Annotated in this window: 22 protein-coding genes (1 of these 22 only partly in view); 12 read left to right on the plus strand and 10 right to left on the minus strand. The window is 35.7% G+C overall.

What is annotated here, in order from left to right; all coding sequences use genetic code 11:
* Positions 1-163 carry the 3' portion of a hypothetical protein gene (locus Arg41_RS07295; protein ID WP_157722330.1) on the plus strand. Its footprint begins 527 nt before the window's first position, so 163 of the gene's 690 nt are visible here — the last part of the coding sequence; its start codon lies off the left edge, out of view; its stop codon occupies positions 161-163.
* 1,531 nt (positions 164-1,694) lie between these two features.
* Here the strand turns inward: Arg41_RS07295 and Arg41_RS08050 are convergent.
* From Arg41_RS08050 to Arg41_RS07335, 8 genes are all read right to left on the minus strand, one after another.
* Entirely contained in the window at positions 1,695-1,940 is a 246-nt protein-coding gene (locus Arg41_RS08050; RefSeq protein ID WP_141663223.1) for a hypothetical protein, read from the minus strand.
* Between the two features lie 201 nt (positions 1,941-2,141).
* Positions 2,142-2,396: a hypothetical protein gene (locus tag Arg41_RS07305; protein WP_092343666.1), complete on the minus strand. Its 255-nt coding sequence runs from the start codon at positions 2,394-2,396 to the stop codon at positions 2,142-2,144.
* 14 nt (positions 2,397-2,410) lie between these two features.
* Positions 2,411-2,608 carry a hypothetical protein gene (locus Arg41_RS07310; RefSeq protein ID WP_092490686.1) on the minus strand — a complete coding sequence of 66 codons (198 nt, stop codon included), beginning with the start codon at positions 2,606-2,608 and terminating at the stop codon, positions 2,411-2,413.
* 921 nt (positions 2,609-3,529) lie between these two features.
* Positions 3,530-4,471 (minus strand): hypothetical protein, encoded by a 942-nt coding sequence (locus tag Arg41_RS07315; RefSeq protein WP_092490687.1) that lies wholly within the window; start codon positions 4,469-4,471, stop codon positions 3,530-3,532.
* Positions 4,472-5,199: 728 nt separating this feature from the next.
* On the minus strand, positions 5,200-6,105 hold the full coding sequence (locus Arg41_RS07320) for a hypothetical protein (RefSeq protein ID WP_092490688.1): 906 nt from the start codon (positions 6,103-6,105) through the stop codon (positions 5,200-5,202).
* A 371-nt stretch (positions 6,106-6,476) separates the two neighbouring features.
* Complete coding sequence (locus Arg41_RS07325; protein WP_092490689.1) at positions 6,477-7,322, minus strand: hypothetical protein; 846 nt, start codon at positions 7,320-7,322, stop codon at positions 6,477-6,479.
* An 826-nt stretch (positions 7,323-8,148) separates the two neighbouring features.
* Positions 8,149-9,036: a hypothetical protein gene (locus tag Arg41_RS07330; RefSeq protein ID WP_092490690.1), complete on the minus strand. Its 888-nt coding sequence runs from the start codon at positions 9,034-9,036 to the stop codon at positions 8,149-8,151.
* Positions 9,037-9,355: 319 nt separating this feature from the next.
* On the minus strand, positions 9,356-10,168 hold the full coding sequence (locus tag Arg41_RS07335; protein WP_092490691.1) for a hypothetical protein: 813 nt from the start codon (positions 10,166-10,168) through the stop codon (positions 9,356-9,358).
* An 873-nt stretch (positions 10,169-11,041) separates the two neighbouring features.
* Here Arg41_RS07335 and Arg41_RS07340 point away from each other — a divergent pair.
* Positions 11,042-17,158: a hypothetical protein gene (locus Arg41_RS07340; RefSeq protein ID WP_092490692.1), complete on the plus strand. Its 6,117-nt coding sequence runs from the start codon at positions 11,042-11,044 to the stop codon at positions 17,156-17,158.
* 26 nt (positions 17,159-17,184) lie between these two features.
* Here Arg41_RS07340 and Arg41_RS07345 read toward each other — a convergent pair whose 3' ends face one another.
* Positions 17,185-19,287, minus strand: a complete 2,103-nt coding sequence (locus Arg41_RS07345) for a hypothetical protein (RefSeq protein ID WP_139057344.1) — start codon at positions 19,285-19,287, stop codon at positions 17,185-17,187.
* A gap of 481 nt (positions 19,288-19,768) precedes the next feature.
* On the minus strand, positions 19,769-20,758 hold the full coding sequence (locus Arg41_RS07350) for a hypothetical protein (protein ID WP_172792687.1): 990 nt from the start codon (positions 20,756-20,758) through the stop codon (positions 19,769-19,771).
* 183 nt (positions 20,759-20,941) lie between these two features.
* Here Arg41_RS07350 and Arg41_RS07355 point away from each other — a divergent pair, with 183 nt between their 5' ends.
* The 10 genes from Arg41_RS07355 to Arg41_RS07400 all read left to right on the plus strand — a co-directional run bounded on the left by Arg41_RS07355 (position 20,942) and on the right by Arg41_RS07400 (position 49,758).
* The gene (locus tag Arg41_RS07355; RefSeq protein WP_092490694.1) at positions 20,942-27,004 is read left to right on the plus strand and encodes a hypothetical protein; all 6,063 of its coding nucleotides are present in this window, start codon (positions 20,942-20,944) and stop codon (positions 27,002-27,004) included.
* Positions 27,005-27,455: 451 nt separating this feature from the next.
* Positions 27,456-32,744 (plus strand): hypothetical protein, encoded by a 5,289-nt coding sequence (locus tag Arg41_RS07360; protein ID WP_092490695.1) that lies wholly within the window; start codon positions 27,456-27,458, stop codon positions 32,742-32,744.
* Positions 32,745-32,881: 137 nt separating this feature from the next.
* The gene (locus Arg41_RS07365) at positions 32,882-36,325 is read left to right on the plus strand and encodes a hypothetical protein (RefSeq protein ID WP_092490696.1); all 3,444 of its coding nucleotides are present in this window, start codon (positions 32,882-32,884) and stop codon (positions 36,323-36,325) included.
* Between the two features lie 77 nt (positions 36,326-36,402).
* Positions 36,403-39,546 (plus strand): hypothetical protein, encoded by a 3,144-nt coding sequence (locus Arg41_RS07370; RefSeq protein WP_092490697.1) that lies wholly within the window; start codon positions 36,403-36,405, stop codon positions 39,544-39,546.
* Between the two features lie 67 nt (positions 39,547-39,613).
* Complete coding sequence (locus Arg41_RS07375) at positions 39,614-42,292, plus strand: hypothetical protein (protein WP_092490698.1); 2,679 nt, start codon at positions 39,614-39,616, stop codon at positions 42,290-42,292.
* Between the two features lie 389 nt (positions 42,293-42,681).
* On the plus strand, positions 42,682-43,776 hold the full coding sequence (locus Arg41_RS07380; RefSeq protein WP_092490699.1) for a hypothetical protein: 1,095 nt from the start codon (positions 42,682-42,684) through the stop codon (positions 43,774-43,776).
* Between the two features lie 629 nt (positions 43,777-44,405).
* Positions 44,406-45,458, plus strand: coding sequence for a hypothetical protein (locus Arg41_RS07385; protein ID WP_092490700.1), 1,053 nt, complete (start codon positions 44,406-44,408; stop codon positions 45,456-45,458).
* A gap of 269 nt (positions 45,459-45,727) precedes the next feature.
* Positions 45,728-46,774, plus strand: a complete 1,047-nt coding sequence (locus Arg41_RS07390) for a hypothetical protein (protein ID WP_092490701.1) — start codon at positions 45,728-45,730, stop codon at positions 46,772-46,774.
* 594 nt (positions 46,775-47,368) lie between these two features.
* On the plus strand, positions 47,369-48,436 hold the full coding sequence (locus Arg41_RS07395; RefSeq protein ID WP_092490702.1) for a hypothetical protein: 1,068 nt from the start codon (positions 47,369-47,371) through the stop codon (positions 48,434-48,436).
* A 299-nt stretch (positions 48,437-48,735) separates the two neighbouring features.
* Entirely contained in the window at positions 48,736-49,758 is a 1,023-nt protein-coding gene (locus Arg41_RS07400; RefSeq protein ID WP_092490703.1) for a hypothetical protein, read from the plus strand.
* The last annotated feature ends 142 nt before the right edge of the window (positions 49,759-49,900 follow it).

Here is a 49,900-nt window from a genome sequence, read left to right on the forward strand (position 1 = left end):
AGAATGCGGAAAACGGGAACTTATTATACTTCTTGCTGTTGTTGGCGTAAGCATTTTATCTACCTTGGGAGTACATCTATATTTATGCCATGAAACGCGCATAGGGATACCACGTGAATTTGAAAGGCGCCGCAACGAAATACTTCGCCACCAGCAATTGTAAGTATTGCTAACACGGAGCGTATATTACAGTCAAAGGTTACATTTTAGTACAATAACAAAATATCATAATCAAATTCAACTGATAGCAAATATATATGGTACGGGGAACGTATACTTAACATATGGCCTTGACTATTCTAAGGCCTACAATCATCACAATCACCCATTCTAATTATTAACGGTAAAGATTAAATTATATACAAGTAGACCACATTTGATTCCATCAGCAATACTATTGGAAAGAGAAAGAAGAAAAAGTCAATGGTTACTGAAACCAAAAGTATATTGTCATCCTGTATATTGTCATCCTAGTACTTTAAGTGGTTATACAAGAGCAGATCCGATTACATCATAAATATTAACATCAATATTCTCGTTAATCATAATCAAATTTATAACTGGTTATCATCATCTATAAGCATATAATAACGGTATGTGTTATGTAAATATTTCCCAATAAATGCATAACTGTGAGGAAATGTTTCCTACGCTGCTGTAATTGCTAGATTTGTAGGTAAGTGTTTCTTAGACTGAATATTCAAAAGCATTTTCGATAAATTAGTAACCAACATCTTTGATGCTTTTTTCAACGGGAATACATACATTTTATCCTGTAATAAATTTAGCTCTGGAAATACTATTATTGTAATCATATTTATGTTAGCCTCTTCTTCCGCTAACGCCTTCTAATTTTATAATTTATGGTGTCGTAAACATTAATTATAGTTGGTGTGTATCCAATTTATTTTGTAAATCAATTGTTTTATAATAATAAATTTATATACGAAGTGCCTTATTAAAATCTAAAATGCATCAGGTTTGTTATGTATAACGCGCCACTATTACAATGCAAAGCCATTGCTATTTATGTGACTAAGGTAATTATAGCCCAATGTTATATGCTATTTAATTATATTATCAGAGTATGAATGATACGATGTTTGTTTGAATTAAGATTTATATTCGTATAGTTGTAAATTGAAGCACTAATTTTCTCATTGCTTTAATTAACGAGTTTATTTTTTGTTTGCTTGCTATTAGAGTAGTATCTACTAAGTGAGTAAGAATTTTATTACACAGTGTTCAATAGGTCTTGATGAATTAGAAAAATTAATTCATATTAAAAGGTAGGAATTCATCCAATATTTCAGCAAATGTTGTAATATCTTTATTGATTGGTGTTATTTGTGTTTAAATTTAGCGATTATATTGTTATTGGAATTATCATCTGTAATTATATCCAATCATAACTGTAGTCACTACTAAGAGTTGTTATGTTGGTCGATGCTGCTAAATTTACAAAATAATTTTGATTCATTATCGATTGTGGTGGTTTTCTGCTTTTGTTATTTAATGTAATTAATGTACATAAATAAGCGAAAACTAGTTGACATATTTTATATAGCATTGCTGAACAAAAAATTCATCGTCGCTTCTACATTTAGTGCGGCCGCAGGGTTAATTTGTTACTGTAGTACGTTTAATTATGATAACTACTATTACGTCTGTTATAGGTACAGCAGACCACATGTTTATACGAGATTTTCTTGTTCTTCCTCAGGGTTAACATTACCAGCTCGTGATATAGGTTGATGTGATTTATTAACTTTACAAGTTTTGTATCCTAAGAAAGAAAATATAGCAATAGCAAAAAATATAAATGTAACTATCACAACAACAATGGTAATATTGGTTTCATTGCTTGATGTTGTCTCTGCTGTAGTTAGCTTCGGTGATTTTGTAATTGTTGAAAGTATAGTATTAGGTGTAGTAATCATAAGTGATAGCACGGGATAAATTACGTATGATTCAATATTACTGCAACATTTATTAAAGGTAACAATGTTTGGGGTAGAGTATTTGCAAAATTCAACACTGTTTGAATTGCAAGAGTAATTTTGTCCATAAAAATTAATGTGATTCTTGAGCTGAATTTCAAGGTTCTTGCACAAGTAGTGCAATTGATCAACGATCTTAAATTATTCAATTCCCCAGTAAGCTCTGGCCGGAAGAACTAAGGGATGACTCAAGTTAAAACGTTTATGAGGTTCTTTGCCTCTCGCTTTGAGCATTTTTAATGAATAATTAAAGGCATTTTTAATAACATTATAATGATCATAATCACTGTACATTCCTGTTCTTTTAATTTCGCACAGTATAGCCGATATGGCGCATATATCTTCCTTAAGTACTATGTTGCCTGATACACATTTTTCTCCATTAATATTCTCCAAGGTACTAATAATAGCTAGTGATACTGTGCCATGCAGCTATTAGCCAAAGATCTATTAATAAAAGAAAAACTACCGGATAATCTAGAATTTGTTTTATGTTCCATAAGCACAACTGTTGTGCAGCCACTTTCTGTTTCAACTTCGTTGTTGTTCTGAGACTCAAATTTACATTTGGCTGAATAATCCAAGTACTTGCCATCATTATAAAACATTATTTTTCCTGTAAAAAATAAGCCTAGATAATTGTATTATTGTAAATTATGCTGCCTAACGAATTATTATTAATTTTATGCAGTATATATTTTGTAATGTAAATAAAAAATATCATCGTTAATTAAGTTTATTATAAATAGTATGTGCATATAAATAGTACTTTGTTTTCACCTAAAACACAGATGATTTGCTGCCACATATTATTCATTTCCATTTCGTAAAAAGCCACACATTTATTTAAATAATTTTATAACTGATGTGTAATCACATTGTTATTTACATAATCAGGGTTGACATATAAATAGCGACGTGATGCTGCTAATTTGGTTGAGTGTAGCATCAGGTCTTGAATAATACGATGTCCGTTTACAATAAATAGTAATTTATTGTAATTCTTGTTAATAAATCACATAATCTAATAATTAGAAATATACTTATTTGTTATAGATATAAATATCTATTTTAGTGATTCAATTGTTATTGAGATTATTATTTGTAATATAACAAATCATAACTGTAGTAACCACTAAGATTTGCGAAATAATTTTGATTTATTATAGGTTTTGGTGATTTCTTACTTTTGTTATTTAATGTACTTAATGTATTTGAGTGAACAATATAACTAAAATTAGTTGTCATAATTTATACACTATTACTGAACAAGTAATTCATCATTGCGTCTACATTTAATACATTCTTAAGATTAACTTATTACTCATAGTATGTACAGATTAATTGTGATATTGCTATTGCTACGGTGATATTGCTATTGCCACGAAAATTAATTTTGTGAACTTTACATATGAAATTAATTAAATGAATAATTATGTACCATATTATTGCTCCTTTCATTCTAAACTAACACAAATATATTCATAATAAAAAACAGTCTTGCCATAGGTGTGACAGACAACATGTTCCTATACGATATTTTTTCGTTCTTCCTTAGCATTAACGTTATCAACTTGAGATATAGTTTGGCGCGACTTACTTGCCTTGCAAATTTTGTATCCCATAAATAAAAATATAGATACTGTAAAAAATATAAAGGTAACTAATGCAATGAAAAATGTAACATCATCTTTATCAGTTGGAACTACTTCTGTTGTAGCTAAAGTCGGATCTACCATAATTGTATTATTTAACTTCGCAGTTACTGATGATAAACCAGGATGAGCTACGTATGATCCAATATCACTACAAAAACGATTAAAAACAGAAGCATCGGGATTGCCAAACCTACAAAACCTGATCTTACTAAGGTGGTAAATTTTTTCACATAATTCACCATAATATTTTCGGGTTTCCAATACAATCCATTTATCAATATAAAATAATTGATTAAAAAGATCTTCTTTTTCGGAATCATCAATCGGAAGCTTTGAAGGAAGGACTAACGGGAAAGTTAAATTAAAAGCATCTTTTCTAGTGTATTTATCAATAACTGCTTTATTGCCTCCTTCAATCAATTTTCTGTTATATTCTTCTGTTGTTTCAGATGAGTAAATAAATGAATTTCTAGTAAAATTAAAATAGTCTCTATTTTTTCCTGCCATTTTATCAATGGCAATAATTTTACACATATCAGCTACTACAAAGCATGAATATGAAGCAATACCGTAGTAGTCATCTTCTAATCCAGTTGCACTACCTAACATACTAAGAACAATTAAAGGTGATATCCTGAAACCATTATATAAAAATCTACTAAGTAAATTATAATTTGCTGATCGTAAATTTTCTTCCCTTTCCGTCTTAACAACTATTGTACATTCATTATCTTCTGAGATTTCATCTACAGCTTGAGACTCAAATTCAATACTATATTGAGCGCTAAAATGGTCTATGCTGATATGCCTCATCTCTTTTTCCGGAAAAACATAATATGCCTACTGTATCATTTGAAGGTACATTGACCAATGAATTATTATAAGCTCTGCTCATTACTTTTTTATAAATTTAAATCAATTCAATAAAATCAGCACATTTATTTTTAATAAAATATATTTTTCCGTAAAAATTTACTTACCTATGATAGATTTATTTTTTTATTTTTTGTTAATTATATAGTTTTTTAAAGATGTTTTTTGCAATCAATTATTCATATTTTAAATATAGCCCCAAGAAAAAAATATGATCAAAATATATCATTCATCTGCAGAATGGACAATAATAATTATGTAATTAGCTGGTATAATTATCTCTATATATTATTATTAACGTATATGTTTTAATGGAGACGTGGTTTCTTATAGATTGTAATCCTCCAGTGTGGATTTAGAACGCTAAAAATACAAGTCTTTATTATCTTTTTTGTTATTATGAATATATTATTTATTAGTAATAATAAGGAATTTATACGGCACTGAGAATACCGATTGTATTAGTAATGTCATTATTTACAATATAAGAATTAATTTTTCTGCCGTTGAGTATTACGGTATTTGATATTAATTAAAGCCTGCATAACAATATACTAACCTTACACCCATACATGAAAAATAATTATTGAAATTTCCACAAACACAAGTAAAATAATTTTATTAATTTAAGCGACTATCAGTATATATAAGCAAAATTACATAAAATTTTAATATCGTCTACAACACCTACGTCCAAGAAATGAAAGTATAGATACTGTAAAAAATATAAACGTAACTAATGCAATGAAAAATGTAACATCATCTTTATCCGTTGGAACTACTTCTGTTGGAACTACTTCTGTTGTAGCTACTATACTTGTAGCATTTAATGTTCCGGTTATTGACGATAACCCAGGATGAAATACGTATGATCCAATATTACTGCAAAAACGATTAAAAACAAAAGCATAGGGATAAATAGAAATATTTGGATTATAAGATTTACAAAAACAGTAATTATTAAGATGGTAAATTTTTTCATATGATTCACCATAATTTCTTTTGGTTTCCAATACAATCCATTCGTCAAGGTAGAATAATTGAGAAATAATACTCCTTCCTTCACGATCATCACTAGAAATATTAGAAGGAATAATTAACGGAAAACTGAAATTAAAAGCTTCTTTTACGGTGTATTTTTTAATATTTTCTTCGCTGGCTTCTCTAATTAATCTTTCGTTGTATTCTTTCATCTGTTTAGACGAGTAAATAAATGCACTTTTAGTAAGATTAAAATAATCTCTACTATTTCCTGCCATTTTGTCAATGGCAATAATTTTGCATATATCAGCTGCTAGAGAACATGAATCCCTTTTGAAAATGAATGTGACTCCTTTGTTAAATTTGATTCCACTTGCTCTACCTAGCATACTAAGCACAATTAAAGGGGATAGACTGTAAGCATTATATAAAAATCTACCAATTGAACTAGAACTTGCTGATCGTAAATTTTCTCCTCGTTCATTGATAACAAGCGTTGTGGATTCACTATCTTCTGAAATTTCATCTACATCCTGATGCACAAACTCGATACTATCTTCAAGTTTGTGATCTCTAACATTGATACAACACATTTATTTTTCTCACAAAAATACACTCCTATTACCATAGCATCGGAAGTTAGAGTTCTCAATGAATTATTATCAGCTTCGCGTATTATATTTTTACAATCAACCCAAATAGTAATATAACATAGTAATAGAATGAAAAATTTTACTAGTATTAACAATCTTTTTCTACTTCTCAGCTAACCACAGTTTGTGGATGCCGGCATCTGTCACCTCATTTTTTATAATAATAAAATTAATCTTTCTACTTAATAAAACTAATATTTATACTCTTAGTTAGAGCAGTATTTTAAAGAAAATAAAATTTATTTTTGCACTTGCACGACATCACTCTGCCCTTCTTTCGGTTTCTGCATTAAGATAGTAGTAGATGATTACTAAACTAATATTTTGGATTGTTGAGATTTATTTGCTTTATAACGTTTGTATCCTAAAAATGAAAATACAGATACTGTAAAAAATATTATGGTAGATAATACAGTGAAAAATGTAACGTTGTCTTTGTCTTTATCATCTGTAATTATTTCTATTGTAGCTAAAGTCGTCGTTTCTATACTTGTAGTATTCAATGCTTTGGTCATTGATGATAAATAAGGATGAACTACATATGATCCAATATTACTGCAGAAATGACTAAAAGCAAAAGTACTGGGATAAATTGCACCTTTACAAAACTTAGCATTAGCTAGAACGTAATTATATTTTTTGTCATATGATCTACCATAATGTTTACTTATTTCCAAGTTAATCCATGTGTCAATATGGATTAATTTATTTATAATATCTGCTCCTCCACTATGATAACTAGAAATATTGGAAGGAATAATTAACGGAAAACTGAAATTAAAATCGTTCTTTAATGGGTAACTAAAAGCACTTCTAGTAAAATTAAAATAATCTCTATTAGTTCTTGTTATTTTATCGAGGGCAATAAGTTTACACATACTAGATACTATAGAACATGAATGACGTTTAAATAAGAATGTAGTGGCGCAGTCAGGTTCGAGTCCAGTTGCATTGCCTAACATACTGAGCACAATTAAAGGAGATAGCCCACAGCCGTCATATGAAAACCTACTATAACCTGTTGATCGTAAATCTCCTTCCTGTTCCATGATAATAACTGTTGTGAAGACGCCATCCTCTGAAATTTCATTTATATTATGAGACTCAGAGCTCCTAATATATTGAGTATCCAAACTGCTTAAATTGACACAAGACATTTTTTTTCCTACAAAAATATACTTAGGTTAACGTATCACCTAAAGTTTCATTATCCAATGAAGCATTACCAGCTTTACGTTTTACAAATTTAAATAAAAATAGTACATTTATTCTTAATAAAATACATTTTTTCTATAAAAATTTAGTTATCATTGCTATGTTTATTATATTTTTCAACTCAATAATCTTTTGTTAGTTTTTTGAAGGTAATTATTGCAATCAATTATTCATATTTTAAATATAGCGCCAAGAAAGAAAAATAGATATATCATTAATCTGTAGAAGAGACAGTAATAATTATGTAATTAGCTAGCATAATTAGCTTCATATATTATTTGTAATAATTATGTTAACTTATATATTTTAATATAGACGTAGTTCCTTACAGATTATTATCTCCTGTGTGTATTTAAATAAGGACGATAACAATACATGTATTTATTATTTTTTTGATATTTGGGTGATAAAAGTATTTATTAATGAAAATACTATAAGAATAGAAGAGTAAATTTTATTAGTAGCAGTAATAATTTTACAGATTATGCTTTATACGTATATAATTTATGTGGGTATTATCAATTAGCAGTATCGGAAATTTATAAGATACTGATGATAAGGATTATATTATCCATGTCATTATTTACAATATAAGAATTAATTTTTATGCTGTTAAGTATTACGTTACCTGATATTAATTAAAGCTTTCATAACAATATACTAACCTTACACTCATACATGAAAAATAATTATTGAAACTTCCACAAACACAAGTAAAATAAGTTTATTAATTTAAGCAACTATCAGTATCAGTATATATAAGCAAAATTACATAAAATTTGAATATCGTCTATAACACCTACGTCCAAGAAGTGAAAGTATAGATACTGTAAAAAATATAAACGTAACGAATGCAATGAAAAATGTAACATCATCTTTATCCGTTGGAACTACTTCTGTTGTATCTAAAGTAGGATTTTTTGTACTTGTATTATTTAATGTCTCGATCATTAATGATAACTCAGGATAAACTAGATATGATTCAATATTACTGCAAAAACGACTAAAAACCTGAGGATCAGGATCAACAAAAGTACGGCGGTTATTAGGCCTACAAAACATGAAATCACTCAGATGGTAATTTTTTTCATATGATTCACCGTAATATTTTTTTATTTCCAATAAAATGCCTTTATGTATTAAGATTAATTTATTAACAAGACTATTTATGTCATAATTCTCACTAGAATTAACAGAAGGAAGAATTAACGGAAAACTGAAATTAAAAGAGTTTTTTATGGTGTATTTTTCTATTTTTTCTACATTGCCTTCTTCAATTAGTCTCTTATTGTATTTTTCCGCTGATCTAGATGAGTAAATAAAGACATCTCTAGTAAAATTAAAATAATCTCTATCTTTTCCTGCCATTTTATCAATGGCAATAAGTTTACACATACCAGATGCTAGACGGCATGAATAACGATCAAATAAGCATCTAGAGCCACCGTCAAACTCTAATCCATTTGCACTACCTAACATACTAAGCACAATCAAAGGTGACATCCTGCAGGCATATGAAAACCGACTAAGTAAATTAGAACTCGCTGACAGTAAATTTTCTTCCTGTTTCGCGATAACAAGTGTTGTGAAAGCACTAGCTTCTGAAATTTTATTTACATCTTTATTTTTCAGGCATCTAACATTTACATAACACATTTGCTTTTCCTACAGGTATGTACTGTACTCACTCTAGCATCGGAAGTTACATTATCCAATTAAGTAATGACTTGTAATTCTAAATAAAATTTAACAACTAGATAAAGAGCAAAAACAATTTTTCCATTGTAAACCCTAAAATGGAACAGCAAGCATATAACTTATATACCAAACCATAGATTTTATCTCATGATACAAGCAATCAATGATATGAATCGAAATCACCTGCGTGTATATATTTTTTCCATATACAATAATGTTATCCAAAGTTACACAGATATTACTTACTCAATTTTTGTGGCAGATTAGATATCAGTATTCATTTGCTACGATTACGTGATTTATATCTAAGAAAAGCAAATAAAGCAAGGGTAAGAGATAAAAGAAAAAATGATATAGCAATAGTCACAGAAAAATATTCAGTATTAGGTGCAAATCCTACTTTGGTAACACTATTTGAGGCATTTAATTTTGATTCATTGCTAATCAGGTATGAACCAATGGTACTACAACACTTTTCAGAAATATCAGTGTTAAAATACCGATTATTTCTACAGAGTTTCCTAATAGCTAAATCACAAAATCCTTTCTCTAATTGACACATGTTAAAACCTAATTGTCTTTTACGCATGGTAAGGTATTTATCTCTGATATGAATACCCATAACCCACAATTGCGTAAAAGTATCATTATTATAATCACCTTCGTGATTAATATCAGAAGAAAAGTTTAGAAGAGTATCAAAGCTAACAGCAGATTTTCCTAAGTAATCCACTGATTTATCAAAAGCATATTTAATAACCTCATTAACATGATCCCCACCTTTATTGTTAATTCTAATAAAGTTACATAACGATGATTTTAGAAAACATGAAGCAAATAGATAATCATTTTTATTTGCTTCAGATCCACTGACACTTTCTAATATACTAATCATTACCAGAGGAGTTAATACACGTCCAATAAATAAAGGCCTATTAAGAGAATATAAATTTCTTGATTGTAAACTTGTTTTTTGTTCCGTGACTATAATTGTTACAGATTCACCATCATCTTCAATATCTTCGTCATTTTGATTTACAAGATCAATTTCTTGTGAGCAACGAAAATAATTACCGCTAGTATGAAACATTATTTTCCCCATAAAATAAGTATTGCATACTGTAGCATTACAGATAATATAATTTAATGAATTAAATTATATTATATCTGTAATTTAAGTTAAATTACATCTAATGTAATTTACAATTGGTTTCGTGTTTTATTGCTAAATAATTATGTTAACTTGCAGGATTTTTCTGCTTCGTGCAAAAAATAAATAATATTCATATATGCAAATAACCACTATGAACAATAACTCATTATTATATAAGTGAACTTTAATGTTTTGACTGCTAATAACAATACCAATTGGGAACAATTTTGATAGTATTATATTAGTATATCGGCTTCATTTTAAATTAATATGATTTTATAAATTGCTTCTACTGATGTATACATCCTACTGTATTTGCCGTATGTGTGAGTACTAATACTAACAGTTTATAAAAATTACTTTGTGATACGAACATAAGTGGGTGGAGAATTACTAAAGCGAGATCTCCCCCTTAATTGTGACAAGCTATAATATCATCTGCAGATGGTGTTCTGCATTTTTCTCTGTTTATATATTATCTATATAGCGATATAATTTGATCTAGTTTAACAGAATTACACAGGTTGATTTACAATGGCCCCATTTCAGAAAGAAAAATATAGCTGAGACAAATAATATAAACAAACAGGCATAACAGCAAGTATTAGGCGATACTGCATACATGTAACCTATAATACCAGGCGAAGCGGTATTTGATTGAACGGGGTGAAAATTATATATGATCCAATATCAATAATTACAATTTATAATGAGTCTTTATTTATCATCCGAAATATATATTTACTTAGCAAATAAACATAATATTTGATTTGAAGTACATACTACATATAGTTTCATATTTACTTATTGGTGACTCGCATACACAAAAAATTAGCCCAGAATGAAAAAGAAGTTAATAATTCAAACGCCATTACTACATTCAGCCCACTTACAACACAAAACATTGAGATAGTGTACAGAAACAGAGAACAGGAACAAAACAGCAAAAGTACTTGGTTACCATCATTAGGTGCCGAAGCTGTCAATGTATCATATACATATATGCAGAAACAAACAGAAAAAAGCATGAGAAAAGAGTTTGATCATTGGATGAACAGATCTCAAGAAGAAAAAACAATAAAAAGAGTAAAACGCAACCTCGACAGACCAATTGAGTCACCGGCTACTTCAGTAGCAGAATTTACCAGCTTTATAAGCGGAGAGATGGAACTAATACCTCAACCAGAATTTGACGCCTATATTTCCCGTATTGCTAAAAGCGGATTTTCTTCTGCTGATGCTCAGCAAGGATTTAAAAAGCTTCTGGGAGCAATGGATACTGTTGATAAAATCAATTCTCTAAAAGCCCCTAATTTGTCAAATCAAGGTCATGAATTAAAGATGAGAATAGTTGCAGCTACCCACCGTGACAATCCTGGATATACAAAAGGCTACGAAACAACAAAAATATCTTCACTCGAAGAAAATATAGAATTACTAAGAGCCCTCGGGGTAAATGGTGAAAACCTTGGTTTAATAACTGATGAGGCAAAACTACTTAATGCACTAATAGTAATAAAAGTATCAAATGAAAGATTAGTCAGTAATCTAGGAGAAAGCCGGGCCTTTGTTAATCAGTATATACTTGATAGCAGCATTATAGATTCTCATGTTCGTTGGTCCCAAGAATTGCTGACTAGCCCTGACCTGCACTCTCGTTTTGATACCTTCTTTTCTTCATGGTCTAGCTCTTTAAGTACAGAAGAAAAGGCTCTGATTATGAACAACCCCAGAATTACCGCTCCAGAAAAGCTTAGCCCAAAAATCATACTTGAAGGCTCTTTTCTTAGCATAGCCGATGATGTGGGCATATCCCATGGGCTGTCGCTGTGTATAGCAGACGCAGTACATAGGCATGGAGCTGAGCACGCTGTTAAATTCACCTCCAGTGTACAAGAGTTTCTTGTTAAGGCAGCCACTGAAGGACAAATGCAAGAACTTACTCAACTAGGAAGGTCGTTACATCACCTGAGCAAACTATCAATGTCTGTAGGAGAAACAGATACAAACCTAGCTCCCACCTTTCTGGAGCGAGCGGATTATAAAACTCGCATTAGTGCAGAGGAGATGTACAATTTGCTATTAACCCCAGAAGTAAAAGAAGGAACAACCTTCTTTGTCGGATTTCCTAAGCACAAAACCGTTTTAGTAAAAGGATTTACCGGTGACACGAGCCTAACTCCTGTACTAACTTTCTTTGACCCTGACACTGGCATGTTTCCCCTGTTCAGTAGAGAACAAGCAATTTATTTTTTGCAAGGAGCTTTTGACAATTACGGCAGTACCGATACATTAGCCCCAATGACTTCGGGAACTGGTCGTGCCGTCATAGTCAAGTACAACCCGACACTCTCTGATCAAGTTATTCCTGCCCTTGGCAGCTTTCCTTTACGAGATATATTATCAGATGTTCCCAGGCTCATAAGTGCCAGTACTATACGAAGATCAAATCCGTTAGAATCCCTAATTACGGCAATAGCAGAAAGTGTTGATCCAATAACTGCTCGTCACCTCTTAAGAGCTAGATCCCAACCTTCGATCACATATACATCACATACACATGAATCAGGTGTAACCAGTCCAGACATTGTCACCAGTAACCGTAACTTGGCATCCATAAGAGCTGTTGCAGCTGAAATTTATACACATATTGACGTTGAAATTATCCGAGCCGGGGTTTCTAGCGATGACGCCTTGGTAGACATAAGAAATTTATTTAGATCAGCTTCTGAAGAAAACACAAACATCGATAGTGATGGCAATATAAGCATAAAAATATGGTCCGCCGAGGAGGCTACTAATACGGTAAACGCCCCCTTAGGAACAGAAACCCGCCGAGCTCAATTGGAGGCCTTTTTTAAGGCAAATGCCGAAAGAGCCGTTGCAACAATTAAGGTCAAAGTGGGCCTTCTTTATAAGATCAATAAGCTGATAAATCTCATGTACCCCCCAACAATAGTCGACACAGTCATGTCAAAATTATCTGGTCTTGTTACTGACATCCTAAATATTGTCTCCTTATGTGAAATGTATGCATCACTAAACCAGATATCCAATCTCCCCGCAGATCAACAAGCTCTATTTATTATTAACTACTCATCCTCCTTATTCAACATGTTATCTGCCTCAGCTCAGTGGAGTGCATTCCTAACCGAACAAATATCAGCTCTAACAGCATCATCCGCTGAAGTTGCATCAAAAGTAGCGAAAAGCACAGGAAGCGTAATAACAAAAGCGTCTATTGGCTCCGCAGTAGGATCTATGATTGTAGGAGGAATAAACACGGGATTTGCTATAAAAAGCATGACAGAAGCCAAAACATCATATCAATTCGGCAAAGCAACAGCCGACTTAGCCTCCGGATTAGCTTCTATCGGACTAGGAATCGTTGGGCTAGCATTCCCTGGATTTGGGGCAATAATTGCAGGAATAAGCTTGGTAATAGTGGCACTTAAACATGCGCTAACAAAATATTTCCAACAAGCAACCGTTGGCTTTTACAAAGCTATCAAAGGATTTTGCCAAACAGATATGGAAATTAAAGCCATTGTAGAGCTACTAATGGGAAACTGGATTACCAATGACAACAAGGTAATACACTTCAATCCAAGCATCCCAATTGACAGTGTAATCATATCAGGAAGCACAATAGTAGCAACCAAAACAAACAACTCATTCCAATTAAGACCTATGTATGATAAATACTATGGCATCAATTCAAGACTTTCTCTTCAACAAATAGCAAAAATACGTTTCTCCTTTGACAGGATGTTAGAAAAAAAACCGATTTCAATAAAAAAAATCTACCCCCACCTAAACCTGCAAAAAATCGTGCAGCAGATGCATAAAAAATCTTTACTTCTGGCAAAAAACAACGAATCAGAAACAAAAATAATGATACTTCCTCAAGGAAAACCGGTAAATTACCACCCTAGCTATGAAAGTTTCACTTTCGGTTTAGGTGCCCCCGACCGAAAGTCAGTATTAAATAAATTCAAATATATAAATGTAGTAACAGTATCTCCAGAAGACTTTTTTCGTATTCAAGGAGCTACATTCAAAAAATACTATCCTTTGGTAAACTATGTGACCGGGCTGGGTGGGATTATTGCCGTTAGTTATGATAGAGGATACTACGACCATGATAGCAAACATGAAACCTTCGTAACAGTTGGTATAGACTCACCTTCGCTTATGATTCCTCCTGCATTAGATTTTCCATTAAACCAGATTGGCATTACGGGGGTGATGCATAACTCTTGGAATAGGAATGCCCTAACACGAGATTATACCTTTGACGTAAAACCGAATTCCACTGCTACATTAATCGCTAACCCTAATGCAAATGTCAAATTTAGAAACATTCACGACTCATCTAAAATAGGACTTGCTGAGTGGTACCCAGGACAAATTGAAGAAGTAAAAATAGCTCATGAAGATAACAACAGATACACTATAGTTCTAGAGATGAAACCAACGCCTGTGCAAAAATCAAAAGGTGAATCACAAGATGAATCCCCATTTGATCAATGGAGAAAACACTTACCAGAATGCAAACTGGAAGACCCAGATCCACAAGATCACAAAAACACAGACTATTCTGATCCACTGGCAGGCAGAGCAAAAACAACAACTAAAATTTCCATTCCTAATGGAAAAGTAATAACTTTAAATCTTGCCGAAAAATTAGACCATGAGAATAGAAAAGAATATCACAGCTTGACTTGTGCAGTAGAAAAGGAAGGAATAAAAATAGACTTTGTTGGAAACCCTGGAGGGGGAAATACAACTGCATCATCTAAATTCACCAACAAATGGATAGTTGGGGAAGCAAAAAAAATAAAAACTGAAGTAGAAACTTTACTTAGAAAAAACCCCAAAACTGGACCTGAAGCTGCATCTTCTTCTAGCCCTACCAATATTATCTGGAAACCAGTAACTTCAGTATATGATTTATCTTGCCGTGAAAACCCAGATGCAGAAATAGGACAGGGATGGATAGTATCCCCTAAAAATTTAACCGATGCAGATCAAAAACAAGATGATATCTATCCTGAGTTGAAAAAAGAACATGTGATTCCTGTCTGTTTATCATCAGAGGTAAAAAACAGGTACGGTAATTCAAGCAATGAGTGGAAGGACATAGAATTAATTTGGATTCAGGAGCCTCAAATAAATGACAGGATAGAATATAAGAATGAGAAATGGCGCGAATTCGGAACTTATTATTTTTTCAGCAAAGAAAAAAGCTTGTTGCTAAAACAAATTGACGACCATCAAGTACAACTCGACCAGGTATCAATATCATATATTCACCCTAAACAGCTTATAGACAAGTCCACAGGAAAATCACAGGTTGTGCCTGGAGAAATGGCCCTTAGTCCACAAGGAATTGATGGTGGATCAAACGGCAAATTATTTATCGCTACTGAAGATGCAGCAACTAATGCAACCTTCATTAATAAAACATTAGACTTTCAAGAAAAAAATCCCCTGTCAACTATATTGGTACCAAATGTTCCGTTGCTATATAAAAATGGAACTGAGATGAATTACACTATGATACAAACAAATGGAGAGACGTTCATCGTACCTATTGATGATAAACACAACCCCCGTCTTGTTGGAACATTCGCTCACAATGATACTAAAATTGCAGTAATCAAGAGCTCAGCACCTGCACGAAGCAAACGTGATTTGCATAATAATGGAACTCAGCCTATAAAATTGCATTTGGTGGATCCCTTTCCACAAGATAAAAAGACACTTAACCTAGAAGAAGAACAACTACCACAGTTAAAAGAAATATTTAAAGGAGAGGAAATTTTAGATGTTGATATCAACTCACTACTAAATATTATGAAGGTACGACTATCCCCAGGAATACTAGTTGGATTGCAGATAAGTCCAAATTCAATAGGAGAATGGCATCAACGCATGCAGCTTTTAGGCGTTGGAATCGAAATATGGAATGATTTACAAAAAAATGAAAACAAATCATCCTACATAAAGCAGAAACTGGAAAGCTTGTTCTCGAAATACGGAACATCACAGCAACGCTTCTTTCCGATACCAACTCCAGAAGCAGCAATGACTGAAGGTAATGTTAGTACGATAATGTGGTACGACACTACAAATTTCCAAATATTCACAATAGACTGGAGTCTAGTAAAATCAGCTTCGCCAATAGGGGAAACCGCCTTAGAAAAAACACCCCAAGTGTACCAAGTAGTTGGTTATAGCCAAAAAGAACGACAATTACTATATGCAACAACATTGGCAAAAAACACACCTTTAGACCTTTTGGCTTCTATATCCATAGGAGGCAACAATGAGTGCAGCAACAAAGTTTTGAAGTTTTTGTCGTTACAAGACGCAGGGAACTATCATTTTATTGGTAAGCTGTGGCAAAGCCATGAGGGAAAAATACAATATCAAACCCCTCCACTACCTGGAGTAACCCACTTAACCTTATTGTCTCAAAACAAAAGAGACGACGGCACACCAGCAGTAGAATTAATAGTACCCGAAGAAGCAATGGAATACTTAAAGTCAATAACTCTGGTAAACAGCCCTGGATTATCTGAAGAAGAAGAAAGATTAACCAATCTGAAGTTCAACTCAGCTGGATACACTGAATTCATGGATACCCATCTTGATCCGGTGGTACTAAAAATAGATGGATTAGATTTGGTCATGGAGATTTTAAAACCTAAGAAAAACCCTTCAGATCAGTATGAAGGACCAGAATATTTTATTACTCGCTTCGAACACGCATTCGATAATAGTTGGTCTCTTCACCCTCGTTGCGGAGACATAGTTACGGTAGGAACAAAAACATATTCATGGCTTGACCTAAAATCCATGCTACCAAATGCCGATTTCAGCAAAAATGATATCAAGATCCCAGATATGGAGACGCTATAAACACTAATACTACATCTAAAAACTATCTATTTCCCCAAATCGGGGTCATATAATTCCAGCTTGTGCCTAGAATCACCACCAAAATTATCAAGGGCAGCATTCCATCTCTGTCTGCGCTCCTGTTCCTCAAGTTTCCACCCGGTAAGTCTATAATTACTTTGTTCTGAAGCCGCGCCAATATCGCTTTGTCCTGAATATTTTCTAGTAACAGCACCAGAATAATTAAAATTATCCGCACCACCTATTTTTTCCAGGTCGCTACCCATTACACCTAAGTCTAGTTCTCCAGAAAAAATCATCTGATCCAAGCTCAATGAGCGATAACCTAGAGATGCCACCTTATCACCAGCACAGAAAGAAAATGATCGCGGCAACAAACCCTGTTTCCCCAAGGAGCAACTATCTTCTGCAGACGAATCAGCTACATCAGATTCATCAGACTTAGATAACACTATTTCAACATCTTCATCTGATATTAAACTATTAACAACTTCAAAAGACTGTAGCTCTATGGAGCTTACCAAACGTCTATATTCATGCTTTCTGATCCTCATAATAAAAACAATAATAAAAGCGGCAACACTAATTAAGAATATACCTAAAACAACCCACCATAACGAACCAAATTTATGAGCTTCATCAGTAGGCGTAATATGTGTAGTAACCACATGTGTGGTAACTACCTCGGTAGGAATGGTAAATTCAAAACTTGATTCAACTTCAAGAGCCTCTTCAATCGAAATAACTTCTCTAACTCCACTAGGAAACCTATCACCGCTCAAATTAGGAACCTGAACAAATATTTTTATTCCCTCCTTTCTTGCTTGATGCACAGCACGTTCAACTGCAGGGGTATAAAAAAAACACGATGTAGTTTGCTCTGGAGGCATAATAATGTAGATATAGTAAGGCCTTGTGTTTGAGGAAAGTTCCAACACAGTATTAATAGATGCCAAAATGTTTGACTCTGACAACTGCCTAACCATTATCTTGTTACCCGTCTTTTGATAGAAAGATGCCCTTAGATCCACAACCATAGACCCAGGAACCAACTGCCCAAGACGATAACTCACTAAACTTCCATCTACACATTCTCTTAATTTATTATCCTTATTTTCTCTACAACTTACACTGCCTGTATTTAATTCCTCATTTTTGCAAAAATTCCCCACCATATCACCATATTGAATAAAACATTTTGTCAAAGTAACTGTAATCCCTGGAATGGGGAGCAATTTGGTGGAATTAACTCCGTCAGAAACAATAGCAACATTAACTGGCTTATATTTACTTTTGTTTATCCGTAAAGTTGGAGAAATGTGAATAGGACCCACGGCAGTTGGCTCTACACGTGAAAGCACAACCGGAGCATTGTAATATTGGCAATTTTTCAGATGTTTGCCGCTGTACAAACTTCCCCTATCAGTAATAACTTCAATAGAGGATGGAAGCTCATCACAAACTACTTCTGACAATACAGATGGAGAAGAAACCTGTGCAATAAAAGACCTAACAACATCTGGATTATTAAAGCAATCCTGCTCCAAAGTAACATTGAGTGGGCATAATTGATCTCTAATCGTCATCGCTTGAGTCTTATTAATCCTGATTTCAACATTTTTTAGCACAGTTTCATTTCTAACTATACCTGTATCATTAGCTAACAAAGGTGAATATAAACCTGTCCTAGACAAAAACATGCTGCCAATAATAGAGTGTACTTTTTTCGATTGGTTATTGTTTAGGGGTACATAAATACGAGCTGACGTCACGGTGATATTTGATAGTTGATGGTATAAGGATTCGGCAACGCTAGAACAATTAGCTCCTCCTGCCCCAGAAACACCCGCCAATAAATCGGGTATCACGCCAATTACTGTAGATAATACACTTGGCTCCGTTGATGAAGAAGACCCAAATGAATTCAACTCATCCTGTGCCCTCTTTTGTCTAATATTGGCCTTATACATCTCCGTCAAAGGATTTTCTGTGTTTTCTTTAGGAGGTTCTGCTGTGCCATAACTAACAGAACGAAACTCTTTCCATTTATGATCTGTATCTAACAAATAATCATGGGATTCATCTGTTTTTGTTGTCATTTTATAAAAAAAAGAAGATAGAATACGCATGCCGTGGTGTATTTACAAATTCATCAAGATAAAAGACAAAGCACCTATTGTCATAAGCTACAACAATTTTATTTACCTTTCTACTGCTTAGTTATACCTTTTTATTTGTAACCACTAAAATTGATGGTTACTATTTTCATTTATCATTAAATGGGTTTCCATTTACAATGTCGACAAACACATATAAATCAGTAGGCATCTATCATAAAATAAACGCTTATTTTGCCAATGACCATATACTTAATGCATGCAACTTAGCAAATTACCTGTTATTTTTTCATAAAGATAAGGCAGCACATTAAGCTCGACTGACAATACTTTGCAAAAAACACAGCAAAGCACACAAAGCTTATAAGAAAAATATAAAACTAATTAGATTAAAGGAACAAGAAACTTAAAAGTCACAACCCAGATAACTCTGTTTTAGCAACACTGCAACAAAAACCAATTAAAAAGACTTTGGTCTTACGCTTACATAATTCTATTCAGTCCAATTATAAACGTCATAATCCAACCTATATCGACTGTCCCCACCAAAATTATTAAGAGCAGCATTCCATCTCCTTCTGCGTAGCAACTCCTCTCTCTGCCACCATGTAAGATTCAAGTTATGTCGGCTTGAAGAAACATTAGGAGCTACACTCAAATCACCAACGGAGGGAGCACCTTCCCCGTTGTCTACCGATTCATCCCCGCCCTGACAAACATCACCTAATCTTAACCCAGACAAACTCATCTGATCCAGACTCAAGGAACGGTAGCACGGCATTGTGATGCCATGCGCATTACTAAAAGAGTGAGAACGTGACAATAAACACAAGTCATCAACACACCTATCTTCCCCACGTTCTGTTTCTCTACTAAGAGGATCTACTATTACCGGACGAACCAAACTTAGTCCCAACCCATAAAAATTGGCTTCACCCATACTTAAAGAACGACAACGTCTAGATAGAGCCCCACCTCTAGAAACCGAAGAACTACAATTCAAGTCGCCTAAAGAAACAGAACGAGATGACAAACAAAACCCATAGGCTGGATTATCAATCATTAAATAATTATCTGATAAATTAAGACGTTCACTGGAATCATCAGCATAAAGCCTATCTTCAGAATATCCTGGAGACAAGCGATGACCTCCATAAAAATATCTAACACGTTTTAACTCCACATAGCTTACCTCTGGTCTTCTTCTGCGTTTTCTCACTACCACCCGTAATATTAAAAAAGCAGATGCGGCACAAGCTAATAGAAATAAAGTCAACACACCAAATAAAACTGTATTGTCGCCTCCAGGAATAACCGTAACATTATCAATTGGGGTCACATATTCTTCATCAATGCGTGTAGTAGTATAGTCAGTAGTTGTTGTTGCTCCAGTAGTTGTTGTTGCCCCAGTAGTTGTTGTTGCTTCAGTAGTTGTTGTTGCTTCAGTAGTTGGATCAGAGTTAAAACCACAAACTGGGATCAAGCAAGAAAAGAAGTACAAAGATTTGTTGACTGGAATAATGATCTAGACAAAAGGTTAGCTCAAGAGGGAGAGAAAGCAAGCTCTTCAGCCCTAGTCATTCCATTAAAACCACTTGCTTCGCAAAATATAGAGATAGTTTATAGAAACGAACTACCAGAACAAAAACAACAGAGCAGGAGCAGTTTGTTTCCATCATTACTTGCTGAAGCTATGCCAATACCCCGTGGAGACATCAGACGAGCGTCAGAAGAAAAACACATACGCGAGGAATTCGATTATTGGGCTAGTAACAATCACCAACAAGAAAACCCACATCATCGAGTAAAACGCGCCCTAGATAGCCCTGTTGCCTCGCCTGCCGATTCGGTCTCAGATTTTGTTGGCTTTGTGCAGAAAAACTTCGGTCTACTAGATCAAACTGCAATGGATTCATACATAGCAAACATTCAGCAAAGCGGATTCTCATCTGATGCCGCTCAGGAAGGATTCAAGAAATTTTTAGGAGCAATGGGCACTGTTGACCGAGTTTATTCCCTTAAAAATAATGACCTGGCGAATCGGGGTTATGAATTAAAATGCAGAATAATAGCCGCTATATATTTTGACAAACCTGAATACACGAAGAGTTACGAAACAACAGACCCAACTTCATTTGAAGATGCCCTCGATGTACTAAGAAACCTTGGAGTCAATGATGACAATCTTAGATTAATAACCAATGACAAAGCACTTACTAATGCTTTCGTCGTGCTAAAAATATCAAATGAAAAGTTAATTAGTACGCTAGGGGAAAATCACGCCATTGCCAGACAAAGCCTCATAGAAGGAAATCTTCTTGATACACATGTTCGATCAGCTCAAGAATTATTAAATGATCCCAAATTACAGACTCGTTTTGATGATTACTTTGCTTCATGGTTTGATGGCTTACGTGCAGAAGAACAAACTATAGTCATGAACACTCCTGAAATTAAAGCACCGGTAAAATTTACCCAAGATCCTTTAATCGATGGGGCTCTTCTTAACACCATTATGGCATCTGGTATATGCCACGGATTATCACTGTGTTTTGCAGATTCAGTACAAAGATATGGAGTTGACCACGCAGTTAAATTTGTTTCCAATGTAGACTCACTAGTCACCGAATCAATTACAGACGGACAGCTACAAGAAATAACTCAGCTAAAAACATCGCTATACCATCTGAATAACCTAGCAATGACTTCGGGTGAAATGGTCCAATATCAATCACCAAACTTCTTGGCAAGAGCAGACTATAGAACACAAATGAGTGCTGAAGAAATATACAGATTAGTATTACATAGAAGAGTAAGAGAAGGTGCCGTGTTCTTCATTGGAGTACCTGAGCACGTAGTTGTCTTGGTAAAAGGATTTCCTGACGCTCCCAACTTAGTAGGAAGAACCCCTCTACTAACTTTCTTTGACTCCAATATTGGCGTATTTCCACTTCTCACTAGAGCACAAGCTATTCCTTTTTTGCAGAAAATACTTGATGAATACGGTAGCATGGATCGACTGACTCCAGTCTCTCCGGGAGATGGTCGTGCTGTCGTTGCCAGGTATAATCCAAACTTCTCCGATCAAGTTATTCCTACCCTAGGAAATTACCCTGTACGGAATGTACTCTCCGACATCGACGGACTTATAAGCGCAGGAGCAATAAGAAGGAGAAGCCCATTAGCCTCTTTAGCAGCAGCAGTAGCAGGAAATGTTGATCCATCATCGTTTCGTGGTCGCCTGCGTGGTCGCCTAATGTCTGATCGCAACCCAAATTCTCCCTCGTTTTACCCGCATACACCGGAATTACAAGCAAGACCTAACCTTGATACTACTACCAATGCACGCGACCTACTCACTCTAAGATCAACCGCCTCTGAACTTTATATTCATATTAGCAATGCCATACGAAGAGCTGGTATTTCAGTCGAAGATGCTTTGATAGATATGAATAGCTTATTTAGGGCAGCAAGTGAAGTGGATCCTAACAACAACAACAATAATAATATCAATGTAAGAGTATGGTCTGCTAGAGAGGCAGCAACTGAGGTAACAGCAAAAATAGGAACAGAAACGTATCGGGCTCAAATGGAAGCTTTTTTTCATAAAAACTCTAAGAAAGCTGTAGCAATGGTAAGAGTTAATGTTGGAAAGCTGCATAAACTTTATCAGATGACAAAAATAGTATATCCAGCTACCAAATTTGATACGATAGCAACAAAATTTACTGGTTTGATTTTTGACATTGTCAATATAGCCAATTTATATGAGATGCATAAATATCTCGACCTAATACAAAACTTACCAGAAGCAGATAAAACCCTATTTATAATTAATTACGCAGCCTCAATGACTGATATGGTTTGTGCTTCAGCTCAATGGAGTGCAATACTAACTGAACAACTATCAACACTAACCTCCTCCTCTCTTGAAGTTGCTGCTCGGGTATCTGAAAGCACTGGAAATGTAATAGCATCCTCCTCCGTTGGCGCTTCAGCAGGAGCTATAGTTACTGGGATAGTAAACACAGGCTTCTCAATCAAAAACATGGTAGAAGCTAAAACAGCGTATCAATTCAACAGTGCGGCCATGGACTTAGCTACCAGCCTATCCTCTATAGTCCTTGGTACCCTCGGACTAATATTCCCTGGATTCGGAGCAATAATTGCAGGTATTAGTCTTGTAATAGCAACACTTAAGCAGGCAATATCAAAATATTATCAGCAATCAACCGTTGGGCTTTACAAAGCTATGAAGGGATTTTGCAAAACAGATATGGAGTTCAAGTCCATTATCGAGCTGCTACTTGCAAACTGGCTAGGCATTGATTCAAGTGTTATTTCTTTTGACCCGAACATTCCTATTGATACTGTCAATATATCGGGGCACACGATAACAGCAACTAAAACAAGAAATTCATTCCAACTAAGGCCCATGTATAACAAGGAATATGGTGTAAATTCAATATTTTCAATGAAAGAAATAGCAAAAATACGTTTCTCATTTGACAAAATGATGGAACTAAAACCTCTTGCAATAAAATTAATCTACCCTCATATAAATCTTAGACAGGCAGTCAGCCGTATGAATAAAAAATCATTATCAATAGAGAAAGTTAATCCTTCATTATCAAAGATACTGCTCTTACCACAAGGCAAGCCATTAACATACATCTCTGCTTACGAGGAATTTATTGCTGGTTTTGGCGCACCAAGACGGGAAAAAGTACGATCTCTATTCAGGTATATAAGTGCAGTTGTAGATTCTTCAGAAAACCCTATAGACCATAAAGACCTTGGTAAATCGTGGATTGACCCATATCATGTTCCAGGCAAAAGAAGAAGAATACCCAAGCCACGCAAGTACCTTCCTTTAGTGACATACAACTTCAACTCTTACGGGGGAACTCTTGCTGTTAGCTATGATAGAGGTTACTACAATCACGACAGCAAACACACGACAGTAGTAACCGTCGGTCAAGACTCCCCGATTCTTATGATTCCTCCCGCATTAGATTTTCCTGCCAATCAAATTGGTATCACAGGAATGATGAGAAACTCATGGAACAGGGACGCCTTAACTCGTGAGTACACACTCGACTTAAAACCAAACGCTACCGCCGCCATAATAGCTAATCCGAACGCAGATATAAATTTTAGAGAAGTTCCTGATACAGCTAAAATCGGAATTACGGAGTGGTACCCAGGACAAATTAAAGATGTAAAAATAGTCCCTGGCACAGGTAGATTTGATATAGTTTTAGAAATGAAACCAACACCTATACAAGAATCAGATCAGGGAAATTCGTCACCAAAAGAATCTCCCCTTGACAAATGGAAAAAATATTTGCCAGTATGCAAATTAGAAGATCCTGATCCAAAAGACCACAAAAACGCTGACTATTTCGATCCACTAGCAGGTAGAGCAAAAACCTCGACTAAATTTTCTATTCCAGAAGAAAGAGTAGTAACTTTAAATCTTCAAGAAGGAATAGATCCTGATACCCAAAAATCATATTCAAGTTTGGCCTGTACTGTAAGAAAAGAAGGAATACAAGTAGAAATCATTGGAAACCCAACATCATCCAGTCCATCTGAATTCATGGATCTATGGACAGTTGGACAAGCAGAAAAAATGAAAAAAGACATAGCAGCCTTGCTTCGCAAATCCCCACAAACGGGACCAAACCCTTTATCTTCGATGATTACCTGGAAAGATGTAACCCTCGTCTATGATTTAACTTGTCGCAGTGACAAATCTACTTTCGCAGGAGCAGGATGGCTGGCATTACCGAAGAAATCTATCGGAGAGAATACTCAGGAATCTGGAGATCCCTATCCTAAATTGAAAAATGAACACGTAATTCCCCTGTGTTTATCAAAGGGAGTTAGAGACAAGTATGGTAGCTCCAATGATGATTGGATGGATACTGAGTTGATCTGGATCCACGAGCCCCAAAGCAATGACAGAGTAGAATCAAAAAACGAGAAATGGCCTTCATTCGGAACTTATTATTTTTTCAGTGAAGGAAAAAGCTTACTACTAAAACAAGTAGATGACCACCCCGTTCGGCTGAACCAAGTATCGATATCACGCATTCACCCCAAACAGGTAATCAATGCTATCACAGGCAGATTACAAGTTGTGCCTGGAGAAACTGAATTTAGCCCTCAAGGAGTTGATGGGGGGGCTAATGGCAACTTGTTTATCGCCATTGATGATGTTGCAACCAATTCAACCTTCCTGAATAGGACCCTGGAATTTCATAAAACAAAGCCCCTCTCAACTGTCTTGGTGCCAAATATTCCGATGTTAGATAAAAATGCTACGGCAATAATTCGGACACTTATCAAAACCTCTTCGGACACGTTTGTTGTTCCAATTGAAGAATCCAATCATCCACGTTTTATTGGAACATTAACATATAACAGTGGACATATTGGAGTAATTAAAAGCAATAGAGCTATTCGCTTCAAACGTAATTTGCGGAGCACTGAAACTCAAACCATAAGATTGCACTTGGTTGACCCTATCCCACAAACTCAAAAAAATGATGCCTTAGAAGAAGAACAATTACCTCAATTACAAGAACTATTCAAAGAAGAACAAATTTTGGACGCTAACGTTAATCCTTTACTAAATATTCTTACTGTACGGTTGTCGCCAGGAATACTAATTGGATTACAGATGGCTGCAAACTCAAGAGGAGAATGGCAAAGGAATATGCAACTTCTAGGAGTCGGAGGCGAGATATGGGAAGATTTACAAAAAAATGAAGACCACGGAGCCTACATAAAGCAGAAATTGGAAAGCTTGTTCTCGAAGTACGGAACGCCGCAACAACGGTTCTTTCCAGTAACAACCCCGGTAACAACTGATGCGCCGGAAGGCAGCGTGGCACCGATAATTTGGTACGACACCCTAAATTTTCAAATGTTCGCGGTAAACTGGAATGCAGTAAGAGTCCCCTCATCAACAGGAGAAACAACTGTAGAAAAAATACCTCAGGTATACCATATAACTGGCTATAGCCAAAAAGAACGGCAAGTACTTTATGTGACAGTATTAGCCAAATACACGCCGGTAGATTATCTGGCTTCGATTCCTATCAATGGCAATAAAGAATGTAGCAACTGGGCTTTGAAGTTCTCGTCGCTACAAGACATGGGAGACTACCGTTTTCTTGGCAAACTCTGGCAAAGCAATGAAGGAAAAACACAATACAAAACACCTCCATTGCCTGGAGTAAAACACCTGACGCTATTGCCACAAGATAAGGTAGAAAATAGTGACGCGCCAGCAGTAGAGTTAGTGATACTAAAAGAATCAATGGAGTACTTAAAGTCAATAACCTTGGCAAGTAACCTTGGACTGACAGAAGAAACAGAAATGTTGCCGAAACTAAAATTCAGCTCAGCTGGTTATACTGAATTTATGGGGGTCCCTCTTGATCCGGTAATGATCAAAGTAGATGGGTCGGATTTAATAATGGAAGTCTTAAAACCCAAAATAAATCATTCTGACCCACAGGAAGGACCCGGGTACTTTATTATCCGGTTAGAACAAGCATTTAATGAAACTTTGTCACTACACCACAGTTGCGGAGATATAGTCACGGTTGGAGAAAAAACATACTCACTACATGACTTACAAACCATGCTGCCGCAGTCCACAAGAACCGGGTTCGATGAATCTCAGGATGGAAACAATGAGATGGAGGAACTTTAACTGTTGTTTTCCCAAATCTGTATCAGACAGAGAAGTGCCTTTAGCTAAAGAAGAAAGGGAGCCCTAACATAGTTACCCATGGATACATCTGTAAAGATAAGATGTATCAGCATTAGGCACTTAAATAACCTATCGCAACTGAATAGTCAGCTCCTAAATAATCCCTAAAGAAATGTCGCACAAATAAACAGCTCTTTCTCGTCATTATTATCATCTTAGGTAAAAGATTTAACCCTCCACTTCGACTATACCGCAACAAAAAGGAAGTCGCTCTTAATAAGTAATTGAAAATTAACACAATTATGTAAAAGTTTTGGCAAACAAACTGTACCAGCTTCCTTAAGGAAAAACCAAATAATTCCAACCTAAGTATAACATTTAATTGCTCATTTACTTTTTTACACTACTACAATGACACTTCCTATTTGATTGTTTTTATAGAAAAAACATTATGTGTACCGGCATTGGTTTAACCTCCCCTAGACTGATTGAAGCTGAAAGTCAAACAGCAGAAAGCCCTTCCTGTACCGGGCCAGAGGGAAAAATAGGATCAGAAATAAAAATATATGAAGAAAGTCTCACGTTTAACGAGATCTGCTTCTCTCAAGAACAGCCAACTAATTGTGGCTTGGGCACCTTTCCTTATTCGATGATGATACTAGAGGAACTGCAAACCAAACTCGAACAACTAGAAATATCAGTAAACCCGAGAAAAGAAAGTGAAGGAATCCTACTCAATGCTTACAAGAAAACATATCAGATAGACTTGGCTCTAGCACAACAAAGGGATTTTCTTTTTCCTCCTAGATCTGACTTAGAATTTATTTCTGAGTTTTTCGAACACATACTAAGAGCAGACTGGAACCAGGGCAGCACAACACTGCAGCAAATGAAGCAACAACAACAGCTATGTAGAGAAATATTCGAATCTCACAGAGATCTGAAATTATTAGCACCACACATACGCGAGGAATTCGATTATTGGGCTAGTAACAATCACCAACAAGAAAACCCACATCATCGAGTAAAACGCGCTCTAGATAGCCCTGTTGCTTCACCATCTGGTTCCATCTCAGATTTTGTTAATCTTTTGCAGAAAAACTTCGGCCTACTAGATCAAACATCACTAGATTCCTATACAGCAAGCATTCAGCAAAGCGGATTCGCATCTGATGCCGCTCAGGAAGGATTCAAGAAATTTTTAGGAGTAATGAGCACTGTTGACCGAGTTTATTCCCTTAAAAACAATGACATGGCAAATCAAGGCTATGAATTAAAATACAGAATAGTTGCTTCTACCTATTTCGATAACCCCGGATACACAAAAAGCTATGAAACAACAGATCCAACCTCATTTGAAGACGCTATTAATGTACTAAAAAACATTGGTGTCAATAATAACAACCTTAGACTAATAACTAACGACAAAATACTTACTAATGCTTTCCTCGTGATAAAAATATTAAACGACAAGTTAGTTAGTGAATTAGGGGAAGGACACGCCTTTGCTAATCAAAAAATGATAGATGGAAATCTTCTTGATGTACACGTTCGCGCATCCCAAGAATTATTAGCTAGTGCCAAATTACAAGCTCGTTTTGATAAATATTTTTCTTCATGGTTAGATGGGTTGAACCCAAAAGAACAGTCTATGGTTATGAACAAACCTGAAATTAAAGCACCAGTAAAATTTACTCAAGATACTTTAATCGAGGGGGGGCTTCTTAACACCATTATGGCCAGTGGTGTATGTCATGGATTATCGATATGTTTTGCAGACTCAGCACATAGATATGGCACCGAGCATGCAGTTAACTTTATTTCTGATGTAGACTCAACAATCACCAAATCAATTATAGACGGTCAATTAAAAGAACTAACTCAGCTAAAAATAGCTCTACACCATCTGAATAACTTAGCAATGACTGCTGGTGAAATGGTCCAATATCAATCACCTAATTTCCTGGCAAAAGCAGACTATAAAACACAAATAAGCGCTGAAGAAATATACAGATTAGTATTACATAGAAAAGTAAAAGAAGGTGCCGTATTCTTCATTGGAGTCCCTGCGCACGTAGTTGTCTTGGTAAAGGGATTTACAGATGCTCCCGACTTAATAGGAAGAACCTCTCTATTAACGCTCTTTGACGCTAACCTAGGGACATTTCCCCTTCTCACTAGATCACAAGCTATTACTTTTTTGCAGAGAATAATTGACGACTATTGCAATATGGACAGACCGTCTCCATTATCTCCAGGAGACGGTCGTGCTACCATTGCCAGATATAACCCAAGATTCTCTGATCAAGTTATTCCTGTTTTTGGTAATTATCCTGTACGTAATGTACTGACAGATGTCAACAAACTTATAAGAGCCAGCTCCATCAGAAGAACGAGTCCATTAGAATCTTTAGCAGCAGCAGTAGCCGGAAATGTTGATCCAACATCCTTCCACGGTCGACTACTGCCTAGTAGTGCGCAAATTTCTCTTGCTCCATCTTCGCGTATATCGGCACCGCAGGCAGAGTCTAACGTGGATACTTCTACACCTGCACGCGACTTACTGGTCCTAAGATCAACTGCCGCTGAACTTTACTCTCATCTTGAAAGCGCTATACAAAAAACAGGAATTGCAGTTGAAGATGCTTTGATAGATACAAGTAGTCTACTTAGAGAAGCAAGTGAAGGAAGTCCGAACAGTAACAACAATAATAACATCAACGTAAAGATATGGTCCGCTAAAGATGCGGCTACCAAAGTAACAGCCAAACCCGGCACAGAAACATACAGAGCTCAACTAGAATTATTTTTTCAGAGAAACTCTAATAAAGTCGTGGCAGTAGTAAAAGTTAAAATGGAAAAGCTTCATAAACTTTATCAGATAACAAAAATAGCATACCCAGCTACTAAAATTGATATGATATCAACAAAATTCTCTGGTTTAGTTTTTGACATTATGAATTTAGTCAATTTATATGAGATGCATAAATATCTCTACCAGATACAACATTTACCGGAAGCAGATAGAGCACTATTTACAATCAATTACGCAGCATCAGTAATTGACATGGTTTGTGCTTCAGCCCAATGGAGTGCCGTGCTAACTGAACAACTATCAACACTAACTGCATCTTCTTTTGCTGTTGCTGCTCGGGTAGCTGAGAGGTCCGGAAGTGTAATAGCTGCAGCATCTATTGGTTCATCAGTAGGATCTATGATTGCAGGAGGAATAAATGTAGGTTTTGCAATCAAAAGCATGACTGAGGCACAAACAACATATCAATTTGGCAAAGCAACAGCAGACTTAACCGCCGGACTATCTTCTGTTGGACTTGGAATAATTGGATTAGCATTTCCTGGGTTTGGAACAATAATTGCGGCAATTAGCCTCACTATAGTGGCACTCAAATATGCATTAACAAAATATTTTCAACAAGCTACTGTTGGTTTTTACAAGGCCACAGCAGGATTTTGCAAAACTGATATGGAAATTAAAGCCATCATTGAGCTATTACTTAGCAGATGGATAAAAATAGAGGATGGGGTAATTTCTTTTAAAACACACATTCCTATTAACCATATTAATATATCAGGAGATATGGTATCAGCAACTAAAACCGATAATTCCTTCCAGTTGAGAATGCTGTATGACAGTTATTATAGAGTTCATTCTAGACTTTCTCCTCAACAAATAGCAAAAGTACGCTTCTCCTTTGACAGGATGTTAGAAAAAAAACCTATTTCAATAAAAAGAATTTATCCTCGCTTGAACCTGAAGAAAGTAGAAGAAACAATGAAAGCAACAAAATATCTATCCATGAGACAAAACAACTCGCCAGAAACCAAAATACTAATATTGCCACAAGGAAAACCGGTAGTTTACTATCCAACTTACGAAGCTTTTACTTTTGGTACTGGAGCTCCTGACAGGAATACCGTATTAAATAAATTCAAATATATACGCGCCACAGCAAGGTCTCAAGAAAATTTTTTTCGCGTACCCCCCCCCAATACTATAATTTCTAAATACTACCCCTTAATAACCTATTCTGCCGGTTTAGGAGGAATTCTTGCCGTTAGTTATGATAGGGGCTATCATGACAACAGAGAACACGAAACCTTCGTAACCGTTGGCCCAGGCTCACCTGCGCTTATGATTCCTCCCGCATTAGATCTTCCCGTAAACCAAATTGGTGTTACGGGAGTAATGAGCAACTCCTGGGATAGGGATGCATTAACACGAGAGTATACTGTAGGCATAAAGCACAATTCCACGGCAGTATTAATCGTTAATCCCAACGCAAATGTAAAATTTAGACATATAAGTGTCTCATCTAAAATAGCAATTACTGAGCTATACCCAGGACAAATTGAAGAAATAAGAATAATTGAGGAATATCCCTATGGATACCAGCTGATTCTAGAGATGAAACCAACACCTGTAGAAAAATCAAAGCAGAAAAGTGGATCTCCGAATAACTCTCCTTTTGATCAATGGAAAAACCACTTACCAGAATGCAACCTGAAAGATCCTGATCCAAAGGATCACGATACCAACAATTACGATTCACTCGCAGGTAGATCTAAAACCAGAACCAAAGTTTATATTCCAAACTGGAAAATACCAACATTAACCCTTACAGAAGGAATAGACTCCGAGAGCAAAAAGGAATATCACAGCTTAACGTGCAGCACAAACAAAGATGGAGTTAATATAGAATTTGTTGGAAAACCTATGATCTGGTTAAATGAAACTGAAACATATATCCTTACCAAGCAATGGACCGTCGGACAAGCAAAAGAAATAAGAAAAGAAGTAGTATTTTTGCTTGGAAAAAAAATAAGAACTGGACTCAGCCCTTCCCCCCACCAACTTAATATTGCCTGGAAAAAGGTAACCCCAGTGTATGATTTAACTTGTCGTAGCGATAAAGATGCATTCGTAAAAATAGGATGGATGGCATTACCAAAAAACTTAACTGACAGCGCTCAAAAACAAGATGATATTTATCCTGAGTTGAAAGAGGAGCATGTAATTCCTGTATGCTTATCATCCGAGGTAAGAAACAGGTATGGTAATTTCAGTAAAGATTGGAAGGACTTAGAATTAATTTGGATCCAGGAACCTCAAATCAATGATAGAGCAATGCACAAGAACGATAAGTGGAAAGAGTTTGGGACCTATTATTTTTTCGACGGAGAAAAAAAACTACTGTTGGAGCAAATTGACGACCATCCTGTGCAACCTAACCAGGTATCGGTATCACATATACATCCCAAGCAACTTATAAATGCTATCGCAAACAGAGCATATATTGTGCCAGGAGAAACAGAGTTTGTCTCACAAGAAATTGATGGAGGGTTTAACGGAGAATTGCTCATAGCAACAAAAGAGGTAGCAACTAATGAAAACTTCATTAATAAAACCTTAGAGGCTCACGAAATACACCCAAACTCTACTATCTTGGTGCCACAAATTCCTCTGGTATCTCAGAATCAGAATACAACAGAAAAAAATCACACCCTTATCCAAACCACAGGGAAAGAAAGGTTTATGGTTCCGCTTTATGACGGCCATGACCAGCATTTTGTTGGCACATTAAATTACAACAATACTAAAATTGCACTGATCAAAAGCACTACACCGGCACGAAGCAAACGCGGATCAGAGTTAAAACCACAAACTGGGATCAAGCAAGAAAAGAAGTACAAAGATTTGTTGACTGGAATAATGATCTAGACAAAAGGTTAGCTCAAGAGGGAGAGAAAGCAAGCTCTTCAGCCCTAGTCGTTCCACTAAAACCACTTGCTTCGCAAAATATAGAGATAGTTTATAGAAACGAATTACCAGAACAAAAACAACAGAGCAGGAGCAGTTTGTTTCCATCATTACTTGCTGAAGCTATGCCAATACCCCGTGGAGACATCAGACGAACTCCAGAAGAAAAACACATACGCGAGGAATTCGATTATTGGGCTAGTAACAATCACCAACAAGAAAACCCACATCATCGAGTAAAACGCGCTCTAGATAGCCCTGTTGCTTCACCATCTGGTTCCATCTCAGATTTTGTTAGTTTTGTGCAGAAAAACTTCGGTCTACTAGATCAAGCTGCAATGGATTCATACATAGCAAACATTCAGCAAAGCGGATTCGCATCTGATGCTGCTCAGGAAGGGTTTAAAAAGATTCTATCAGCAATGAGCACTGTTGACCGAGTTTACTCCCTTAAAAATAACGACATGGCAAATCGGGGCTACGAATTGAAATGCAGGATAGTTGCTTCTACCTATTTCGATAGCCCTGGATATACAAAAAGCTACGAAACAACAGAGCCAACTTCATTTGAAGAAGCTATTGATATACTAAAAAACATGGGTGTTAATGAGGATAACCTTAGCTTAATAACAAATAACAAAGCTCTTACTAACGCTTTCCTCGTGCTAAAAATATCAAACGACAAAATAATCAATGCATTGGGGGAAAGACACGCCATTGCTAATCAGAGAATGATAGATGGAAATATTCTTGATGTACATGTTCGATCAGCTCAAGAATTATTAAATAGCCCTAAATCACAGGCTCGCTTTGATAAATACTTTTCTTCATGGTTAGATGGTTTGACCCCAGAAGAACAAAATATAGTTATGTCCCGACCTGAAATTAAGGCACCATCAAAATTCAATCAAGATCCCCTGATAGAGGGAGCACTTCTTAACACCATTATGGCCAGTGGTGTATGCCACGGATTATCACTGTGTTTTGCAGATGCAGTACATAGGCAAGGCACTGATAATGCCGTTAAATTTGTTTCTGATGTAGACTCCCTGGTCACTGAATCAATTATGGACGGACAGCTAAAAGAAATAACTCAGCTAAAAACATCTCTACACCATCTGAATAACTTAGCAATGACTGCAGGTGAAATGGTCCCATATCAATCACCTAATTTCCTGGCAAAAGCAGACTATAAAACACAAATGAGTGCCGAACAAATATACAGATTAGTATTACATAGAAAAGTAAAAGAAGGTGCCGCATTCTTCATTGGAGTCCCTGAGCACGTAATTGTCTTGGTAAAAGGATTTCCGGATGCCCCCGACTTAGTAGGAAGAACACCTCTATTAACCTTATTTGACTCCAACCTAGGGACATTTCCCCTTCTCACTAGATCACAATCTATTACTTTTTTACAGAGAATAATTGACGACTACCACAGTATGGATCTACCATCTCCGGTAACCCCAGGAAACGGTCGTGCGACCATTGCCAGGTACAATCCAAACTTCTCCAATCAAGTTATTCCTGTTCTTGGCACTTACCCTGTACGGAACATACTAACTGATGTCAACGAACTTATAAAAGCCAGCTCCATCAGAAGAAGGAGTCCATTGGCCTCTTTAGCAGCAGCAGTAGCAGGAAATGTTGATCCAACATCCTTCCACGGTCGACTACTGCCCAGTAGTCCTCGAATCTCACTTCCCCCCTCACCGCATACACAAGTGAGATCTAGCGTGGATACTTCCACCCATGCACGTGACCTACTAGCTCTAAGATCATCAGCAAATGCAGCTTACATTCATATTAGCAATGCCATACGAAGAGCTGGTATTCCAGTTGAAGATGCTTTGATAGATATGGATCGTTTATTTAAGGCGGTAAGTGATGCCGATCCAAACAACAACAACAATAATAATATCAACGTAAGGATATGGTCCGCTAGAGATGCAACTACCACAGTAACGGCCAAACCGGGAACACAAACATACAAAGCTCAACTAGAAGCATTTTTTCAGAAAAACTCTAAGAAAGCAGTAGCAATGGTAAGAGTTAATGTTGGAAAGCTGCATAAACTTTACCAAATAGCAAATATAGTATATCCAGCTACCAAATTTGATGCGATAGCAACAAAATTTACTGGTTTGGTTTTTGACATTGTCAATATAGTCAATTTATATGAAATGCATAAATATCTCGACCAGATACAACATTTACCAGAAGCAGATAAAGCCCTATTTATAATTAATTACGCAGCCTCAATGACTGATATGGTTTGTGCTTCAGCCCAATGGAGTGCAATACTAACTGAACAACTATCAACACTAACCTCATCCTCTCTTGACGTTGCTGCTCGGGTATCTGAAAGCACTGGGAATGTAATAGCATCCTCCTCCGTTGGCGCTTCAGCAGGAGCTATAGTTACTGGGATAGTAAACACAGGCTTCTCAATCAAAAACATGGTAGAAGCTAAAACAGCGTATCAATTCAACAGTGCGGCCATGGACTTAGCTACCAGCCTATCCTCTATAGTCCTTGGTACACTCGGACTAATATTCCCTGGATTCGGAGCAATAATTGCAGGTATTAGTCTTGTAATAGCAACACTTAAGCAGGCAATATCAAAATATTATCAGCAATCAACAGTTGGGCTTTACAAAGCTATGAAGGGATTTTGCAAAACAGATATGGAGTTCAAGTCCATTATCGAGCTGCTACTTGCAAACTGGCTAGGCGTTGATTCAAGTGTTATTTCTTTTGACCCGAACATTCCTATTGATACTGTCAATATATCGGGGCACACGATAACAGCAACTAAAACAAGAAATGCATTCCAACTAAGGCCCATGTATAACAAGGAATATGGTGTAAATTCAATATTTTCAATGAAAGAAATAGCAAAAATACGTTTCTCCTTTGACAAAATGATGGAACGAAAACCTCTTACAATAAAATCGATCTACCCTCATATAAATCTTAGACAGGCAGTCAGCCATATGAATAAAAAATCATTATCAATAGAGAAAATTAATCCTTCATTATCAAAGATACTGCTATTACCACAAGGCAAGCCATTAACATTCATCTCTGCTTACGAGGAATTTATTGCTGGGTTTGGCGCACCAAGACGAGAAAAAATACTATCTCTATTCAAGTATATAAGTGCAGTTGTAACTTCTTCAGAAAACCCTATAGACCATAAAGACCTTGGTGAATCATGGATTGATCCATACCATGTTCCAGGCAAAAGAAGAAGAATACCCAAGCCACGCAAGTACTTTCCCTTAGTGACATACAACTTCAACTCTTACGGGGGAACTCTTGCTGTTAGCTATGATAGAGGCTACTACAATCACGACAGCAAACACACGACAGTAGTAACAGTCGGTCAAGACTCCCCTATTCTTATGATTCCTCCCGCATTAGATTTTCCTGCCAATCAAATTGGTATCACAGGAATGATGAGAAACTCATGGAACAGGGACGCCTTAACTCGTGAGTACACACTCGACTTAAAACCAAACGCTACACTGGTAAGGTAATAGCAGCATCTTCTGTTGGTGCCTCGGCTGGAGCTATAGTCACTGGAATAGTAAACGCAGGATTCTCCATCAAAAACATGGCAGAAGCTGAGACAGCATATCAATTCAACAGTGCAACTATCGACTTAGTTACAAACCTTGTGTCGATTGGCCTAGGAACACTAGGACTAGTCTTTCCTGGGTTCGGAACAATAATTGCAGGTATCAGCCTCGCAATCGCAGCCCTTAAACACGCAATATCTGAATATTATAAACAAGCAACCGTTGGCTTTTATAAAGCCATGAAGGGACTTTGCTCAACTGACCTGGAATTTAAAGGGATCATCGAAGTGCTACTTAGTAGATGGATACGGCTTCGTGACAATATAATCTATTTCAATTCAAACATGCCTATCGATAATATAGATGTTTCAAGAAGCATGATAACGGCAACTAAAACAGATAACTCTTTTCAACTAAGAGCCATGTATAGCAAGGAATACAGCATAAATTCAATGTTTCCGCCCATAAAAATGAGAAAATTGCGTTTCTCTTTTGACAGGATGTTAAAAGAACTGCCTCGCTCAATAAAAACAATCTATCCACGTTTAAACGTGCGCGGAGCAATTAAACACATGGACAAAAAATCATTATTAATGAAAGAAGACGATAAACCCACCATAATGGTACTCCCACAAGGAAAGCCGCTAACTTACTACCCCAGTTACGAGAAGTTTACCCTTGGCGAAGGCGCTCCATCAGCAGATAAAGTAAAATCCCTGTTCAAATATATAAATGTCGTTGCCATATCATTCGAGAACAATTTTAGCATGAATTACTCTGTTCCTGTCCACCCACTTTATTTGGCCGCATCAACAAGAGGCAAACCTAAGAAGTATTTGCCCTTACAAGACTATCCAGGCCTGTTCGCAGGAGGAATTGTTGCCATTAGTTATGATAGAGGTTATTACGATTTCGATACCAAGCACACAACAGTAGTAACCGTTGGTCAAGACGCACCTGCTCTTATGATCCCTCCTTCATTAGATTTTCCAAACAACCAAATTGGAGTTACGGGGGTAATGAAAAACTCATGGAACAGAGATGCCTTAACTCGTGATTACATACTCGACTTAAAACCAAACGCTACCGCCGCCATAATAGCTAATCCGAACGCACGTATAAATTTTAGAGAAGTTCCTGATACAGCTAAAATCGGAATTACGGAGTGGTACCCAGGACAAATTAAAGATGTAAAAATAGTACCTGAAGGTACAGGTAGATATCAGTTGGTTTTAGAGATGAAACCAACACCTATACAAAAACCAGCACCTACACAAAAACCAAATCAGACAGAGGCCCCAATAAGGGAATATCTGATCGATAAATGGAGAAAACACCTACCAGAGTGCAATTTGGAAGATCCCGACCCAAGAGATCATGAAAACAAAGGATATACAGATATACTGGCAGGTAGAGTAAAAACTACGACTAGATTTTCTATTCCGGAAGGAAAAACGGTAACCTTAAATCTTCAAGAAGGAGCAGATCCTGATACCCAAAAATCATATTCAAGTTTGACTTGTACTGTAAGTAAGAAAGAAATACTAGTAGAAATAGTTGGAAATCCCACAACATCTACTCCATCTGAATTCATAATCCCATGGACAGTCGGACAAGCAGAAAAAATGAAAGAAGAAGTAGTAGCCTTGCTTCGCAAAAACCCCCAAGCAGGACCAAACCCTCTATCTTCGATGATTACTTGGAAAGATGTAACCCCCGTGTATGATCTAACTTGCCGCAGTAACAAAATTGCCTTCGCGGGAATAGGGTGGCTAGCGTCACCTAAAAAACCTATCGAGGATAATACTACGGGATCTGGAGATCCTTATCCCAAGTTGAAAAATGAACACGTAATCCCTCTGTGTTTATCAAAGGGAGTTAGAGACAAGTATGGTAGCTCCAATGATGATTGGATGGATACTGAGTTGATCTGGATCCACGAGCCCCAAAGCAATGACAGAGTAGACTCTAGAGATGAGAAATGGCGCGAATTCGGAATCTATTATTTTTTCAGTGAAAAAAGAGGCTTACTACTAAAACAAGTAGATGATCAACCTATCCGGCTAAACCAAGTATCGATATCGCGCACTCACCCCAAACAGGTAATCAATGCCATCACAGGCAGATCACAAATTGTATCAGGAGAAACTGAATTTAGCCCTCAAGGAGTTGATGGGGGGGCTAATGGCAACTTGTTTATCGCCCTTGATAATATTGCAACCAACACAACCTTCCTGAATAAAACTTTATCGTTTCATAAAAAAACACCTTTATCAACTGTCTTGGTAACAAACATCCCTGTGCCGTCCAAAAATAACACAGAAATTCGTAGAACCCTTATTAGAACACCTGAAGAAACATTTGCTGTTCCAATTGAAGGCAAAAACCATCCCAGTTTTGTTGGAACATTAACCTATAACAGTGGACATATTGGAGTAATTAAAAGCCATAGAGCTATTCGCTTCAAACGTAATTTGCGGAGCGCTGAAACTCAAACCATAAGATTGTACTTAGTTGACCCTATACCACAAAATCAAAAAAATGATGCCTTAGAAGAAGAGCAATTACCTCAATTACAAGAACTATTCAAAGAAGAACAAATTTTGGACGCTAACGTTAACCCATTACTAAATATTCTCACTGTACGCTTGTCACCAGGAATATTAATTGGATTGCAGATGGCTGCAAACTCAAGAGGAGAATGGCAAAGGAATATGCAACTTCTAGGAGTCGGAGGCGAGATATGGGAAGATTTACAAAAAAATGAAGACCGCGAAGCCTACATAAAGCAGAAATTGGAAAGCTTGTTCTCGAAGTACGGAACGCCGCAACAACGATTCTTTCCAGTAACAGCCCCGGTAACAACTGATGCGCCGGAAGGCAGCGTGGCATCGATAATTTGGTACGACACCCTAAATTTTCAAATGTTCACGGTAAACTGGAATGCAGTAAGAATCCCCTCATCAACAGGAGAAACAACTGTAGAAAAAATACCTCAGGTATACCATATAACTGGCTATAGCCAAAAAGAACGGCAAGTACTTCATGTAACTGTATTAGCCAAATACACGCCGGTAGATTATCTGGCTTCGATTCCTATCAATGGCAATAAAGAATGTAGCAACTGGGCTTTGAAGTTCTCGTCGCTACAAGACATACAAAAAATTAGCCCAGAATGAAAAAGAAGTTAATAATTCAAACGCCATTACTACATTCAGCCCACTTACAACACAAAACATTGAGATAGTGTACAGAAACAGAGAACAGGAACAAAACAGCAAAAGCACTTGGTTCCCATCACTAGTTGCCGAAGCTGTCAATGTATCATATACATATATGCAGAAACAAACAGAAAAAAGCATGAGAAAAGAGTTTGATCATTGGATGAACGGATCTCAAGAAGAAAAAACAATAAAAAGAGTAAAACGCAACCTCGACAGACCAATTGAGTCACCGGCTACTTCAGTAGCAGAACTTACCAGATTTATAAGCGAAGAGATTGAACTAATACCTCAACCAAAATTTGACGCCTATATTTCCAGTATTGCTAAAAGCGGATTTTCTTCTGCTGATGCTCAGAAAGGATTTAAAAAGCTTCTGGAAGCAATGGATACTGTTGATAAAATCAATTCTCTAAGAACCCCTAATTTGTCAAATCAAGGTCATGAATTAAAGATGAGAATAGTTGCAGCTACTCACCTTGACAATCCTGGATATACAAAAGGCTACGGAACAACAAAAATATCTTCACTCGAAGAAAACATCGGATTACTAAAAGACCTCGGGGTAAATGATGAAAACCTTAGTTTAATAACTGATGGGGCGAAACTACTTAATGCACTAATAGTAATAAAAGTATCAAATGAAAGATTGGTCAGTAATCTAGGAGAAAGCCAGTCCCTTGCTAATCAGTATATACTTGATAGCAGCATTATAGATTCTCATGTTCGTTGGTCCCAAGAATTGCTGACTAGCCCTGACCTGCACTCTCGTTTTGATGAAGCTGTTTCTTTATGGTTGAGCACATTAAGTGCGGAAGAACAAGCCACAGTTAGGAATAATCCTAGGCTTCAATATCCAAAAAAATTTAATCAAAAAATTATAACCGACGGTTCCTTTCTCAGCTCAGCTGAGGATAGCAGCACATCTCATGGATTATCACTATGTATTGCAGATACAGCAAACAAACACGGAGTTGAGCATGCCGCTGAATTAATTTCTAGTATAGATATCTTCCTTGGGGAAGCAATTGCAACAGGAAACATAGAAGCCCTTACCCAGCTCAGAAGATCTCTTCATCATCTGAGCATATTATCAATATCTATGGGAAGCCTGGGCTCTCATCAAACTGCCCTCTCATTGGAAAAAGCAGACTACAAAACATACATGGATGCCAAAGAAATATACAATTTAATCTCCCATCCAAGCATAGAAGAAGGAGAAACTTTCTTTATCGGACTACCAGAACATAAAACTGTCTTAGTAAAAGGATTTACTGTTAGCCATGAATCAATGACACAAACCCCTGCACTAACTTTCTTTGACCCCAAAATGGGTATATTTCCCCTTCTACATGAAAGACAAGCCATTCACTTTTTGCAGGGAGCTTTTGACAGTTACGGCAGTACCGATATATTAGCCCCAATGCCTTCGGGAACTGGTCGTGCCGTCATGGCCAGATATAATCCAGCTACATCCGACCAAATTATTCCTGCTCTTGGTGGATTTCCCGTACGAGATATGTTATCAGATGTCAATAGGCTTGTAAGCGCTGGTAGCATCAGCATGGTGACTCCATTAGGATCTTTAATTACAGCAATAGCAAGAAATGTTGACCCAACAACTGCTCGTCTCCTCTTAAGAGCTAGGGCTCAACTTTCGCTCCCATCCACATCACATGTACCAGAATCAAAGAGCTCCCTCCCGGATATTACTACGAGTAACCGCGATATAGCTGCCATAAGAGCAGCAACTGCCGAAACTTACATTCAGCTTGCTACGGCTATTACACAGGCTGGAATTGCAAGTGATGACGCATTGGTAGACATAAGAAGTTTATTTAGATCAGATGCTGAAGAAAACACAAACGTCGATAGTGATGGCAATATAAGCATAAAAATATGGTCTGCCGATGAGGCTACTAATACGGTAAACGCCCCCTTAGGAACAGAAACCCGCCGCGCTCAATTGGAGGCCTTTTTTAAGGCAAATGCCGAAAGGGCCGTTGCAATAGTTAAAATCAGAGTTGAACTAGTTCATCGGCTCTATAATCTCATAAATCTCATGTACCCCCCAACAATAGTTGACACAGTCATGTCAAAATTATCTGGGTTCATTGTTGATATCATAAATATTGTCAGCTTATGTGAAATGCAATCATCATTAGAGCAGCTATCCGCGCTACCATCAGATCAACAAGCTCTATTTATAATCAATTACTCCCACTCCGTGTTTAACATGGTCTCTGCGACAGCCCAATGGAGTGCCTTCCTTACAGAACAGGTATCAATGCTAGCCGCGTCATCCGTTGAAGTTGCGACCAAGGTAGCTGAGAGTACCGGAAGTGTAATAGCTGCAGCATCTATTGGTTCGTCAGTAGGATCTATGATTGTAGGAGGAATAAATGCAGGCTTTGCAATCAAAAGCATGACTGAAGCCAAAACAACATATCAATTTGGCAAAGCAACAGCAGACTTAGCTTCCGGATTGACTTCTATCGGACTCGGAACAATTGGATTAGCATTCCCTGGGTTCGGAGCAATAATTGCAGCAATCAGCCTCACAATAATAGCACTCAAATATGCATTAACAAAATATTTTCAACAAGCTACTGTTGGTTTTTACAAGGCCACAGCAGGATTTTGCAAAACTGATATGGAAATTAAAGCCATCATTGAGCTATTACTTAGCAGATGGACTAACTAAACCTAAAGAAAGGAAACATGATTTATTTGTATATTTATGATTATTAAGATATGCATTAATTCTAATTAATTAATAATATCTTGATATTTCATTGACACACATGTATCAAAACGTGCGTTGTTTGTTTACCGCAAATAGTAATGTCTCACATTAATGCATGGCACTTTTTTGTTATTTTCGTAAATTAGATCAGAGTTTCAATATCATAATCATAATTACCAAAAAACTTTTACACTTTTCACTTTTAAATATCATATAATAATCGTAAAAATAGCAAGAATCTCCACAAAAAATAAATAAATAATTATGGATCTTGTGACTTAAAAAATGTAACATCGCAACGTACTTTATAAAGTACTTAGAGTAGGTTATTGATTAGGATTAGTGATATGATGGTTAACGGAATTGAAGAATCTGTATGTGTGTGTGAGTATCATCTATACCATGACAATGGAACTTTTGCGGAAGAGTATACAGGTGAGGATGGCATTGATGTTCATGTAAATAATAAGGATCTAGAAAATGTTCAATCACGGAGAAGACCTCTATCATTTCGGATAAAACCCAATAATCTTTTGTCTCCTTTGGTTTTTCTTGGAACATTGAAATGCACTACTGGTAATATTATATCCCTAGCTTGGGAAGAGTTGACAAAAAATCTCTGCGGAATATTGTATGTTAGAGACCGTTTTGATGCAGCTATATCAGCGGGAAAAGATGTACCTCATATAGATATCGAAAGTATACTACGTCGTATTCTTAATAATACGGGCATTCGTGCCAACCTTAGTAGTAGGGAAATAATTACTATACCAGACATAACTGATAGTGAAAATTATGATTATACTGATTTTTTTCACATAAGTGACTATCTTGGCAGTGTGTTTCGTGGAGTAACCTTTAATCAAACCGGAACCATGTTGAGCAATTCAAGCAAAGATTTAATTAAAAAGTTAATGGACGATCATGAATATACATACAATATTGGATATCCACAAGAACTTCCACATCCTAATGATCTTGTTAAGTATAAATTTAGTAATTATGCCATTGAATCAAACACAAGTAGGAAGGCAATTAATAATATAGTTCTTGATTGTGTTAAAACGGGCATGCTGCGTTACTGGAAATATTGTACAAATATTGGCAAATACATGCCTTTAGGCAAATACTCAGAAGGTGCAAAGAATCGTACTATAGAAAAAATTATGGAACCAAAATTTGATCTTGTTATAACGAAAACAGATAGCGAACTAACTGTACTGTTGTTAGTGCTAACTTTTATCGGAGTTTTGGTATTTGTATTGTACGCCGTAAATAATTTGTTAAAGAGAAACCGTTCTAAAATAAAGAACCGTGCTTTAGGCAAAAAAAACGATGGCTGCGATATATCAATAGAGATCCGATCAAATGCCCTTTGTTTGAGCTCATCAAGTGACTTACGTTATCGCCATTTAAGTGAATTTAAAGTTGAAGATGTATGACAATAAATTAACCATTACAAAATTATTAGTAGCTACTATTGCAATGATAAATCAGTGTTTCTTTCATCAGCGACGTGATTATATGAGCACGGCGGCGAAGCAGTCTACCATGAGGTGTATTAAGCATTTATTTCATCAATCAGGCATCTAATTTAAAAAAAACCAACGCTTAGGCTTTAGTTAAAAACGAGTTGAATTTATCGGTATTGCTCTTTCTAATTTTAGTTGATAATCATTGGATATCTGGCGTGGAAATTTAATTTGTTTTATTTTTCAGATCAAATTGTGATCTTCCTTATATTGCGTTATATGGACATAAGGCAACATACATCTAAATAATGGCAGCTTATACCATAAACCATTTGCCGCTGAAAACACACCGATATAAAGCAAGCAGGTCTTATAGTTATACATTACCTCGTGAGTTTATAAATTAAATTTTTCATTTCGTTATTCATAATTTATATCTATCTAAAAAATATTAGATAGATATAAATATTATGTTCATTAAATACCTAATGATTCACAAAAAATAAAAACAATAATCAATAATAATAGACATTGCGATTTCAAAATTGTAGGCTAATATCATGTAAATTATTGGTTTCATCAACGTTAGGATTAGCATAATGGTTATTTCAGGTACCAATGGCTCATGTTCAGTAGGAGATATAGGTAAGAACTCAATCAAAAATAAAGATGATGTTTATGCCAATCCAGATTTAACAGCTAGAGAATCGCAATGTACGTCCTTATCATCGGTGGGTAAATTAAAAAAATTCATGTCTCCTCTGGTATTTCTTGGAACATTAGAGTGCGTTGATGGTATGTGTATGCTACCAACAAAGTTAGATGAATTGAACTTAAGAGTTATATCAATAGGATGGGCAGAATTAAAGTCTAATATTTGTGGACTATTATATCTTAAAAGGTGTTTTGATAATGCCATTTCAATGGGTAAAGATTTGCCCATGATCGACATTGACAGTTTACTACGTCGTGTTTTGAATGACTCTGAAATTACGGCCGATCCCACTAAAAAAGGAATGTTTACTATAGAAGAGTCCACTCAGATTTTGCATATGAGTGATTATATTGGAGACATATTTTTTTCTCTTTCTTTTAATAAAAATGTAGATGTACTAAATAAGTCACATAGCAATTTCATTGAGAACTTGATAAAAGATCATGAACATACAGATAGCAACGTTATGCACAACATCAATCATATGTCAATAGCTAGGAACTTAAAAGATATTGTTAATTATCCATTTAGTAGTTATGCAAATAATTCTGGTGTAGATCGAGGTGCACTTAAAAATATCATTTATGGCCGCATAGAAGATGGTATGTTACGCCATAGCGATTACTGTCCAACAATTAGTAAGTATATGCCTTCTGATGCAAGCGCAATTGCTTCGGAAAGTATTGTTATAGCAAGAATGCCAGAATCTAATATTGATACAACATCCTGCACTGAACTGACGGCAGTAGTATTGGCGCTAACCATTGTAGGAATTTTGCTATTTACTTTCTATGCAACATCTAGATCAATAAGGCGTAGAAATTACGCTTTTGGCCCCAAAAATAGCGCAAGTGTATCGAGAAATAACGTCGACTATTGCTCTCTAAACGGAAAACATTATCTTCATTTAAGTGAATTTCTGGTGGAAAATGTATAAATAAGTTACTTGTTATACTGATAAATTACTATAACTGATCAATAACTATGATGAAGGAATAAAACCATCGTGATAGCTTTCTATAGACAACTGTGTGGGCTAAAAAATATGATATCTGGGTTACGAAAGTTATCTGCTCATATAAATTATATAATAGTTTATCATAACATTATAAAAACGAATAAATAATAACAGATGCTATGACATATTAGGATGTACAATATTTCTATATTGTACATCTTCGCCAATTAATTTTAGGATTAGTAGATATGATTGTTTCCGGAACCAATTACTCTAATTTAGAAAGAAATTGCTCTTTGAAACTACGAAGTGAGGTTTTGGCAGAGTATTCAAGTAAAAATGAAAACGATTTTCATACTAACCACAACTTAAAAAGTATAAGGCCTAATAGAAAGTCTTATAGTCAACTCTCAAAAAAATATATCGCAACCACTTTGGCATTTCTTGGGACATTAAAATGCGCCAATGCTATAGAAAGAGTGTCAATAGGGTGGAAAGACTTTAGATCAGATCTTTGTAGCCTAATATACGTTAAAGGATGTTTTGACGCGGCTATCTTAAGAGGTGAAAATTTGCCTAATATAGACATTTCCAGCATACTGCGACACGCCTTGAATAAAGTAGGAATTTCTTACAGCCCTAGCAGTAACATGTTATCTTCGCTACATAGTATAGGTAGCAAGGAAGAAATTGACCTATTTGACATAATAGGAGATTACACTGCTTCGGTATTTCTTGGCATCACTTTTAATAAAACAAATTCCATATCAAACATAACGACAGAAAGTTTTGTTGAAAGCTTAATAAGAGATCACGACAATCTGGTAGATAACGAAGCACCATTAAACCCAGCAGGTATTCATGATGTTATAGGCTACCCGTTTAGCAAGTATGCCATTGTATCTAACGTAAGCAGGAAGGCAATCATCAAAACCATTTTCAGCCGTAGAAGACCAGAATCGCTAGACTACTCAAAATACTGTCCTACCATCAGTAAATATATACCTTTCGACAAGCATTCAGCAAGTATAACTGACCTTTTTTTCATGCCTGAATCTAATATCGATCCCATACCAGAGAAGGGAATGATTGTTGTAGCTTTAGTATTAGCTGCTGTGGGAGTTTTATTGTTTACTTTCTATGCAATTCATAATTTAGTAAAACGCAAGAGTTATATTTTTGATAGAAGAAATTTTACTGATAGTAACTTAAGAAGGAAAACATCTAGGACCATTTGTATGGATCCATTGAATGGTAATACACGTCACCGACATTTAAGTAAATTTGAAGAATAAATATGAACCCTTTGAGTTTAGTGTATTTTTTAAAATAATACTATGATGAGTACTAATAATTTATCTACTTCACTGCTATGCTATGGGAATGTTGGTTAATATTTTAAAGTCGTATTGCCGAAAGGTTTATTTTCTTATCAACCTAAATCATAATTCATTGAAATTAACCGCAAGGCAATAATTTATGTGCACCAAATGTATAATTTCAGATATCCATGCATTGAGTACATGGTTGTCAATAAAATATATTTCAAAACAATCTAAGATGAATTAAATAGAGGCAGGTTTATTTGTATAAGTTATTATTGTATCCACTAGATTTCCAATATGGCATTTCATAAATTTATTATTTAATCATATATTAAATATCAACAATTTACCCGACGCATAGTTGCTCAATAACGCTTAACTTATATACGCCAAATATTATTAATTTAATCTTTGCTTAGCAAATTAGTTCTCAAAAATAATAGACATAATATAATAAGAAAATGGTAAATATCAATTACGGATGTTATTCTAGAATAAAAGTGAGTAAATTTAAAAAAATGTTTGGGCATCTTGCGTTAACTTTACCAACCTTAGGGTGATAATATGATTACCTCCAGAATCAATTGTTTTGATCATACAAAAAGTGACGACTTGGAATTACAAGACAAAATTTTGGTAGAATACTCATACAGAAGTGAATATATTATTCAAGCAAAGGAAAAGGCAGAGCTCAATAATGGAGCTTCATCATTATTAGGGCGATCTATAAGTTTTATGTCTCCTCTAGTTTTCCTTGGAACTTTGAGATGCACTGCAGGAGACGCGGTGCATACAGGTTGGACATCATTGAAATCAAATCTTTGCGGACTAATATACGTTGAAAATTGTTTCATAAATGCAACCTTAAGAGGGGAAGATGTTCCAAAAATTAACGTTGCTGATATATTTTCCTCAATTTTAAATAAAGCAGGAATTCATACAAATATTGATAATGCCCCCCCCATAGGTGATATCAACACTGAAGAATCCATAGATACTTTTTTTTATATAGGTGACCAGATCGGCGCTGTATGCCGCAGTCTTATTTTTAATCAGACAGACGATGTATTAAGAAAATTAACTCAGAATTCAAAGAATGAACATACTTTTCTGGAATTCATTAACAATATTATTTCTAATAGAACAGGATCAATGTTAAAAGAATTAACTGAGAACTCAATGGATACGTATTATTTTTTATACCTCCTTAGCCAAATGGATAAGCCTGATACTAGCAAGTTAGGGTGCACGTATACCAATAACGCTATTAAATCGAATGTAAGCAGTAATATACTTTCACTCATCCTCAGCACCAATAAAATTAGCACCTTAAAAACTTACTGCCCCACTATCTGTGAATATATACCTATCGATAAATATGCAGCTGATCCGAAAGAACTTATTATAAATAAAATACCCGCGTTAAATATTGAGCCAAAATCAAATGCCGAGTTAAATATAATAGTTGTAGTATTGGCTGTTGCCGGAATTTTGTTGTTTTCTTTATATGCTATGGCTAATTTGATAAAACGTAAGCGATTCTTTTTTATCCCTAGAAATTACATATGTAGAGCATTAAGAAGAACATTAAATCACTCAAATTATCGCCGTTTAGATGAAACGGCAGTATAGAAATTGTATCGTCCAAACTAGAAAAGTTGGTATTATAAATATTATTAATGTCACCTCTTGCTCTATTTGTCTTACGGTCTGTTCCATATTGATTTAATGTATAAATTATGTTCCTAACTTATTTTATTATCAGATAATATATGTTTATCATTAATACTCCAAACAATAAAAATCAGTAACACTAATATACCGCTCATTAATAAAACATGAAAAATATAAAATAATTGATACAAGTGATGTGATCCTTAGAAAATGTGATATAAGACTATTATTAATCTGATTAACTTGGAATTAGTAATATGATTTTTTCTAAAGATAATTACTCTGATTGCACAAAAAATTATGACTTAGATTTACAAAGCAAAATTTTGGAAGAGCACTCAGTAGAAAACGTGTATATTGTTACCTCAGATCAAGAAGGAAAAGACGAAACATCACCTCTTGTATCTTTGTCCTTATTGGGTAAATCCGGAAAATTTATATCTACCTTGGTATTTCTTGGTACGTTGAAATGCGCCACTGGAAACGAATCATCAATTGGATGGAGAGTTTTGAAATCGTCTATTTGTGCTCTATTATACATTAGTGAATGCTTCAATGACGCTAACTCGAAAGGTGAAACTGTTCCTACCATTAACGCTAATGCCATAATATCATCCGTTCTCAGTAAGGCAGGAGTTTATGCTAATACTGGAAATAATAAAATATCAACGCTAGAAAGTATTTATTCCAAAGAGAACATGGATAAGTTTTTTTACATAAGTGACTACATTGGTTCTATGTGCCGCAGCCTTATTTTCAATAGAACAGACAACGTGCTAGAAAAATTATCTGGAAACTCGATAGATGATTATAATTTACTGCGCTTTCTAGGACAGATAGAGTATCCAAGCTCACATGATGTCGCATCATACCCGTATAATAATCACGCTGTCATGTCTAATGTAAGCAGGACCATATTTACACATATCATGTATAGTTACAGAAGAGCAAATATATTACGTTATGGTAATTATTGCCCAAAGATTAATAACTACATGACATTTAACAATCGTGCAGCAGATTACAAAGATATTGTCGCTGAAAAAACGGCAAATACTGAATTAGTCGTGGTAGTAGTTGCATTTACTGCTTTGGGATTTTTATTGTTTTCTTTATATGCAATGTATGATTTTGCAAAGCGTAAGAGACATAGTCGCGCAAAAAGAAAGCCCCCCCTTTTCGTACAAACAAACTATAAAGATAGTTCTTTAAAGAGAACACCAAATATTGTCTGTGTTACAGGATCATCAAATGTGGCGCGCTATCGCTACCAAAATTAACCTGCATTTGTCTTATTGTGAAAAAACATATCCTTAGTATATATACATTACTCGTAAAAATAACTAGCATGGTCATCATATTAAAATAATCACTGACTCCAAGCAAATAATCAGCATTCCCCGTCCATCGCAACTTGTATTG

The organism is Candidatus Ichthyocystis hellenicum (assembly GCF_001460935.1).
GTDB classification, from domain to species: Bacteria; Pseudomonadota; Gammaproteobacteria; order Burkholderiales; family 2013Ark19i; genus Ichthyocystis; species Ichthyocystis hellenicum.

Bases quoted from the DNA above. Each gene is read 5' to 3' on its own strand.
- Arg41_RS08050 (WP_141663223.1), bottom strand. From the start codon at position 1,940: ATGATTACTACACCTAATACTATACTTTCAACAATTACAAAATCACCG.
- Arg41_RS07310 (WP_092490686.1), bottom strand. From the start codon at position 2,608: ATGTTTTATAATGATGGCAAGTACTTGGATTATTCAGCCAAATGTAAA.
- Arg41_RS07315 (WP_092490687.1), bottom strand. From the start codon at position 4,471: ATGAGGCATATCAGCATAGACCATTTTAGCGCTCAATATAGTATTGAA.
- Arg41_RS07320 (WP_092490688.1), bottom strand. From the start codon at position 6,105: ATGTGTTGTATCAATGTTAGAGATCACAAACTTGAAGATAGTATCGAG.
- Arg41_RS07325 (WP_092490689.1), bottom strand. From the start codon at position 7,322: ATGTCTTGTGTCAATTTAAGCAGTTTGGATACTCAATATATTAGGAGC.
- Arg41_RS07330 (WP_092490690.1), bottom strand. From the start codon at position 9,036: ATGTGTTATGTAAATGTTAGATGCCTGAAAAATAAAGATGTAAATAAA.
- Arg41_RS07335 (WP_092490691.1), bottom strand. From the start codon at position 10,168: ATGTTTCATACTAGCGGTAATTATTTTCGTTGCTCACAAGAAATTGAT.
- Arg41_RS07345 (WP_139057344.1), bottom strand. From the start codon at position 19,287: ATGCGTATTCTATCTTCTTTTTTTTATAAAATGACAACAAAAACAGAT.
- Arg41_RS07360 (WP_092490695.1), top strand. From the start codon at position 27,456: ATGTGTACCGGCATTGGTTTAACCTCCCCTAGACTGATTGAAGCTGAA.
- Arg41_RS07370 (WP_092490697.1), top strand. From the start codon at position 36,403: ATGGCAGAAGCTGAGACAGCATATCAATTCAACAGTGCAACTATCGAC.
- Arg41_RS07380 (WP_092490699.1), top strand. From the start codon at position 42,682: ATGATGGTTAACGGAATTGAAGAATCTGTATGTGTGTGTGAGTATCAT.
- Arg41_RS07385 (WP_092490700.1), top strand. From the start codon at position 44,406: ATGGTTATTTCAGGTACCAATGGCTCATGTTCAGTAGGAGATATAGGT.
- Arg41_RS07390 (WP_092490701.1), top strand. From the start codon at position 45,728: ATGATTGTTTCCGGAACCAATTACTCTAATTTAGAAAGAAATTGCTCT.
- Arg41_RS07395 (WP_092490702.1), top strand. From the start codon at position 47,369: ATGATTACCTCCAGAATCAATTGTTTTGATCATACAAAAAGTGACGAC.
- Arg41_RS07400 (WP_092490703.1), top strand. From the start codon at position 48,736: ATGATTTTTTCTAAAGATAATTACTCTGATTGCACAAAAAATTATGAC.